The sequence below is a fragment of the Thermoleptolyngbya sp. C42_A2020_037 genome (genome assembly GCF_015272455.1).
Lineage (GTDB): Bacteria > Cyanobacteriota > Cyanobacteriia > Elainellales > Elainellaceae > Thermoleptolyngbya.
Map to the genome: position 1 here is coordinate 228,948 of NZ_JACYLP010000048.1, position 56,894 is coordinate 285,841.

At 56.0% G+C, this 56,894-nt stretch carries 55 protein-coding genes (2 of these 55 cut by a window edge); 26 read left to right on the plus strand and 29 right to left on the minus strand.

Features of this window, described 5'->3' with window-relative positions; translation table 11 throughout:
• From IGS16_RS17270 to IGS16_RS17285, 4 genes are all read left to right on the plus strand, one after another.
• A protein-coding gene (locus IGS16_RS17270) for a hypothetical protein (protein WP_297087511.1) crosses the window boundary here: on the plus strand, window positions 1-34 show its final stretch. Its footprint begins 608 nt before the window's first position; only the last 34 of its 642 coding nucleotides appear in the window; its start codon lies beyond the left edge, outside the window; its stop codon occupies window positions 32-34.
• A gap of 149 nt (window positions 35-183) precedes the next feature.
• Window positions 184-684, plus strand: a complete 501-nt coding sequence (locus IGS16_RS17275) for an ATP-binding protein (protein ID WP_297087513.1) — start codon at window positions 184-186, stop codon at window positions 682-684.
• Between the two features lie 370 nt (window positions 685-1,054).
• Window positions 1,055-3,106 carry an ELWxxDGT repeat protein gene (locus IGS16_RS17280; protein WP_297087515.1) on the plus strand — a complete coding sequence of 684 codons (2,052 nt, stop codon included), beginning with the start codon at window positions 1,055-1,057 and terminating at the stop codon, window positions 3,104-3,106.
• A 559-nt stretch (window positions 3,107-3,665) separates the two neighbouring features.
• Window positions 3,666-5,462, plus strand: a complete 1,797-nt coding sequence (locus IGS16_RS17285) for an ELWxxDGT repeat protein (RefSeq protein ID WP_297087517.1) — start codon at window positions 3,666-3,668, stop codon at window positions 5,460-5,462.
• A 70-nt stretch (window positions 5,463-5,532) separates the two neighbouring features.
• On the opposite strand, the gene IGS16_RS17290 is transcribed toward IGS16_RS17285, so the two are convergent.
• Window positions 5,533-6,120: a DNA-3-methyladenine glycosylase gene (locus IGS16_RS17290; RefSeq protein WP_367185817.1), complete on the minus strand. Its 588-nt coding sequence runs from the start codon at window positions 6,118-6,120 to the stop codon at window positions 5,533-5,535.
• A gap of 345 nt (window positions 6,121-6,465) precedes the next feature.
• Between IGS16_RS17290 and IGS16_RS17295 the strand changes: the two genes are divergently transcribed.
• Window positions 6,466-6,621 carry a hypothetical protein gene (locus IGS16_RS17295; RefSeq protein ID WP_297087710.1) on the plus strand — a complete coding sequence of 52 codons (156 nt, stop codon included), beginning with the start codon at window positions 6,466-6,468 and terminating at the stop codon, window positions 6,619-6,621.
• Between the two features lie 25 nt (window positions 6,622-6,646).
• Complete coding sequence (locus tag IGS16_RS17300; protein WP_297087521.1) at window positions 6,647-8,350, plus strand: MBL fold metallo-hydrolase; 1,704 nt, start codon at window positions 6,647-6,649, stop codon at window positions 8,348-8,350.
• 126 nt (window positions 8,351-8,476) lie between these two features.
• Here IGS16_RS17300 and IGS16_RS17305 read toward each other — a convergent pair whose 3' ends face one another.
• The 6 genes from IGS16_RS17305 to patD all read right to left on the minus strand — a co-directional run bounded on the left by IGS16_RS17305 (window position 8,477) and on the right by patD (window position 13,938).
• Window positions 8,477-9,058 (minus strand): Uma2 family endonuclease, encoded by a 582-nt coding sequence (locus tag IGS16_RS17305; RefSeq protein ID WP_297087523.1) that lies wholly within the window; start codon window positions 9,056-9,058, stop codon window positions 8,477-8,479.
• 220 nt (window positions 9,059-9,278) lie between these two features.
• Window positions 9,279-9,854 carry a Uma2 family endonuclease gene (locus IGS16_RS17310; protein ID WP_297087525.1) on the minus strand — a complete coding sequence of 192 codons (576 nt, stop codon included), beginning with the start codon at window positions 9,852-9,854 and terminating at the stop codon, window positions 9,279-9,281.
• A 211-nt stretch (window positions 9,855-10,065) separates the two neighbouring features.
• On the minus strand, window positions 10,066-11,496 hold the full coding sequence (gene murD / locus IGS16_RS17315) for a UDP-N-acetylmuramoyl-L-alanine--D-glutamate ligase (RefSeq protein ID WP_297087697.1): 1,431 nt from the start codon (window positions 11,494-11,496) through the stop codon (window positions 10,066-10,068).
• A 108-nt stretch (window positions 11,497-11,604) separates the two neighbouring features.
• The gene (locus tag IGS16_RS17320) at window positions 11,605-12,975 is read right to left on the minus strand and encodes a GH1 family beta-glucosidase (RefSeq protein ID WP_297087527.1); all 1,371 of its coding nucleotides are present in this window, start codon (window positions 12,973-12,975) and stop codon (window positions 11,605-11,607) included.
• Between the two features lie 4 nt (window positions 12,976-12,979).
• On the minus strand, window positions 12,980-13,555 hold the full coding sequence (locus tag IGS16_RS17325; protein WP_297087529.1) for a zf-TFIIB domain-containing protein: 576 nt from the start codon (window positions 13,553-13,555) through the stop codon (window positions 12,980-12,982).
• A complete protein-coding gene (patD, locus tag IGS16_RS17330) occupies window positions 13,555-13,938 on the minus strand; it encodes a heterocyst frequency control protein PatD (protein ID WP_297087531.1) in 384 nt (127 codons plus the stop codon). The genes IGS16_RS17325 and patD overlap by 1 nt, the downstream gene beginning before the upstream one ends.
• Before the next feature lie 578 nt (window positions 13,939-14,516).
• Between patD and IGS16_RS17335 the strand changes: the two genes are divergently transcribed.
• The gene (locus IGS16_RS17335) at window positions 14,517-16,793 is read left to right on the plus strand and encodes a bifunctional (p)ppGpp synthetase/guanosine-3',5'-bis(diphosphate) 3'-pyrophosphohydrolase (RefSeq protein ID WP_297087533.1); all 2,277 of its coding nucleotides are present in this window, start codon (window positions 14,517-14,519) and stop codon (window positions 16,791-16,793) included.
• Window positions 16,794-16,904: 111 nt separating this feature from the next.
• Here the strand turns inward: IGS16_RS17335 and IGS16_RS17340 are convergent, their stop codons facing one another.
• The 6 genes from IGS16_RS17340 to glp form a co-directional block, all read right to left on the minus strand.
• On the minus strand, window positions 16,905-17,732 hold the full coding sequence (locus IGS16_RS17340; RefSeq protein WP_297087536.1) for a PIN domain-containing protein: 828 nt from the start codon (window positions 17,730-17,732) through the stop codon (window positions 16,905-16,907).
• Window positions 17,733-17,735: 3 nt separating this feature from the next.
• Window positions 17,736-19,259 carry a site-2 protease family protein gene (locus tag IGS16_RS17345; RefSeq protein ID WP_297087538.1) on the minus strand — a complete coding sequence of 508 codons (1,524 nt, stop codon included), beginning with the start codon at window positions 19,257-19,259 and terminating at the stop codon, window positions 17,736-17,738.
• Window positions 19,260-19,440: 181 nt separating this feature from the next.
• Entirely contained in the window at window positions 19,441-20,403 is a 963-nt protein-coding gene (gene murQ, locus IGS16_RS17350; protein ID WP_297087540.1) for an N-acetylmuramic acid 6-phosphate etherase, read from the minus strand.
• Window positions 20,404-20,537: 134 nt separating this feature from the next.
• Window positions 20,538-20,945, minus strand: a complete 408-nt coding sequence (locus IGS16_RS17355) for a DUF3110 domain-containing protein (protein ID WP_297087542.1) — start codon at window positions 20,943-20,945, stop codon at window positions 20,538-20,540.
• Between the two features lie 220 nt (window positions 20,946-21,165).
• Complete coding sequence (gene rpoD / locus IGS16_RS17360) at window positions 21,166-22,296, minus strand: RNA polymerase sigma factor RpoD (protein ID WP_297087544.1); 1,131 nt, start codon at window positions 22,294-22,296, stop codon at window positions 21,166-21,168.
• A 653-nt stretch (window positions 22,297-22,949) separates the two neighbouring features.
• A complete protein-coding gene (gene glp / locus IGS16_RS17365; RefSeq protein ID WP_297087546.1) occupies window positions 22,950-24,215 on the minus strand; it encodes a gephyrin-like molybdotransferase Glp in 1,266 nt (421 codons plus the stop codon).
• 225 nt (window positions 24,216-24,440) lie between these two features.
• Between glp and rpmG the strand changes: the two genes are divergently transcribed.
• The 3 genes from rpmG to IGS16_RS17380 all read left to right on the plus strand — a co-directional run bounded on the left by rpmG (window position 24,441) and on the right by IGS16_RS17380 (window position 27,050).
• Window positions 24,441-24,629 carry a 50S ribosomal protein L33 gene (gene rpmG / locus IGS16_RS17370; protein WP_172353332.1) on the plus strand — a complete coding sequence of 63 codons (189 nt, stop codon included), beginning with the start codon at window positions 24,441-24,443 and terminating at the stop codon, window positions 24,627-24,629.
• A gap of 48 nt (window positions 24,630-24,677) precedes the next feature.
• Complete coding sequence (gene rpsR, locus IGS16_RS17375; protein ID WP_068508773.1) at window positions 24,678-24,893, plus strand: 30S ribosomal protein S18; 216 nt, start codon at window positions 24,678-24,680, stop codon at window positions 24,891-24,893.
• Between the two features lie 114 nt (window positions 24,894-25,007).
• Window positions 25,008-27,050, plus strand: coding sequence for a ribonuclease catalytic domain-containing protein (locus tag IGS16_RS17380; protein WP_297087548.1), 2,043 nt, complete (start codon window positions 25,008-25,010; stop codon window positions 27,048-27,050).
• Between the two features lie 21 nt (window positions 27,051-27,071).
• On the opposite strand, the gene IGS16_RS17385 is transcribed toward IGS16_RS17380, so the two are convergent.
• From IGS16_RS17385 to psaK, 6 genes are all read right to left on the minus strand, one after another.
• Window positions 27,072-28,175 carry a metallophosphoesterase gene (locus tag IGS16_RS17385; RefSeq protein ID WP_297087550.1) on the minus strand — a complete coding sequence of 368 codons (1,104 nt, stop codon included), beginning with the start codon at window positions 28,173-28,175 and terminating at the stop codon, window positions 27,072-27,074.
• 155 nt (window positions 28,176-28,330) lie between these two features.
• Complete coding sequence (gene wecB, locus IGS16_RS17390; RefSeq protein ID WP_297087553.1) at window positions 28,331-29,449, minus strand: non-hydrolyzing UDP-N-acetylglucosamine 2-epimerase; 1,119 nt, start codon at window positions 29,447-29,449, stop codon at window positions 28,331-28,333.
• Between the two features lie 49 nt (window positions 29,450-29,498).
• The gene (purU, locus tag IGS16_RS17395) at window positions 29,499-30,353 is read right to left on the minus strand and encodes a formyltetrahydrofolate deformylase (protein ID WP_297087555.1); all 855 of its coding nucleotides are present in this window, start codon (window positions 30,351-30,353) and stop codon (window positions 29,499-29,501) included.
• 10 nt (window positions 30,354-30,363) lie between these two features.
• The gene (locus IGS16_RS17400) at window positions 30,364-30,921 is read right to left on the minus strand and encodes an FHA domain-containing protein (RefSeq protein WP_297087557.1); all 558 of its coding nucleotides are present in this window, start codon (window positions 30,919-30,921) and stop codon (window positions 30,364-30,366) included.
• A 402-nt stretch (window positions 30,922-31,323) separates the two neighbouring features.
• Window positions 31,324-32,544 (minus strand): site-2 protease family protein, encoded by a 1,221-nt coding sequence (locus tag IGS16_RS17405; RefSeq protein ID WP_297087699.1) that lies wholly within the window; start codon window positions 32,542-32,544, stop codon window positions 31,324-31,326.
• 483 nt (window positions 32,545-33,027) lie between these two features.
• Window positions 33,028-33,273, minus strand: coding sequence for a photosystem I reaction center subunit PsaK (gene psaK / locus IGS16_RS17410; protein WP_216655357.1), 246 nt, complete (start codon window positions 33,271-33,273; stop codon window positions 33,028-33,030).
• Between the two features lie 249 nt (window positions 33,274-33,522).
• On the opposite strand from psaK, the gene IGS16_RS17415 reads away from it, so the two are divergent.
• The 9 genes from IGS16_RS17415 (at window position 33,523) to IGS16_RS17455 (ending at window position 42,539) form a co-directional block, all read left to right on the plus strand.
• Window positions 33,523-34,227 (plus strand): phosphoribosylanthranilate isomerase, encoded by a 705-nt coding sequence (locus IGS16_RS17415; RefSeq protein ID WP_367185818.1) that lies wholly within the window; start codon window positions 33,523-33,525, stop codon window positions 34,225-34,227.
• Between the two features lie 197 nt (window positions 34,228-34,424).
• Window positions 34,425-35,072 carry a sigma-70 family RNA polymerase sigma factor gene (locus IGS16_RS17420; protein WP_367185819.1) on the plus strand — a complete coding sequence of 216 codons (648 nt, stop codon included), beginning with the start codon at window positions 34,425-34,427 and terminating at the stop codon, window positions 35,070-35,072.
• A gap of 27 nt (window positions 35,073-35,099) precedes the next feature.
• Window positions 35,100-36,065, plus strand: a complete 966-nt coding sequence (locus tag IGS16_RS17425) for a DUF1822 family protein (RefSeq protein WP_297087563.1) — start codon at window positions 35,100-35,102, stop codon at window positions 36,063-36,065.
• 4 nt (window positions 36,066-36,069) lie between these two features.
• The gene (locus IGS16_RS17430) at window positions 36,070-38,700 is read left to right on the plus strand and encodes a CHASE2 domain-containing protein (protein ID WP_297087565.1); all 2,631 of its coding nucleotides are present in this window, start codon (window positions 36,070-36,072) and stop codon (window positions 38,698-38,700) included.
• A gap of 211 nt (window positions 38,701-38,911) precedes the next feature.
• Window positions 38,912-39,727 carry a DUF928 domain-containing protein gene (locus tag IGS16_RS17435; protein WP_297087567.1) on the plus strand — a complete coding sequence of 272 codons (816 nt, stop codon included), beginning with the start codon at window positions 38,912-38,914 and terminating at the stop codon, window positions 39,725-39,727.
• A gap of 79 nt (window positions 39,728-39,806) precedes the next feature.
• Window positions 39,807-40,763 carry an alpha/beta fold hydrolase gene (locus IGS16_RS17440; protein WP_297087568.1) on the plus strand — a complete coding sequence of 319 codons (957 nt, stop codon included), beginning with the start codon at window positions 39,807-39,809 and terminating at the stop codon, window positions 40,761-40,763.
• 82 nt (window positions 40,764-40,845) lie between these two features.
• The gene (locus IGS16_RS17445) at window positions 40,846-41,265 is read left to right on the plus strand and encodes a hypothetical protein (protein WP_297087570.1); all 420 of its coding nucleotides are present in this window, start codon (window positions 40,846-40,848) and stop codon (window positions 41,263-41,265) included.
• A gap of 331 nt (window positions 41,266-41,596) precedes the next feature.
• The gene (locus tag IGS16_RS17450) at window positions 41,597-42,025 is read left to right on the plus strand and encodes a hypothetical protein (protein WP_297087572.1); all 429 of its coding nucleotides are present in this window, start codon (window positions 41,597-41,599) and stop codon (window positions 42,023-42,025) included.
• 130 nt (window positions 42,026-42,155) lie between these two features.
• The gene (locus IGS16_RS17455) at window positions 42,156-42,539 is read left to right on the plus strand and encodes an alr0857 family protein (RefSeq protein ID WP_297087574.1); all 384 of its coding nucleotides are present in this window, start codon (window positions 42,156-42,158) and stop codon (window positions 42,537-42,539) included.
• A 125-nt stretch (window positions 42,540-42,664) separates the two neighbouring features.
• Here the strand turns inward: IGS16_RS17455 and IGS16_RS17460 are convergent, their stop codons facing one another.
• On the minus strand, window positions 42,665-42,937 hold the full coding sequence (locus IGS16_RS17460; protein WP_297087576.1) for a hypothetical protein: 273 nt from the start codon (window positions 42,935-42,937) through the stop codon (window positions 42,665-42,667).
• A 222-nt stretch (window positions 42,938-43,159) separates the two neighbouring features.
• Entirely contained in the window at window positions 43,160-43,717 is a 558-nt protein-coding gene (locus tag IGS16_RS17465) for a hypothetical protein (protein ID WP_297087578.1), read from the minus strand.
• A 454-nt stretch (window positions 43,718-44,171) separates the two neighbouring features.
• Between IGS16_RS17465 and IGS16_RS17470 the strand changes: the two genes are divergently transcribed.
• The 5 genes from IGS16_RS17470 (at window position 44,172) to aroQ (ending at window position 48,838) form a co-directional block, all read left to right on the plus strand.
• Window positions 44,172-45,140, plus strand: coding sequence for a glycosyltransferase (locus tag IGS16_RS17470; protein WP_297087579.1), 969 nt, complete (start codon window positions 44,172-44,174; stop codon window positions 45,138-45,140).
• A gap of 141 nt (window positions 45,141-45,281) precedes the next feature.
• Window positions 45,282-45,521 (plus strand): hypothetical protein, encoded by a 240-nt coding sequence (locus tag IGS16_RS17475; protein WP_297087581.1) that lies wholly within the window; start codon window positions 45,282-45,284, stop codon window positions 45,519-45,521.
• Window positions 45,522-46,220: 699 nt separating this feature from the next.
• Complete coding sequence (locus IGS16_RS17480) at window positions 46,221-47,642, plus strand: GAF domain-containing sensor histidine kinase (protein ID WP_297087583.1); 1,422 nt, start codon at window positions 46,221-46,223, stop codon at window positions 47,640-47,642.
• Between the two features lie 397 nt (window positions 47,643-48,039).
• Entirely contained in the window at window positions 48,040-48,177 is a 138-nt protein-coding gene (locus tag IGS16_RS17485; protein WP_172353315.1) for a hypothetical protein, read from the plus strand.
• 205 nt (window positions 48,178-48,382) lie between these two features.
• Window positions 48,383-48,838, plus strand: a complete 456-nt coding sequence (aroQ, locus tag IGS16_RS17490) for a type II 3-dehydroquinate dehydratase (protein WP_367185810.1) — start codon at window positions 48,383-48,385, stop codon at window positions 48,836-48,838.
• A gap of 191 nt (window positions 48,839-49,029) precedes the next feature.
• Here aroQ and IGS16_RS17495 read toward each other — a convergent pair whose 3' ends face one another.
• The 5 genes from IGS16_RS17495 to IGS16_RS17515 form a co-directional block, all read right to left on the minus strand.
• Window positions 49,030-49,815, minus strand: a complete 786-nt coding sequence (locus tag IGS16_RS17495; protein WP_156434955.1) for a tetratricopeptide repeat protein — start codon at window positions 49,813-49,815, stop codon at window positions 49,030-49,032.
• Between the two features lie 580 nt (window positions 49,816-50,395).
• Entirely contained in the window at window positions 50,396-50,920 is a 525-nt protein-coding gene (locus IGS16_RS17500) for a hypothetical protein (RefSeq protein WP_068508742.1), read from the minus strand.
• A 370-nt stretch (window positions 50,921-51,290) separates the two neighbouring features.
• A complete protein-coding gene (locus tag IGS16_RS17505; RefSeq protein WP_297087587.1) occupies window positions 51,291-52,256 on the minus strand; it encodes a protochlorophyllide reductase in 966 nt (321 codons plus the stop codon).
• A 209-nt stretch (window positions 52,257-52,465) separates the two neighbouring features.
• Window positions 52,466-53,155 (minus strand): two-component system response regulator RppA, encoded by a 690-nt coding sequence (gene rppA, locus IGS16_RS17510; protein ID WP_172353310.1) that lies wholly within the window; start codon window positions 53,153-53,155, stop codon window positions 52,466-52,468.
• A 31-nt stretch (window positions 53,156-53,186) separates the two neighbouring features.
• On the minus strand, window positions 53,187-53,471 hold the full coding sequence (locus IGS16_RS17515; protein ID WP_297087590.1) for a hypothetical protein: 285 nt from the start codon (window positions 53,469-53,471) through the stop codon (window positions 53,187-53,189).
• A gap of 78 nt (window positions 53,472-53,549) precedes the next feature.
• Between IGS16_RS17515 and IGS16_RS17520 the strand changes: the two genes are divergently transcribed.
• Window positions 53,550-54,545 carry a hypothetical protein gene (locus IGS16_RS17520; RefSeq protein ID WP_297087592.1) on the plus strand — a complete coding sequence of 332 codons (996 nt, stop codon included), beginning with the start codon at window positions 53,550-53,552 and terminating at the stop codon, window positions 54,543-54,545.
• Between the two features lie 32 nt (window positions 54,546-54,577).
• On the opposite strand, the gene IGS16_RS17525 is transcribed toward IGS16_RS17520, so the two are convergent.
• Together IGS16_RS17525 and cysH are read right to left on the minus strand one after the other, a co-directional pair.
• Window positions 54,578-55,570 (minus strand): ligase-associated DNA damage response exonuclease, encoded by a 993-nt coding sequence (locus tag IGS16_RS17525; RefSeq protein ID WP_297087594.1) that lies wholly within the window; start codon window positions 55,568-55,570, stop codon window positions 54,578-54,580.
• A 112-nt stretch (window positions 55,571-55,682) separates the two neighbouring features.
• Window positions 55,683-56,414 (minus strand): phosphoadenosine phosphosulfate reductase, encoded by a 732-nt coding sequence (gene cysH / locus IGS16_RS17530; RefSeq protein WP_297087597.1) that lies wholly within the window; start codon window positions 56,412-56,414, stop codon window positions 55,683-55,685.
• 117 nt (window positions 56,415-56,531) lie between these two features.
• On the opposite strand from cysH, the gene IGS16_RS17535 reads away from it, so the two are divergent.
• Window positions 56,532-56,810 carry a glutaredoxin family protein gene (locus tag IGS16_RS17535; protein ID WP_297087599.1) on the plus strand — a complete coding sequence of 93 codons (279 nt, stop codon included), beginning with the start codon at window positions 56,532-56,534 and terminating at the stop codon, window positions 56,808-56,810.
• A gap of 8 nt (window positions 56,811-56,818) precedes the next feature.
• Here IGS16_RS17535 and IGS16_RS17540 read toward each other — a convergent pair whose 3' ends face one another.
• Window positions 56,819-56,894: the final stretch of a LysE family translocator gene (locus IGS16_RS17540; protein ID WP_297087601.1), read on the minus strand. The gene runs 503 nt beyond the window's last position; 76 of the gene's 579 nt are visible here — the last part of the coding sequence; its start codon lies beyond the right edge, outside the window — the gene reads right to left on this strand; its stop codon occupies window positions 56,819-56,821.

Here is a 56,894-nt window from a genome sequence, read left to right on the forward strand (position 1 = left end):
AGGGTTGTGTCCGCCCGAATCTGTCGCGAACTAGGCTGTTGATGTAGGCACCTCGATTAATTGCCTTGTTGCGAATCTTTGGGACGTAAACCGTTGAAATATCCTTGTCATTCTCAATCAAGATTGAATTTTTCGAGGCGCCCAAATTCGGACGGCCCTTCACCGTTATGCGAGGAAGCAGAAATGAACCAGATGGGAACTTTGATATTCTTCTGCGGGAAAATGGGGTCTGGTAAATCCACCCTATCTTGCAAAATTGCTAAAGAACTAAACGCCATTTTGTTGTCGGAGGATGAGTGGCTATCAACCATTTATCCTGAAGAAATACAAAATTTTGATGATTATGTAAAATACTCAAGGCGATTAAGATCCGTGTTGAAAAATCATGTAAGAAGCCTAATCAAAGCTGGACTTTCTGTAGTAATGGACTTCCCAGCAAACACAGTCAATCAAAGAGCATGGTTCAAAGAGATACTGTTATCTGAAAACATACCTCATAAGTTGATATACCTTGATGTTGATGACGAGACTTGCTTGGAGGGAATTAGGAAGCGGAGAGAAACCAATCCAGAGCGGGTACAGTTTGACACAGAAGACGTTTTTCACCATGTAACTAGTTTTTTTCAGCCACCATTAGTTGACGAGGGCTTCTGGATTGAGGTTGTCCATCGAGATGTCTTGTAGCTTGCGTTTTTCTAGCATCAAGACTGCTCAGTAGATATACTCGCCCACCGCATCAGGCATAAAACGCAATAGCGACCCCATCACCGCCTCACTGCCTGCCAGAACCCGTTGAATATACGGAAAATCGTCAGCATGGCTAACACAAAAATATACAATCACCCCTCTAGAATTCCTCCGGAGGGAAAAGCCTACTGCGTGAAAATTCGGATAGGTTATGCCCCCGGTTACCAGAGCAAGGCCCTTCCTGCGCCTTGTGCGATAGGGCCGTGCGCCCTGACAGATCTGACGTTATTTACGACACACGCCAATCTCTAAAGTTACAGGAAACCGCAGGCAAACCCCCCAATCATTGCGCCTGAGAGGACAGGTTATGAGTTACTCGATTTCTCTACTAAAAGATATTTACCTTGGGATAAACAACTCCTATCCCTACGAATTCACAGTCTTCAACAATAAGCTGTTCTTTTCAGCGGAGAACAGCACCAGTGGTCGTGAGCTTTGGGTCACTGACGGCACAACTGCGGGCACCCAGCTTTTTGCAAACATCAACATTAGTAGCGATTCCTATCCCTACTATTTCAAAGTCCTCAACAACAAGCTGCTGTTTACCGCAGATAATGGCACCAATGGTCGTGAGCTTTGGATCACCGACGGCACGGCTACGGGCACGACGCTCCTGAAGGACATTAACCCTGGCGTTAATTGGTCCTCGCCTGGCAATTTCACAGTTTTCAATAACAAGCTGTTCTTTACGGCAGATGACGGCAGCAATGGCTACGAGCTTTGGGTGACAGATGGCACTACCGCAGGCACCCAGCTTTTTGCAAATATTAACCCTGGCGCTAATTCTTCCTCCCCTGCCAATTTCGCAGTTTTCAACAACAAGCTGTTCTTTACGGCAGATGACGGCATTAATGGCTACGAGCTTTGGATGACAGATGGCACAACTGCGGGCACCCAGCTTCTTGCAAACATCAATCCTGGCGTTAATTGGTCCTCGCCTGGCAATTTCACAGTTTTCAACAACAAGCTGTTCTTTACGGCAGAGGACGGCAGCAATGGCTACGAGCTTTGGGTAACAGACGGCACAGCTACCGGCACCCAGCTTTTTGCCAACATCAACCCTGGCAGCAGTTCATCCTTGCCTTACAACTTCACAGTTTTCAACAACAAGCTGTTCTTTACGGCAAATAATGGCACCAATGGCTACGAGCTATGGATGACCGACGGCACGGCTGGGGGCACCACGTTGCTCAAAGATATCAATTCTGGCAGTAATAGCTCTGAACCAGGAAGATTCATCGTCTTTAACAACAAGTTAGTCTTTGCTGCGACGGATGGCACCAATGGTCGTGAGCTATGGGTGACCGACGGCACGGCCACGGGCACGATTTTGCTAAAGGATATTAACCCGGGCAGTGGCAGTTCCTCTCCTTACAGCTTCACGATTTTTGATAACAAGCTGTTTTTCTCCGCAAACGACGGAACCCACGGGCGGGAACTGTGGGTGACCGATGGCACGGCAGCAGGCACGAAACTGGTGACCGATCTCAATCCGGGAGCAAATAGCGGTTTGGATGCTTTCAATAGCGACTTTGAGGTTTTTGGGAGCAAGCTGATTTTTAGTGGAACCAACGGCGGCTTCGGTTATGAATTGTTTGTGTTGCAGGGCAACCCGCCCAAGGCCCAGAGCGACAGCTTTGAAACCAACTTTGGAACGCCGCTGACGATTAATGTCAGCCAATTGCTGGCCAATGACACCGACCCAGACGACAGTTCCCTCAGCGTTACCCAGGTCAGCGGCGTGGTGAATGGCACGGCCGCCTTCAACGCGACTGCCGGAACCGTCGTCTTTACGCCGACAGCGGGCTTTAGCGGCTTGGCGCAATTCACCTACACCCTGACAGACGGCACAGGGCTGGCAGATACAGCGACGGTCTACGTTCTGGTTCGTCCTGCAAGTGGCAGCCCCGGCGGTCCTGGTGGTCCTGGTGGTCCTGGCGGCCCCGGCAGCCCTCCACCTGGACAAGTCCTCAACGGCAGGCGAACCGCCGATACGCTGATCGGCGGCGCAGGCGACGATACTTTGCTGGGCAATGGCGGCAACGATTTCCTGATTGGGAACGATGGAAAGGATTTGCTGGATGGCGGCAAGGGGAACGACACGCTGGTTGGCGGCTCAGGTGCAGACACCTTTGTTTTGCGGAAGGGACCCGATGTCGATCGGATTATGGACTTTGCTGACGGCATCGACAAGCTGAAACTAGCCAGTGGGCTGAACTTTAGCCAGATGAAAATGGTGCGGGGAAAGGGAGACGAAGCGGGCAATACGCTGGTTCAGGTCAGAGGAACCAACGACCTTTTGGCGGTGCTGGTTGGGGTGCCCAAGAGTGCTATCACGGTTGCAGATTTTGTATCGTAAACCCATCGCAAAGTGTGCGAACTGGGCAAAGCAAGCCTAGCACGCTGATGGTATGAGTCTTGGCAATACCGTAGGACTTACGCAGTAGAACAGTTTTTCTTTTGCAAGTGCGTAAGTCCTTTCTGTTTGGACTTTAGCTCAATCCATCTTCTGTATGAATGAATGGGTGTTTGGCAACGCTACGTAACGATTCACGCCTTCAAAAAAGACTTCATGCAGAAGGGTTATTCCATGAAGTTACGGTAAGGCTGTTTTGGTCTTTTTGGAAAATGCCCTCTTCTGGTGAATCTTCAGAGTGAAACCCTGTCTTGGGTGGCACAGATACCCTGTCTGCTGTGAGTTTTTTGGAGATGCCAAAGGATTCTATTGCAGGGACAGGGATTGAAGTTTGCAAAATCGGTTGACCGTTTTTCCTGGCTTCTCTAAGGCTAGAACGCTCGGCAAGAAGACGCTTCCCTATTGCCTGAGCCGATTGGTTGGGTCTGAGCCGATTGGTCGAGGTCGATTCTATTCCTCCTTCTTAGAGGACTCGTAGAACTTGGTAGGACTTGCATAGACTATGACTTACATCGTTTCTTTGATTAGAGACATCTACTCTGGCGCAAGCAGTTCTAGCCCTAGTGGACTTACTCGCTTCAAGGATCGGTTGTTCTTTCAGGCAACTGATAGCACCTTTGGTCGAGAACTGTGGATGACGGACGGTACGCTCGCGGGCACCCAGTTGTTGAAAGACATTTACCCAGGGGGAGAAAACGCTTTTCCGTATAACTTCACGGTTTTCAATGACAAGCTGTACTTTCAGGCAGATGATGGTGTCCACGAGGAAGAGATGTGGGTAACGGATGGAACTGCTGCGGGCACGAGCTTGCTCAAGGACATTAACATTCGGGGTCAAGGGATGACCCTCACCAATGTGGTGGTGTTGAAGAACAAGCTGTTTTTTGGGGCATTCCATCCGGGTAGTGGTTATGAACCTTGGGTTAGCGATGGCACCCCTGAGGGCACGGAGTTGCTGAAGGATATCAATCTCAGTGAAGTTTTTAGTGGCAGTTCGGCGACTGCCCTGTTTCCGCATCTTTTTGCGGTGCTTGGGGATAAGCTGGTTTTTCGGGCAGAAGACGGGATTCACGGCTTTGAGCTTTGGATCAGCGATGGCACCGCCGCAGGGACTCAGTTGTTAAAGAATATTCACCCGACGGATTCTTCCGGTCCGCTGGGCTTTACGGCCTTGGGTGGCAAGCTGTACTTTGCGGCTGACGACAACTCTAGCGGAAGAGAACTCTGGGTGACGGATGGGACTGCGGCTGGGACTACTTTGTTAAAAGATATCGACCCAGGGAGTGGCGATTCTTTTCCTGGAAACTTTACGGTCTTTAATGGCAAGCTGTATTTTGCAGCGGACGATGGCACCAATGGTAGGGAACTTTGGGTAAGTGATGGAACAGCGGCAGGCACTCAACTGCTGAAGGATATTCGGCCGGGTTCGGTTGGTTCTAGTCCAGGTAAGTTTGTAGTGTTTAACGACAAGCTGTATTTTGCAGCGGACGATGGCACCAATGGTGAAGAACTGTGGGTGACGGATGGGACTGCGGCTGGTACTCACTTGGTAAAAGATATTGCTCCGGGTAGCGGGAGTTCGCTTCCGATGGGCTTCACGGTGTTTGGGAATAGGCTTTTCTTTGAAGCTGATGATGGTGTCCACGGGCGAGAACTCTGGATGACGGATGGCACCACGGCTGGCACGAAGCTTGTCAAGGATATTCGACCTGGTAAAGAAGGGTCGTTTCCACGGGAGTTTAGTGTGCTTGGGAATAGGCTGGTGTTTCGGGCAGACAATGGTGTAACTGGCTCAGAGTTGTGGTCGCTTTCGGCCTTTAGGGGAATCAGCAAGTTTGGCAAGCGCCTCAAGGATAAGCTGGTTGGCACGGTTGCCAATGATGAGTTGTATGGACTGGGTAATGCGGATCGTTTGGTTGGTAAGAGTGGAGATGATGTCTTAGTTGGGGGGCAGGGGAATGACACGCTGATTGGCGGGGCTGGGGATGATGAGTTGGACGGCGGGCGAGGGGATGATTTGTTGCAGGGTGGACTTGGAAACGATTGGTTGACTGGCGGTAGCGGCAAGGATACTTTTGTGCTGGGACGACGGGAAGGGGTTGATCGGATTGTGGATTTTGAAGATGGGAGCGATCGCCTCCAGTTGGGCCGTGGATTGCGGTTTGAAGACCTCAAGATTATGAGAGGAACCGGTCTGGAGTCGGGTAATACGTTGATTCAGCACAAGGGGTCTAGCGAGGTGTTGGCGATTTTGGTGGGGGTTTCTAGAAACCTCATCACGGGGGCAGATTTTGTGTAACGTCCTGTGGGGTTATTTCAACTTTTCCAAAAACCTTTCAAAAACCTTTATGGTTGGCGGAAGGTTGGGGTTACCGCCTCGATACGGCTTTGCTTTCGGCAACGTACCAGCGCCAGGGGCGGTCTGCGCCTTGAGTCAGTCCGATGCGGGTGGTTTGGACAAAGGAGAGATGCCCTGCGTCGAGCTGGGTTTGGAATTTGGGCGATCGCCCCTCCAGCCATAGCCCTTGACCCAGCGCGAGCGGTGTTGCCGTCAGGCTGAGGTCAATTTGCAGGGCGCGGCAGAGCTTTCCGGGGCCCGCCGCCACGCGGTGCAGCTTGTCGCGGCCGGGGGCTAGTCCGGGCGGCATCCGGTCTAGCTCTAGTGCCCGCACCAGCACCGCACTGGGCACGCCGTCCAGATCAGTAACCACATTGAAGCAGTGGTACATGCCATAGATCAGATACACATAGGCCCAGCCTGCTGGGCCAAACATGACGGCGTTGCGGGGCGTGCGGCGGCGATAGGCGTGGCAGGCAGGGTCGCCGGGGGTATAGGCTTCGGTTTCCACGATTACGCCGCGCAGGGTTTCCCCGGTGGGCAACTGGCGCACCAGCACGCAGCCTAGCAAATCGGGCGCAACCTGGGTGGCGCAGCGGCTTAGCCAGTCGGGACTAATGCAACCTGGGGATGGTGTTGCGGTTTGGGGAGCGGGGGAAGAGGGCGATCGCACGGGCGTTTGTCTAGTGCTAAACAGATTGAGTAGGATGAAAACAGGGTTGCCAAAACCCTGCTGAGTCTAGAGAATAGCGACACTGATTTGAGTGACATGGATTCGGCAGAGGCGTAGATTTGGGGGCCAATGGCTGTGCCTCACCAATCCAGCAACCTTAAACAAACTCTAATAACCCTTGATTTCAATCATCTCAGCCTTATACTAGACCGCAAACGAGGTTAAAAAAAATGGACGTTAAACTAATTCTTCTGGGAATAACGCCGGTCTTTATTGCGGCTTGTCTCTTCTTTGGCACCCGCAACGGCTTCTACGATTCAGACAACTATCACGGCAACGGCTCTGCACACTAAGTCGCACTTTAACCGCACTCCTGTCGTGCTGACTGCGCTCTCCTGGCTGCCCCAGCCCCGCACGTCGCCCAGCCGCGTTGCGGTTTCCTCATGAGCAAGAAACGCGACCTGCTGAAGCCGTGACTGAACTTGAATGCTTGCCCTATGGTGTAGGAAACACCGATGAAGGGGTCTGTCTGCTGGTTCGGATGGGACCTCATCGGATTCTGTTGGACTGCGGACTAGAGCAGATTGAGGCGCTGACGACAGACGCTGAGCCACCTGCGGATCTGGTGCTGTGTACTCATGCCCACGGCGACCATGCGCGGGGGCTGCTGGCGCTGCACCGGGCGTTTCCCCATTTGCCCGTGTATGCCAGCGAGGTGACGGCCCAACTGCTGCCGCTGAACTGGCTGGATGAACCAGACGTGCCAGACTTTTGCCATGCGCTGCCTTGGCGATCGCCCGTCGAATTTGCCGATGGTCTCAGCGCCGAACTGATTCCTGCCGGACACCTGCCGGGGGCCGCAGCGCTCCTGCTCACCTACGCCACCTCGGAGCGCACCTACACCGTCTTCTATACGGGCGATTTTCTACTGTCCAACTCGCGGCTGGCGGAAGGGCTGCCACTGGAGGAATTGCGCGGCCTCAAGCCCGACGTGCTGATTGCCGAGGGCAGCTACGGCACGGCCCGCTTTCCCCACCGCCGCCAGCAGGAAAACCAGCTTGCAGAGCGCATCCATCAGGCGATTGCCGCTTCGCAATCCGTCCTGTTTCCCGTGCCTACGCTGGGACTGGGGCAGGAACTGCTGATCCTCCTCCGCAGTCACCACCACTTCACCGGACGGGCGATCGACATCTGGGTAGACGAGCGCATCGCCGCCGGATGCGATGCCTATTTGGAACTGCTGCATCATTTCCCCAGCAGTGTGCAAAACTTTGCGCGACACCAGTCCCTCTTCTGGGATGAACGCATTCGCCCCCATGTGCGACGGCTGCCGCTCGATCCGGGGCTGCGGCAAATCGCCCTGTCGGGCCCCACGCCTGCCATCGTGCTGACCCACTACGACACCGAACTCAGCCAATACGTCCACGCCAGCCTGCTGCCCTGGCTATTGCTGGTGCCCCAGCAGCCGGGCCGCGAAGGGGCGATCGACGCGCTCACCGAGCAGCGAATTCAAGCCTCCAAATCGCTGCGATCGCTCCTCAAATCGGGCCGCCTCACTCTCGACACCTACCTGCTGGGCGAACACTGCGACGGCATCGGCACCACCCAACTGATCCACAACCTGCGGCCCCAGCACGTCGTCCTGGTGCATGGCCCGGCCAACTATCTGGCTGACCTGGCCAGCCTGGAGGAACTGCAAAACCGCTATCACCTGCACACGCCGCTGGCCGGAATGCGCGTCGATCTACCCGTGGGTGAAACCTTCCTTCAGCCCGCCGCGCCCGAAACACAGTACGAAGGCGAACTGACCGAGTACGAAGACGGCGCACTGGTGACGCTGCCCCCGGTGCTGCTCACCGATCCGCGCTGGCAGTCCTTTGCCGACACGGGCATCGTGGAAGTGCGCTGGCAGGGCGACAGCCTGGTGCTGCGGGGCGTGTCTCAGCGAGAGTTGTTAAATCGCGGCGACGAGCCAGACATTTTGCCAGGAACCGAATGCTGCGGCAACTGCATCCACTATCGGGGGCAGCGCTGCTGGAGCCAGGCCTCGTCCCTCTTTGGCTTCAAAGTTACACCAGAAGGCTATTGTCCTGCATTCAGCCCAGTGCCGCCCGATCCTGATGAAGAATCAATGGATTTTTCCACGAACCCCATCGAGCGAGAACCCGATGAGTAGAGGAAGTTGCAGAGGGATAACGGTTCAGCGTGTCCACTGAATCCACTGAATCGGTTCCCCAGGGCGATCGCGCTTCACTTGCGCTTGACTCAATTCCCCCAAATTACTCAGCCATCGGTAGATTGCTCAGCCATCAGTTCCCGAGCCGAAAATTTGTGCGCTAGTGATTTGTAGGTCAGGAAATTGGGGCGATCGCACGACTTCCTCTCTCTGAAAGCGCTCTACTTGGGAATAAGTAGTCTCCACCAGCGTCAGAACCGTGACCACGTTGTCCTGTGGATCGACAATCCAATACTCAGGAATGCCGATGTCCTGATATTGCGATCGCTTGGCAACGTAATCGCGATCGCGCTGCAAGTCTCCGGGGCTGACGACCTCCACCACCAGCAGCGGCGGAGCCATGTTCAGCCGAATCGTGTTGCGGCTTTTGAGCAACTGAATGTGTTCTTCTCGAAGAATGGTGAGGTCGGGATAGCGGTTTTTAGGCTCCCCGCGCACTTCCAGTTCCAGCCCGTGCCCGCGGACTCGATCCGTGCCCAGGAGTATTGCAAACGCGAGAAAAAGCCGATTCGCAATTTGAACGTTTTCTCCGGACTCTGGCGGCACTTCGACTAGCTCTCCATTAAATAGTTCATACAAATTCTCTGTCTCGTCGTGATAAGACAGATACTCTTCAAAGCTGAGAAACCGGGGCCGGGTTTGAATCATGGATTGTGAACGACCAGAAGCGGGTCTGTCCTGTCTGTATCTAAATATTTAGTCTATGCGTTATTTAAAATCTACGCTTCGTCTAGATTCGGTTAGAAACCGCTTGAATGCATACCTTGGATGATTTCGCTGGGAAAGGCCCCCACTGCATGAGCAATCGCCCCTAGTTCTACACCTACCAGCCGCGCTGCCAGCCCTGCCATCAGCGGATCTTAGGGGTTTAGATCCCTGAGCCAAAGATTTGTGCGCTGGTGATTTGCAGGTCAGGAAATTGGGGCGATCGCACGACCTCCTCTCCCTGAAAGCGTTCTACCTGGGAATAAGTAGTCTCCAGTAGCGTCAGAACCGTGACCGCGTTGTCCTGTGGATCAACAATCCAATATTCAGGAATGCCGATGTCCTGATATTGCGATCGCTTGGCAATGTAATCGCGATCGCGCTGCAAGTCTCCAGGGCTGACGACTTCAATTACCAGCAACGGCGGAGCCATGTTCAGCCGAATCGTGTTGCGGCTTTTGAGAAGCTGAATGTGTTCTTCTCGAAGAATGGTGAGGTCGGGATAGCGGTTTTTAGGCTCCCCGCGCACTTCCAGTTCCAGCCCGTGCCCTCGAATTCGACGGTGCCCAACAATGGGCAAAAAGAGCGAGAACAAAAAATTTGCTATCTCCGTATTCAATCCGGACTCTGGCGGCACTTCGATTAGCTCCCCATTAAATAGCTCGTACCGATTCTCCGTTCCGTCGTCGTAGGACAGATACTCTTCAAAGCTGAGAAACCGGGGCCGGGTTTGAATCATGGATTGTAAGCGGCAGGGAGCAAATCGATCCTGGCTTCATTTTAGGCCCTGTCTAAATCTGCCAGGACTCTCTTGAATATAACGATGGGGCTGGGGGGCGATCGCCAAGCCAGATACCGTGCTTTTAGCGTTCAAAATAGTCGCGATCATCAAATAGTCGCGATCATCAAGTCATCGTTCCCCATGTCATCTAGTGATGATCTAACCAGAGCTACAGCGCCAGACACAGCGTGCGAAAGTGGTCGCCCCGCACTTCAAAGTTGGGATATTGGTCAAAGCTGGCGCAGGCGGGTGAAAAGAGGACGGTGTGGAGTCCGATTTGGGCGTTCAGCTGCTGACCAATCTCGGCGCTGCGCTTCACGGCGCGATCCAGCGTTTCCACGATTTCGTAGCGCGAGTAGCCAATGCAGTCCAGGCGTTTTGCAAAGGCTTCGGCAGCGCTGCCAATGAGCAAAACGGCGGCGGCTTTTTGCTGAATCGTGGCCAGCCAGGCGGTGTCGTCGCCTTCCTTAGCTTCGCCGCCCGCAATCAGGATGGCCGGTGCGGGCACGGCCGCCAGACCGACCTGCGCTGCGTCGTAGTTCGTCGCCTTGCTGTCGTTGATAAAGTCGATGCCCTGCCAGGTGCGGATGCGCTCCAACCGATGGGGCACACCGGGAAAGGTTTCGACCGCGTGGGCGATCGCCCCTTGCTCTACACCTGCCAGCCGCGCCGCCAGCACCGCCATCAGTAGGTTTTGGGTGTTGTGGGGGCCGACCATGTTCAGCGCGTCTATGGGAACGATGCGCTCCCCCAGGGCGATCGCCCAGCCCTCTTCTACATAGGCTCCCCGACTGGGATCGCCCAGCAATTTGTCTTTGCCTGCCGCGCTCGTCCAGCAGGCATCGGGCCAGCGGTCGGCGGTGCTGCGGAGGTAGGGATCGTCGCCGTTAAAAATTTGCAGGGGCGATCGCGCCAGCAGCGATGCCTTGATGCTGTAGTAGTTTTCCAGCGTGTAGTGGCGGCTGAGGTGGTCGGGCGTGAAGGTTGTCCACAGCGCAATGCGCGGCGCTAGGGTGGAGGAGGATTCGATCTGGTAGCTGCTGATTTCGGCGATGATCCAATCGGGGGAGTGTAGAGTTTGGATTTTGGATTTTGGATTTTGGATTTTGGAGGAAGGGGGAGCGGGGCTGCTGTGCGGTTCCCCGGCAAGATTTAGCGCGACTTCGCAGGCGGCATAGCCAATATTTCCACAGGCGGGCGCGTTTAGCCTAGCGGCTTGGAAGATGGCGGCGGTGAGGGCGGTGGTGGTGGTTTTGCCGTTGGTGCCCGTGATGGCGACCCAGGGGATGCTGGAGAGCGATCGCCACGCCAGTTCCATTTCCCCGATGGTTTCGATGCCGAGGGCGCGGGCGGTTTCCAGCGCGGGCAAGTCCCACCGCACACCGGGGCTAACGACGATCCGCTGCATCTGGGCGGGATCTGGCTCTAGCCGATGCCCCAGCAGAACGGAAATGCCCTCTGCCTGGAGGGTCTGCTGAATCGATCGCAGGGTATCGGAACTGCCAGAGTCGCTGACTGTCACCTGCCAGCCCTGCCGATGCAGCAGCCGCGCGGCAGCAACGCCTGACTTTCCTAACCCAATTACATAAGCCGACGGCATAGGCAGTGTGTCCGAATCCTGCGCTTGTGGGTAGGCGGCATTCGGCTCTTTTGCCCGAATCTTGCGCCCGGTTGTGAGGCAGAGTTGCAAAAGATGATTTTACCCCGCCTAGACCACTCGATTGTGTCGGATGCACTCGGCATACCAGTGGGCGCTGGCTTTGGGGATGCGCTGCTGGGTGTCAAAATCCACATAGGTCAGCCCGAAGCGGCGATCGTAGCCCCAGGCCCACTCAAAGTTATCCAGCAGGCTCCAGACAAAGTAGCCGCGCAGGGGGTAGCCTTCGGACACGGCGCGGTGGGCAGCTTGCAGGTGTTGCCGCAGGTACAGAATGCGATCGCAGTCTAGCACCTCTCCCTGCTCTGTCAGCACGTCTTCCACCGCGCAGCCGTTTTCCGTCACCCAGATGGGCAGTTGGCCCTGCCCCAGCACTTCGCTCACATGGCGCACACCCCAGTAGAGGCAGTCTGGCAGCAGCCATAGCCAGGGCATGTGCAGCCGGGGATAGCTGGCCGGAAAGGGCAGCGTCTCAAACCCGTCGGCGTTATCTGCCGCCCGCACGTAGCTGCCGGAGTAGACATTCAGCCCTAGGACATCCAGCGGCTGACAAATCGTTTGCAAATCGTTGTCTTGAATCTCAGGTGCGTTGGTTCCTAACTTCTCCAGCAGCAGGGGGCTATAGGCTCCAGTAAGCGCTGGAAAAAGAATGCCGCCATTGGCCCAGGCGGTGTGAAAGGCGGTTTGGGCGGCGGTGATGTGTTCTGGTGTTTCGGCAATCGGTACGGTGATGGCGTAGTTATCGACCAGCGCAACGGTGCAGGGAACGGGCGACGCGGCGCGGATAGCTTGACAGGCCAGTCCGTGTCCCAGCAGCGCGTGATGCGAGGTTTGCCACACCGCTTTTGGCGTGGCGACGACGGTTCCCGGCGCGTGGGGAGGAACCTGACCCACGCCATAGCCCAGGTGCGTGAAGCAGGCAATTTCGTTCAGGGTGATCCAGTGGGAAATGTGATCGCCCAGCCGTGCCACCACCGCCGCCACGTACTCTGCAAAGTCCTGGGCCATCTCGCGGCTGCGCCAGGAGCCGTAGCGGTCTTCTAGCGCCTGGGGACTGTCCCAGTGAAATAGGGTTGCGTAGGGCGTGATCCCGTGTTCCTCCAGGCAGTCCACCAGCCGCCGATAAAAATCCATGCCTGCCTCGTTCACTGCGCCGCGCCCGTCGGGGATCACGCGGGGCCAGGCGATGCTGAAGCGATAGTGCCTGATCCCCAGCTCCGCCATCAGCGCCACGTCTTCTCGAAATCGGTGGTAATGGTCGCAGGCGATCGCCCCAGTATCCCCATTCAGCACCCGCCCTGGCGTTTCGGCGAAGGTATCCCACACGCTGGGCTTGCGGCCCTCAGCGGCGATCGCCCCCTCGATTTGATAAGACGAGGTCGCAGCACCCCAGAAGAAGGAGTCGGGAAAGGCGTAGGTCATGCGCTCACTCCAGCCCTGCCTCGCTCCCGCCGACCCGCCGCATCAGGTAAGCTACGCCAAAATCTCCATTGGGGTGATGCTCAAGCTGCTCTGCTAGAGCAAAGACTTGCAGCGCCAGGTCTTCGCCGAGCTTGTCGATCATGGCCAGGCGCTCTCGATGCAGCATTTCGCGGGTTCGCATTCGGCTTTGCCAATCGCTAGAAAACAACTGGTCGATGATGGCGCTGATGCCCATTGCAGCGAGGGCATCCCATTCGCCGCGATCGCACCAGATGCCGCCACACTGGGGACACCGCTCGACGTAAAACGGGTTCATCGTTGCGCCCGTTTTCACCCGCGACAGAAAACCGCCGCAGTCGGGACAGAGGGCAGTCCGCACGTCCAGCGGGGCGGGTGGATGGTTGGCGGCGGCCTCCAGGCTCACGGTTTCGGGTAGGGGCTGGGGCTGACCCTGCTTCCAGTCGTGGTAATCCTCTGGCGCAATCCAGCAGCCCTCGCACACGGGGCATTGCTGAGCGGGCAGGTTTCCCCGCAGCACCACATCTACCAGTTGCACGCCCCGATCCTTCAGGCAGTCCATCATGCCTCCTCTCCCAAAACAGCATCACAATAGCGCATCAACAGGCGCAGGCGATCGCCCATCTGCTCGGCTCGCTGCCGTGCGGTTTCGGGCCGCCGCGCTGTCTGCAAAAACATCAGATCCATGTTCAACAGCCGCAGTTGCTTTGCCATTTCGGTATGCAGGGAAGTGACCTGAGCGGCGATCGCCCCCTCCAGCCTGCTCAAGTCCAGCGTCAAAACCTGCTGCTGAAACTGCGTCTGTAATCGGTCAAATAACGAGCGCAAATCTGCAACCCCTGTGGGGGCTGCCCCGTCACCCGAAACCTGTGCCAGCATAGAGGAAGAGAGCGATCGCAGGGCTTCGTAAACCGGACGATAGGTCTCCCATTCTGATAAAGCCATGACAATGTGGCAACTCTCGCCTGCATTCTTAAACGAATGTTAAGAATTCTGTATATAGTAGAGAAATAGCTGATTCAAACTCATCGCTTTGGCTCACAACCTTAAGCCAAGTGGTGTATTTGAGCGAATTTGCGCCTCAGTCTGACAGTATTTTCCTCATATCTCCAAGCCTTCAAAATCTCTCATAAATCTTTCACCTGATCTCCGCCAAAACGCTTTTATTAGTCCGGTCTATCGCGTTAATAAACGTAACTAATAAGTAAACCCCGCCTCGCGAACACCGCAGCTGGCGCGGTATTTCTGTAACTCAGAGAATTCAGAGGGCTGGTTTAGGAACTGAGGACTGTCAGAACTGCTCCAGCAACTTGATTCAATCGCCCAACAGCAACACGACCCCTCTGCGGTTTCAGCGGGTTTAATTTCCAAATCTCTTCCCAAACGTTCCCATCGAACAGTTTAATAGCTAAAATCCACCGCATCGCACAGGGAGTTTCCAGGCTCCTAGCTTTCAGTACTTTCCCTCAGCCAGGGCAATTAAATCGTATCTACACTCCCTCTCTCCTATCAGGAGTTGCCTCATGAACGCCACAACCCTCACGCTACCCACTGATGTTGAACTGCCTGACTGGCTCCGAGAATGCCTGATTTCTCATGCCTGCCCGGTCACAGGCGACTGTTCCGACAATCCGCGTTCAGATGCGTCGGTCGTCTGCGATGCCTTCAACTTTGCCTACCAGCTTCATGAGGGACAAAAGCGGGCTTCTGGCGAACCCTACATCGCTCACCCCATCGCTGTTGCAGGGCTGTTGCGCGACCTCGGAGGCAGCAGTGCCGTTATCGCCGCTGGGTTTCTGCACGATGTGGTTGAAGATACGGAGGTCACGGTTGAGGAGCTGGAGGAGCGCTTTGGCAGCGAAGTAAGCCGCCTAGTAGAGGGCGTAACCAAGCTATCGAAGTTTAACTTTGAGAGCAAAACCGAGCGCCAGGCCGAAAACTTTCGCCGCATGTTCATGGCGATGGCGCAGGATATCCGAGTAATCGTGGTGAAGCTGGCCGATCGCCTCCACAATATGCGAACCCTGGAGCATCTGCCCGATGCCAAGCGTCGCCAGATTGCTCTGGAAACTCGCGAAATCTTTGCGCCGTTGGCAAACCGCCTGGGGATTGGGCGCTTTAAGTGGGAGTTGGAAGATCTTGCTTTCAAATACTTGGAGCCGGAAGCCTATCGTGAGATTCAGTCGCTGGTGATCGAAAAGCGGGGCGATCGCGAGTCTTATTTGGAGACCACGGTGGAGGAGGTGCGCGAGGAACTAACGCGATCTGGCATTCACTGTGTTGAACTCAAGGGCCGCCCCAAGCATCTCTACGGCATCTACCAAAAGATGCAGCGGCAACAAAAGGAATTCCACGAAATTTTTGACATCACGGCGGTTCGCATTATCGTTAACACCATTGACGAGTGCTATCGCAGCTTGGCTGTGGTTCACAACCTGTTTCGTCCAATCCCCGGCCGTTTCAAAGACTATATCGGCTTGCCCAAGCCCAACCGCTACCAGTCGCTGCACACCGTTGTGATTGGTCACGGCGGCCGCCCCGTCGAGGTGCAGATCCGCACCGTAGAGATGCATCGCATCGCGGAATATGGGATTGCTGCCCACTGGAAGTACAAGGAAACGGGCAAGTCTACGGCGACGCGCTTTAGCCCCGACGACGAAAAGCTGACTTGGCTGCGGCAACTGCTGGACTGGCAAAACGACCTCAAGGACGCGCAGGAATATTTGGAAAGCGTCCGCACCAACCTGTTTGACGATGATGTGTATGTGTTTACGCCGCAGGGCGACGTGATTCCGCTGGCGCAGCGATCTACGCCGGTAGACTTTGCCTACCGGATTCATACCGAGGTGGGCAATCGCTGTGCTGGAGCCAAGATTAATGGGCGTATTGTGCCGCTGGATACGGTGCTGCGGAATGGCGACATTGTGGAGATCATTACCCAGAAAAACGCTCATCCGTCGCTGGATTGGCTGAATTTTGTGGTGACACCGGGGGCCCGCAACAAGATTCGCCAGTGGTATAAGCGGTCGAATCGAGAGGAGAACGTGCAGCGCGGGCGCGACATGCTGGAGCGGGAACTGGGCAAGAAGGGGTTTGAAGCGCTGCTGAAGTCGGAGCAGATGCAGGTAACGGCCGTGCGCTGCAACTATCAAACGCCGGAAGACCTGCTGGCGGCTGTGGGCTATGGCGAGGTGACGATTAATCATGTGCTGAATCGGCTGCGGGATGCTATCAAGGCGCTCCAGCCAGTGACTCCGGTGGCCACAACGGCGGAGGAAGAGGCGCTGCTGCTCAATCCGCCGCCGCAGCCCACGCGCCCCGCACCCAAGACGCATGATTCTCCAATTCAAGGCGTGGAAGGGCTGCTGTATCATCTGGCGGGCTGCTGTACGCCGATCCCCGGCGAACCGATTATTGGGGTGGTGACGCAGGGCAGCCGGGGCATCTCGATTCACCGCCAGGGCTGCACGAATACGGACAGCGTACCGGGCGATCGCCTCATTCCCGTCAGTTGGAACGCAGCCGAAACCACCAGCAGCCGCGCCCAAACCTATCCGGTGCAAATTCAGCTAGAGGTCATCGACCGGGTAGGTGTGCTAAAGGATATCCTCTCGCGCCTCAGCGACTACAACATCAACGTCCGCAATGCTCAGGTGAAAACCTTCCCCGGCCAGACGGCGGTGATCAATCTCGGTATCGACATTCGCGACCACAATCAGCTAGAGCGCACCTTTACCCAGATCCGCAAAATGAGCGACGTGGTGCAGCTTCGCCGCGTCAACGATGCCGAGACGGGCTGATTTTCGGTTAAGGCTCCAGGAGCAGGCTGAAAGGAGCAGACTGGGAGGTCAGACAGGGGTACGATGCTCTAAAACCGGGCAGGTTTTGCGGATTCTGCAAGCTTAAGCAACTCACTGGGGCGCGGGCTGCGTCGGGTCGAGCGGCTGCCGCAGCGGAGCCATCCATTCGGTATTGTGGATGACGCTCCACATAATCCAGGCGGCCAGAGCAAGCCCGCCAAAGGCAAGGACTAGGGAGAGTAATTGCGTAATCCAGTCGGGCAGGCTGTTATCGGCTCTGACTCTACTGCGAGAGGCACGGGACGGCGGCTGGGCGTAGCGGCGGGCGGTCATGGAGGGCGATCGCGGCGGGGTGCTTAAAGTGCCAGGGTGAACCCGGGCTGGGCTGGTTCGCACAGGGCCACTGTTGGTGGTCACTGCGGCCGCGACACCACTGGTTGCCCGAAGCTGCTGCATCTTCTGGCTGACCATCACCGGACGTTGCCCCGCCCGACACCATTGCAGCAACTCCGATGTGCGGATCGCGCATAAATTGGTCGAAGGCAACTGATAAATCCGCTGGAGCGACGACTGATCATTCGTGACCAGCACCGCCAAATGCCCCGGCGAAGACAGCGCCAAAGCATAGGCGCAGCGGGCAGAGGCCAGCGTAATGCGGGCCCGCCGAGTCAGCGCCTGTCCGGCCGCTGCCAGCGACGGGTGATGGGCGTGGGCTTCAGTAATCGTCCAGCCGCTATGGGGATAAAAATGATTGAAAGATTTGCAAAGCTCCTCCAGATCAGGATCAGGAGAGCGATCGAACAGCAGTTTCATTTCCTCATAGACGGCCTGAGGAATATACGTAGAGCCAATGCGCGAAAACTCAATCCACTCCTTGGGAGTGCTGCTGGCTAGCGCACTGATATCGAGAACCAGCAAAACTGGGGGGGTCAATGACATGCGTTAGCCTCCAATGCCCAGACGACCTGCCAATCCTGGCGTAAGGGGCAGCAATGTTGCCGCCATTAAAAACAAAACCAGCAAACCCAATGCCGCCCGCGCATCATCCGGTTCCGATAAATCTTCGAGGGCAGGGCGCTCTAGCTCACGTTGCAAAAACAAAATAAGCACGGCCCAATACAGCGCCAGGGGGTTTGTGAGAGACACTAAGCCCAGCAACACCAAGGTTGCTACCGTAGCGCGTCCAGCCGTTTTGCGCCCGTAGATCGACTGCACAATGCGACCGCCATCCAGTTGCCCAGCAGGCATCAAATTAATTGCCGTGATCACCAGCCCGATCCATCCAACGATCACTAGCGGATGTACATCTACCAGGGATTGTTGAAGGGTTGTGCCCAGAACGACTCGTGCCAGCGTGCCCACCAGGATGGAACCCTGGAAGAACTCTGATGGAATCTGAAAGACGCTACCCTGATGGGATAATGATAGACCAAGAATCAGGATTGTAAACGAAAGCAGACCGCCTGCTAGCGGGCCAGCCACAGCAATATCGAATAGGGCTTTGCGATTGGGCAGCAGCGAGGCAAATCGGGTGATGCTGCCAAAGGAGCCGAGTTGGAGCGCGGGAATGAAGAACGGCGGGCCGAGGTGGATTCCCAAATGACGGGCTACGACACGATGACCGAGTTCGTGAACCCCAAGGATGAGCAGTAGCCCCAGCGCGATGGGGAGGGCTTGCCCAAACTTTGACCAGTCTGCAAATAGGTCAAAGCTTTGCAGCAGTCCAGCAGTTTCTAAACAGGTGAGAACCGTGGCGATCGCCAACACACCCGCCAGCCCAAACTGAACCGGGGTTGCAGGGCTGGGATCGGCCGTAGCCGGGAGAACTACCACTGTGGGGCGATCATCGGGTCCGCTCAGCAAAAACAGCCGGTAGCGATCGCCCACTCGCGCCTTCAGTCGTTCCGACAGCTTTGCATGGCTCTCTGCGACCTCACCCCGCAGGTTTCCCTTGAAAATTGCGCCGTCTAGATAGGGCACGGTTTCCGTTGCAAAAAACGTGTCGATGCCAAAGATCTCGCGGATGGCGGCCAGGTCTTCGGCTGGAATTTTGGCGGGTTCGGCGCTGTCCGTTGTCGAAGGGGACGCTTGGGGTTCAGCGGTCGGAGACTGAGCATCCTCGTCGGTGTGGAAGGATTCTGCGGGGGCTGAGGAGAGGTGGGGCGATCGCGCTTCTGCGGCGGCATTTGCCTCGCCCTGTGCCCGCTTTTGATCTGCTGCCAGGGTTCGCAGCCGTCGTCCCAGGAAAATGTAGAGTCCCGTAGAAGCCACGATCAGCAGCAGCACCGCCGCCAGATTGAGATACACGCCGACAGTAAATAGCCCAAAAAACAGGAGCCAGGGCAGCATCAGCACCAGAGATTGCAGCCAGGCCAGAATGCCGACCTGTCCCATCGGACGAGCGCGATAAAAGCCCCAGCCGAGGATGGCGATCGCCGCCGCCAAAATAAGCGCAGTGAGAGGCATTTTCAGACTTTGAGAATGAGGGATAGGACGCTCAACTAAGCGATTTTGCTTATTTAATCACCCTACAGTGTTTTTGAAGCGAGTGAGTGATGCAGACGGTCAAGAAAACCCCGTCTCCTCGCGGCGACGCATTTCTCACCCTCTCAGAAAATGCTGCATCCTCTCGAACCCCAACCCGCCTTCACCCCGCAACACTCGCCACTGCCAGCCGCAAATTCCCGTCGTGTTCCGCCAGCAGGCGATCGCCCGTTTCAGCATCTACCCCTGCCCAGTGCATCAGCAGCGCTAACTTCACGCGACGACCGCTGTTTTCTAGCAGCAGCGCCGCGTCGGGACGGCTCAGCCCCGTGAGGTCAGTGAGAATCCGCAGTGCCCGGTCGTGCAGCTTTTTGTTGGTCACCGCCACATCCACCATGCGGTTGCCGTAGACCTTGCCCAGCTTCACCATTACGCCCGTCGAGAGGATATTCAGCGCCAGTTTGGTGGCTGTGCCTGCCTTCAGCCGAGTTGAGCCTGCCAGGATTTCGGGGCCGGTGATCAGGCGAATGTCGATATCCACTTCTGCGCCGACCTGTTCCGCAGGGACGCAGGCCATAAACACCGTGGCCGCGCCTCGCTGCCGTGCTGCCCGGAGTGCGCCGTGGACGTAGGGCGTGGTGCCACCTGCGGTGATGCCCACGACCACATCCTGGGCGTGAATCTGGTGATGGGCGATCACCGCTGCCCCATCTTCTGCCCTATCTTCCAGGTCTTCAGAACTGCGAACTAGCGCCCCTGCACCGCCTGCAATGATCCCCTGCACCAGTTCCGGCGGCGTGCAAAACGTAGGCGGACACTCCGCCGCATCCAGCACGCCCAATCGCCCACTCGTACCTGCGCCCACGTAGAACAACCGCCCGCCCTGTCGCAGCCGTGCCGCCGCACAGTCAATTGCCGCTGCCAGCGCATCCCGCGCTCCCGCCACGGCGGCGATCGCCCGCGCATCTTCTTGGTTAAACAGGTCTACGATCTCGCCTGTGCTGAGCTGATCGAGGGAGTGGCTGGCGGGGTTGGCTTGCTCGGTCAGCAGGTGGCCGCGATTCCCGTAGGGATCGCTTCGCGAATCGCCAGACGGAATATTTTGGAGGATCGGGGAATCGGTCATATGGGCAAACTCAAACAAACGTTCAGCAAACAACGAGCGATCGCCAAGGCGAATTGGCTAAGCCTCCTCGACGGAGGCGAATTAACTGAGGTGAAGATCGTAAACCGCTAATTTCCAGCCGCTCAATGCCCCTGCTACAGCAAGCCCTCAAGCTGCCGTCGAATGCGCTCTAGCTCCGCGTCAGAGAGACTGCTCAAAGGTGCGTCGGAATCGGGCGGGGCGGAGTGGGGCGATCGCCCATCGTCCTCCGGCTTCCAGTCCAGTTCTTCCACATTCGTCTCCGGCGGCAGCGCCAGCGTCCCTTCCGGAACTAGCACACATTCATAATGCGCCCCTTCGCAGAATTCCTCGATTTCTTCCGACTCAAAGCATTCCACCGCTGGACTGAGGAAATCCTGCGCTTCCAACATCAGCCCGTAGCGCGTCGCGTCGTCTTCCGACTCAAACATCAGCACCACGTTGCGATCGCCGTCCTGAATTTTGAGCGTGTGGATACCCTCATTCTCCGTTCCGGCGTTGAATAGCAAAACGTAAACCTGCATGGGGATCTGAAAAAACAAACGATGGGCTTAGAATCAACGCAGCGCGTAAATCCTGGATCTATCCTATGCTCGGATGGTCAGTCCAGCACCTATTCACCCAGCTTTCCCATCCCTGGACTTGGTTTACGTAACAACAAACAAAAAAGAGCCGACACAACTATGTCAGCCCTTTAATATCATTTCTCCGGCGCTTTGGCTCACCGACAGGTCGTGGCTAAGCCTAGCGAATATATTCCTTTAGCACGCTATTCCGGTTAGGATGACGCAGCTTGCGGAGGGCCTTTGCCTCGATCTGACGAATCCGCTCACGGGTTACGTTAAAGATCTGCCCGATCTCTTCCAGCGTCTTCATGCGACCGTCATCCAAGCCGTAGCGCAGACGCAGCACGTCACGCTCACGCGGGCTGAGGGTACTTAGCACACCTTCTAGATCTTCCCGCAGCAGGCTCTTGGAGACCTGATCTTCGGGCGTTTCGCCGTCCGATTCGATAAAATCACCCAGGCGAGAATCTTCCTCTTTACCAATTGGCGTTTCTAGCGAAATCGGCAGTTGAGCAGACTTGGCAATGAATCGCAGTTTCTCGATGGTCATTTCCATGCGAGTGGCGATTTCTTCCTCAGTCGGCTTGCGGCCCATTTCCTGAGACAGCAACTTAGTGGTCTTCTTGATGCGAGAAATCGTTTCGTAGAGGTGAACCGGAAGGCGGATGGTGCGAGACTGATCGGCGATCGCCCGTGTAATGGCCTGACGAATCCACCAAGTCGCGTAGGTCGAGAACTTGTAGCCCTTTTCGTGGTCAAACTTTTCAGCCGCCCGAATCAGACCCAAACTGCCTTCCTGAATCAAATCCTGGAAAGACAGGCCCCGGTTCATATACTTCTTGGCAATAGACACCACCAGTCGCAGGTTAGACTGCACCATCTTGTCCTTGGCACGTCGTCCAACATGAAGACGATGGCGGAATGCAGGCAACTCCATCTCAACGGCACTTGCCCACTCAGCGTGCTTGGGTTCGCGGGCCAGGTCTTGCACCAGCCGCTCGCGAACGCGCTCTAGCTCCAGCAAATCTGCAATCTTCCGAGCTAGCTCGATCTCCTCATCAGCCCGCAGCAGGCGAATGCGGCCGATTTCTTGCAGATAGAGACGAATGGAGTCTTCGGTGTAATGCTTTTTCTTAACCTGGGTTCGGCGGCGAGAGCGGCCTTTGACCGGCTTCCCGTCGTCTTCCTCAGCTTCATCTTCCGGCTGGATATCAAAGACATCCTCACGCCCGTCGTCACCCTCATCGACGAATTCAAAATCAGTCTCGGTTGGGTCAACAGTTTCGAGTACGTCATTCGCCTGGGTCATGCCGCGCTCCTCATGCTCCTTATGTCAAAGGTCAAAAAACTGGTCAAGCCAGAAGGTAATGAATGAAATAGTGACGGTTTCTAGACAAACTAGCAATCCATCTAGACCTAAGCAATGGAGGAAACCGAGGGAGAAGGCCAATGAATTTCAAATTCTGCTGCCCTACGGCACGCGCCTTTCCCAAACCTGCCCATTCCCAATTTGCCTTAGTTGAGGCTTAGCAACAAACTCAGGAATCTTAAGTTGCAAGACTTCAATATGCAAAATATGCAAGACTCCCTGATTGTAGCCTTTCTCACAAAACTTGCACGCCTCAACCCCGCTTTGGTCATAGAAACCTGATAAGCCCCACCCAAGGGCGTTGCTAAAGTCTGATTCAGAAGTTTGGATATTCCGAATCAGATCAATACTCTAGCCATAGATGGCGGAATGTGCCAGATATATTTTGAATTTTCCTCAGGGGTGACTCCAGCGTAACGGGCTTTACCGTTTGAACTGTCTGAACGAAAAGCGTAACCTGTTCCGCCAATATGCGGAATTGGGATCTGGCACTCCGGATGACGGAAAGCACGGCTGAAAACGGATTAGGGGGATTCTGTTTCCCTTTTAGAAATATTTTCTGCTTTGCCAAAGTCTGGAACTGTTGACGTGGCTCAGGGAAAGGCGATCGCCCCTCCACCCGTCTGCATCAGCCGAATTGGAGCGCCTGCGAGAATCCGGGTTTGTCCCACAGGCACTTGTGCCAGCGCGTTGGTCTGGGCCAGATTGATGAGATTTCCAGAACTGAAGCTGCCGGATGATTGGGAAAACTCATGACCCTCTTCTGTCACACGTAGCGTCCCCCAGAGATAGGTTTCGCGCTTACCATCTGCCTCCAAGTCGCGAGGCGATCGCCCCCAGATCCACGCCGGCCCCCAACCCGCCGACAGTCCCGCCTGTTTCCGCAGTGCGGGCAGCACAAACCGCCAAAAGGTGACCAGCGCAGACACCGGATTGCCAGGCAAGCCAAAGTAAGACGTTGGCGGCTGGGACTGAGATGACTCAAAAGTTGCGAAGGTAAGGGGCTTGCCGGGTTTGATGGCGATCGCCCGGATGTGGATCGTGGCTCCGAGAGCCTCCAGCAGGCGATCCACATAGTCATAGTCGCCCACCGACACGCCGCCGGAAGACAGCACCACATCGGCCGTAGACACCGCCTGGGCGATCACCGTTTGCAAAGCTTCCGGCTGGTCAGGCACGATCCCCAGCATTAGCGGTTCGGCTCCGGCTTCAGCGACCAGCGCTGCTAGGGCGTACTGGTTGGAATCAACGATTTGTCCTGGCTGGAGCGGCTGGTCGGGGGACACCAGTTCGTCACCCGTAGACAAAATGGCCACCCGTAGTCGTCGATAGACTGGAATCGTGACACACTGGGCCGCTGCCAGCACGGCGATTTCTGCTGCCCCCAGCCGAATTCCCGCAGGCAAGAGGCGATCGCCCGCCCGATAAAACTCCCCCCGACGGCGAACAAACTGCTGCGGCGTGGGTGCAGAGAGAATATAGACGCGATCGCCCTCTCGCCGCGTTTCCTCCTGCATCACTACTGCATCGGCTCCCGGCGGCATCATGGCCCCGGTCAAAATTCGCGCCGCCTGCCCCGGCTGGATAGTCTGCTGTGGCTGATATCCTGCTGGGATCTCCTCCACCACCGTCAGGGCGATCGGCGTGTCAGGGCAACTGGTGGCCACATCCGCCTGCCGCACGGCATAGCCGTCCATTGCCGAATTGTCCCAATGGGGAAAATCAAGCTGGCTGCTGACGGGCTGCGCCAGAATACGCCCTGCTGCGGCCGATAGCGGCACCCACTCCAGGTCATCCTGAGGATTGAGAGGGTGCGTCAGGCTGAGAATTCGCGTTTCGGCTTCGAGGACAGGCAGCATGAAGGTCGAGGGAGGGGCAGGTTTAGGGTTCCAGGTTTGGTAAACCCGGTGATGCTTAAGCTACACCATTCATAGGCAAGATGAAGATGGGGCAGATTCGGCAAATTCTGGGTTCGGCTCTAAAAATTCTTGTCTGGCTCTAGCCAAAGAGTTGTCGATCTTGCCCTTGATATGAAAAAATAAGGGTTTGTGTTTAATTACTGACTCAGCAGGACTGGACTCGCTATGGCTAAGGGCGTTCGTGTCATTATTACGCTGGAGTGTACTGAGTGCCGCACCAATCCGGACAAGCGATCGCCCGGAGTGTCACGCTACACCACCACCAAGAATCGTCGGAATACCACCAATCGGATCGAGCTGAATAAGTTTTGTCCGCATTGCAATAAGCACACGGTTCACAAAGAGATTAAGTAGTCTCCCTCTCTTCTATCTAGATATCTACAACTGCGAATCCCAATTCCTATGACCTACTACCGCCGTCGCGTTTCTCCCATCAAGCCTGGAGACCCCATCGACTATAAAGATGTAGAACTGCTGCGTAAGTTCATCACCGAGCGCGGCAAGATTTTGCCCCGCCGCATCACCGGGCTAACGGCAAAGCAACAGCGCGACCTCACCCAGTCCATCAAGCGGGCCCGACTGCTGGCGCTGCTGCCGTTTGTGAACCAGGAAGGCTAGGCGTTTCGGCTTTGGGCGATCGCCCTCAATCTGTATTATTGGGGCTTTCCAGGGTATTTTTCCATAGACGCTGGATTGCACCCTAACACCGTCATCCCCTGATTCCACGGCGCTATGGACAAGGGAACATTAGTTGAATTTCGACCGAGCGGCGAGGGCGGAGCGGGGGCTGCTCGGCCGCGTCGATTGGCCGTGGTCGATCGTCCAGAGGGAAAAAAGCTGTGGGTGGTGATTGACGAGCGGGGGCAGGCTCACACGCTGCATCCTCGCGACATCACTTACACCGTCGCAAATCAAACCTACAAGCCGTCTGAAATTAGCGCCTTTCTCAAAGAGGTTCAGCCCTATCTTGATCCCGATGGCTTGGAAGTGGCGTGGGAGTTGCTGATCGAAGACGGGGAATCCGTTAATCCGGCAGAGATGGCACTGCTGCTGTTTTCCGATGACAGCCCGCCGTTGCAGTATGCCGCCCACTGCCTGCTGTCGGACGATCGCCTCTATTTCAAGCAAAAGGGCGATCGCTACGAGCCGCGTCCCGCAGCACAGGTGAAGGAACTGAAGCATCAGCTTTCGGTCACGCTCCAGCGGCAGCAGGAGTGGGAAGATTTTTTGGCAAGATTGCGCCAGGTTTTGGCAGGAGAATCGCTGGAATGGGCAGCGGGCGATCGCCCCTGGCTAGAAGCCCTAGAGCGGTTTGCTACGCTAGGGGAAGAAGCCAGCCACCGCATGCCCGCGCTGGAAGTTTTGTCGGCGCTGGGTCGTCCCGAAACGCCGGAGGAAGCCTTTCAGCTTTTGGTCGATCTGCGGATCTGGCATCCCCATGAGAATTTGTTTCTGCGGCGCAGCCAGATTCCGACCCAGTTCCCTAGCCGAGTCCTCGAAGTGGCCCAACGCTGTCTTACTGACCCGCCTGCCGACTCTAGCCGCGATCGCCTAGACCTGACTCACCTCAAGGTCTATACCATCGATGACGAAAGCACGCGGGAAATCGACGATGGGCTGAGCGTCGAGTTTTTGCCCAACGGACAGCACCGCATCTGGGTTCACATTGCCGACCCTAGCCGCTGGCTTACGCCAGGAGATGCGCTCGATCTGGAAGCGCGGCGGCGCTGCATTACGCTGTATTTGCCGACGGGTATGACCCCCATGTTTCCGCCAGAACTGGCCACCGGGCCGATGAGCTTGGTGCAGGGGCAGTTGTGTCATGCCTTTAGTTTTGGGGTGTTGGTGGATGCAGACGGCGCAATTCAGTCCTATGAAATGCACCCGACGCTCATCAAGCCCACCTACCGCCTGACCTACGACGACGTAGACGAAATGCTGCAACTGGGCATCCAGGCAGAGCCAGAGCTAGAAATTTTGTTTCAAACGGCAAGTCAGCGGCAGCGCTGGCGGATGCAGCAGGGCGCGATCAGCATTCAAATGCCAGAATCGTCCATCAAAGTCACTGAAGACGACGAAATTCGGATTGACGTGTTTGAAGAATCTGCCTCTCGAATCTTGGTGTCAGAAATGATGATCCTGGCGGGCGAGGTGGCTGGGCGCTATGGCGAGGCGCATGGTCTGCCGCTGCCGTTTCGGGGGCAGGAACAGCCCGAACTGCCGCCCGAAGAGGAACTGATGCTGTTGCCACCGGGGCCTGTGCGGGGCTGCGCGGTTCGTCGCTGCATGAAGCGCAGTGAAATGGGTGTGACTCCAATCCGCCACGCGGGTCTGGGGCTGGATGTCTATGTGCAGGTGACGTCGCCGATTCGCCGCTATGCCGATTTGCTGGCTCATTTTCAACTCAAGGCGCATTTGCAGGGCGACCCGCTGCCCTTTTCGCCGGAGGAAATGACGGAACTGCTGCAAGGCATCGGCTCCACGACCTATGAGATGGTGCAGGTCGAGCGCCAGACGAATCGCTATTGGAGCCTAGAATATTTGCGGCGCAATGCAAACGAGGTCTGGCCGGCGCTGGTGCTGCGCTGGCTGCGGGAACATGAAAACTTTGGGCTGGTGTTGCTGGAAGATTTGGGACTGGAGATGGCGATGCGCTTTAGCCGAACCGTGCAAGTGGGCGATCGCCTCGATGTGAAAGTGTCCTACGTCGATCCGCGCCGCGATCTGATCCAGTTTGTGGAAATCGATCAAGCCGTTCCCCAGGCTGCCTCTTGATTGCCGATGCAAAAGAATGGCTCAAATTCGCAGCAGAGCTTGGTTATCAATCGGGCAATAGTTTCCGCTGGCATCTAATGCGCTAAAGCGGTGGAGAAACTGACGAACCGCAGGCGGCAGGTGGTGAAAGTCGAACCAGGCATCGCCTTGAGCAATGTCTGCCCAGAAATGGCGTAGGTGGGGGGCGATCGCCCTCGCTTCGGCATCGGCTAGCGCCAGGGGCGGCAGCGTTAGCAAGCGATGCATAAAGGAAAACGAGCGATCGCCCATCCAGTCTCGCGAATAGGTCTGCAAGTTGTCCCAGCCCGATACGGCTTCGACGCGAGTCGTGTCTACCTCAATTTGCCAAAATCCCTGGTCGTCCTGAGTTGCCACCAGCACCCGATAGGGATGGGGATAGCTGACCAGCGAACCTGTAGTGATTTCGCAAAACTCTCGGTGCTGCGCTACGTCCTGCACATGCAGATGCCCCGTGAAAATTAGCCGCACCCCCGCAGGCTCCAATACTTTCAACAAATCAGCCGCATTTTGCAGCATATAGCGCTGGCCCATCCCGTGGCGAGCCTGACCCGGCAAATGCTCCAGCACATTGTGATGCACCATCACTAGCACCAGATCATCGCCCACCGTGTCTAGCGTTTCTGCCAGCCAGCGCAACTGTGCCTCATCCAGCCAGCCCGTCGGCAACTGCACACCGTTTTCATCAAAGGCGATCGAGTTCAGCCCGATTAGCCATACCCCCGGCAAAATTTCGCGGGCGTAATAGGGGCGATCGCCCGTATACCCAAACGGCTGATAAAGCTGCGGAAAATCAGACAGCCCAATCGCCCGTTTCTCCGCATCCCGCGCAATGATGTCGTGGTTTCCCGGCACGACGTAAACCGGATAGGGCAATTGCCCCAGCCGCTGCACAAGCCACTGGTGGTTTTCCCATTCCCCATGCTGGGTTAGATCACCCGGCAGCAGCAAAAAATCCAGATCGGCTGTTGCCAGCGCTGCCAAAACTTGCTCCAGCGCCGGAACGCTGACTTCGACCAGATGAAACCGATGGGGATTATCCCAAATGGTATGGGGCAGCGCGATATGGGGATCGCTGATGATGGCAAAGCGAAAGCGAGAGGTCATGGAGGAATCGGGAAAAAGCGCAATCTCCCTTCCATCCTAATCGGGCAAGACTTCCGTCGTTCAATGATTTCCGGTTGAAAATTTCCCACTACAGAACTTCTTCACCCTATGCCTACGAAACAGGATTCAACTGTTCGTGCCTTAAATTGGCTGCTCTACGCAACAGTAGTTCTGCGAAAGTAGTCCTGCACGATCGCTTCAATCCGCTCGGCGGCCCGCCCGTCCCCAAACGGATTGACTGCATTGGCCATGGCGCTGTAGGCATCGGCACTTCCTAGCAGGCTGGCGGCCGCCGCCAGAATAGCATCCGGTTGCGTGCCAATCAGCCGCGCTGTTCCGGCAGTCACGGCTTCGGGGCGCTCGGTGGTTTCCCGCAGCACCAGCACTGGCTTGCCCAAACTGGGTGCTTCTTCCTGAATGCCGCCGGAATCTGTCAGCAGCAGGTAGCATCGCTGGATTGCCCCGACCAGTTCTGCATAATCGAGCGGTTCCGTCAGATAGACACGGGGATGGTTGCCCAGCAGGGCTGTCAGCGGTTCCCGCACGGTTGGGTTGCGGTGCAGCGGCAGCAGCAGTGCCGTATCAGGAAACTTGTCCAAGATTGCGAGAAACCCCTGAGCGATGTCCCGGAGCGGCGCGCCCCAGTTTTCTCGACGATGCACCGTTGCCAGCAAGACGCGATAGTGATCCCAGTTCAGATTGGGAACTGGACAGTCGGGATGGCGGGCTGCTACGGTCAGCAGCGCGTCGATCACGGTGTTGCCTGTGTGGTGAATCGCGCCCGTTACGCCCGACTGCTGGAGATGCTGCACGGCAAGGTCCGTCGGCGCAAAGTTAAGTTGGGCAATTTGGGAAATCAAGCGACGGTTTGCCTCTTCGGGAAAGGGGTTAAACAGATTGTCTGTGCGGAGGCCCGCTTCGACATGACCCACTGGAATCTTCTGGTAAAACGCGGCCAGGGCAGCGGCAAATGCGGTTGTGGTATCGCCCTGCACCAGCACCATTTGGGGGTCGAGTTCGGCAAACAGCGCCTCTAGCCCGCGCAGGCTGAGACAGGTGATATCCGTCAGACTTTGTTGGGGCTGCATGATGGCAAGATCACGATCGGCCGTCAGGTGAAACAACTGCATCACCTGATCTACCATTTCCCGGTGCTGCCCGGTTAGCACGACCTGAGTGTCAAAGGCGGGGTTGGCCCGAAACCGTTGAATCACCGGGGCCAGCTTGATGGCTTCGGGGCGAGTGCCAAGGATAATGCAGATGCGGTGGGGCATTGGCGGGGTTGGGGTTTGAAGACGGAGAAATGGAGATGCAGGAGGAGGACTAGGCAAAGACAACGGTGCGGTTGCCGTAGACGAGAACGCGGTTTTGCAGGTGATAGCGGACGGCGCGGGCAAGGACGATGCGTTCTAGGTCTTTGCCTTTGCGGATGAGGTCTGCAACTTGGTCGCGATGGCTAACGCGCACCACGTCTTGCTCAATGATGGGGCCTTCGTCCAGGTCTTGGGTGACGTAGTGGGCCGTTGCGCCGATGATTTTTACGCCGCGTTCGTAGGCTCGCTGGTAGGGGTTGGCTCCGGCAAAGGCCGGCAGGAAGGAGTGATGAATGTTGATCACGCGGGGAAACTGGGCGATGAAGTCGGCGCTCAAGACCTGCATGTATTTTGCCAGGACGACGAGATCGATGCGATAGTGGCGCAGTAGCTCCAGTTGTTTGGCTTCTTGCTGGGGTTTGGTGTCGGGGGTGATGGGGATGAGGTGATAGTCGATGCCGAATTGCTGGGCGATCGCCTCCAGGTTTGGATGATTGCTGAGGATCAGCGGGATCTCTGCGGCAAACTCGCCAGCCCGCTGTCGCCAGATCAGGTCAAACAGGCAGTGATCTTGTTTGCTGACCCAAATGGCAATGCGGGGCGTTTCGTCGGAAAAATGCAGCTCCCACTGGGCATTGAGCGGTTGGGCGATCGCCTGCCAAGCCACGCCGATCACCTCTCTCGGCAGGTTAAAGCCATCCAGTTGCCACTCGATCCGCATGAGAAATAGCCCCGCGGAAGCATCCGTGTGCTGATCGGCATGGATGATGTTGCCGCCATTGGCGTAGATAAAGTTGGCAACCTTGGCAACAAGACCAGGCTGGTCGGGGCAAGAAACCAGAAGGATAGCAGTGGGGTTGGTCATGAATCCCGCACTACTCTTCTACCGCCAGACTGGAGCTTGAGGAAAACCCCGCACCTGCTTCCAGATCCTCGTCTTCTTCGTCTTCTAGCTCGTCGTCTTCTAGCTCGTCGTCTTCCAAGTCTTCGGGCAACGCCGCTGCTCCTGCACTGCCTTCACCCTCTTCGTCGATCATATTGGGGCTGATCAGCGTAATGTCGAACTCATCAGGCGGCACAGTTGCTACATTCTCGCGCTTCAGCATGTAGTAGATGGCCTGAACCTGGGGCCCAAACACCACCTTGTCTTGATTCTCCAGATCGTGGGCACCGAGTTTTTTGCCGTTAATCAGCAAACCATTGGAGCTAGCTTTGCCTTTGCCGTTGCCATCCACGATGCGATAGTAATAGCCACCGTGATCGTCTACCATGCGAACCAGAGTGGCATGGTGTCGAGACACAAATTGAGAAATGAGCCGGATATCGCAGGTCGGATCTCGACCGATCGAGTAAACCTCACTCTCCAGCGTGTATTCTCGCCGTCCCTTATTGTCTTCGATGATGATCAGGTGATTGGGGTGCGATGCTGACATGCAACGATGACTCGCTCAACAATGGAAAACAAAAATGGAAAACAAAACGAACCTGCAAAGACGTAACAAATCTGTTAATTATCCACAACTTTCTTAAAGCCAGTGCGGTAGACAGGACGCTGCGAAACCCTTGCCCTCTTGAGGACATCGCGCACCTAACTGTGTAAGAGAGTGCTGTAATAACAGAGCGGTAGAAGCAACCTACAGACAAGCTGGCCAAACGCTGTAGCCACAAGTCTGGCGATCGCACGTTTCCTGTAGACAACCCGTATCAACAGACTAATATAGCAACACCTGTGGCGATCGCCATACCCATTACGCCACAGGAGAATCTGCAATTCTCTGAGGGATGCTGCTAGATCAGAAACATTGACCCAATATGTTTCTATTCGTTACGATTCTTTAGCCGTTTCGGTCTTCATTGAGCGAAGTGGCGATCGCAGGCAGCGGCAGCCCCGGCGGATACACGCCTTCCTCTTTAATGCGAGTGATCAACGCATCGGGCACAGGCACATTCAACTGCTTGGCTACTGCTCGCACAATGTCGCCCCGATCTAGCACGCCCGCCACTGCTCCGGCCGGAGAGAGGACCGTAATCCGCTTCAAAGTTTCGGCTTCCAGTTTCCCGATGGCATCTGACAGGGGCGATGCTTCCGCAACGCTAGGGATTTCTGTGAGTGGATGAGCTATCTCCTGAAGCGTCCGATTCCACTGGCTGCGCTCGATCTGCTGCACATCTTCGACCAAGACCTGGCCCCGATAGCGCCCCTCCGACGCAGCATAGAAAGCAGGTGGATAGCCCTCCTCCTGCTGCACATAATCGCTGATGAAGCGTTCTAGGCTGAGGTCGGCATCAACCACGCGAAACTCGCGGGTCATCGCGTCTGCTGCTGTCAGCTTGCCCACTGCCTCCTGCACATCCGAAACGCGGCTGTAGGCGCGGGCATTGCTCAAAATAAACCAGGCGATTAGCCCCAGCCAGATGGCGTTGATGCTGCCTGCGGGAGACTGGATATAAGCCATGACCGCCAGCGCAATGCCAAACCAGCCCAGTGCCTGTCCCGATCGGGCGGCCCAGCGCATTCCCTGGATGCGGCTGCCCGTCAGCTTCCATACTGCTGCCTTCAGCACTTGTCCACCATCCAGCGGCAGACCCGGAATCAGGTTAAACAGCGCCAGCACCAGGTTGATGGCGGAAAGCCGTGTGGCAATGAGGTGCAGGGGAGTATCCGTGGGAAGCACCTGGGCTGCTCCAGCCAGCAGCAGAAATAGCGCGAAGCTGACGGCTGGCCCGGCGATCGCCACCTGAAACATCTGCCCTGGGGTTTTGGATTCCCGGTCGATGGACGCGATGCCGCCAAAGAGAAACAGCGTGATTGAGTTGACCCCAATGCCTTGCGATCGCGCGGTCAGGCTATGGCCCAACTCATGCAGCAGCACCGACCCAAACAGCGCCAGCGCCAGCCCCAGTCCCGTAATCCAGGCAACGCCCGCTGGGTAGCCTGGGCTTTGTTGCAACATCAGGCTGTTGGAATAGGTAAACAGCCCCAGGATCAGGAACCATGAGGAATCAACCAGCAGTGGAATGCCAAAAATCGAGCCAACTCGCCAACCTGCCCTCATCTGTCCTCCTGGCTGCATTGGGGCGGCAAAACCCACCGCCTGATAAGACACTGCCTGGGAGACCGTTAACGCTGATAGCAAGGGTTAGGAGTGAAGACTCCGCAGCACTTGCGCGAGAGGAGTGGTGAGGTTAAAGCTGAAAGCAAGCTTGAGAAAAGTCATCAAAGCTTTCAGGTGTTGATCCAACTCTCTGAATCCAAATTCTCTGGTTCAACTCTCTGCAACTGCGATAAACCGCTAAGACTTGCGCCAGTCCCGTCAGGCTTGCTCTCATTCTACTAGGCTGACCTGGCAAACAGATGAGCCTGGAGGATGGCTTCTGATATCAATTCTTGAGAATATTGGCTCTGAAAATACTGACTCTGAAGACGCTGGCTCTGAAAATACTGGCCCTAAAATACAGAACGAGGACGGGCAGGACTCTAGCGGCGAATGTTCCTTGAACAGGCCCACCTTGTTTCCTGCCCGTAGAGTCTTTAGGCGCTAGAGCAGACCAGCATTCGACAGACCTAGCACAAACCCAGCCCCCAGCAGGTGGCCGAAGCTCATGGTAGCCAACAGTTCTGGCAAGCCGAAGCCCGTAAACATGGCGGGTAGCTCGACAGGTAGCGCCGGGCCAACGCCGCGCTTTTGGATCGCGTAATAGCCGATGGCGATCGCAAACAGGTTTGCCGCCGTCATGACAATTGCAGTGTTAATCGACCAGGGGGCCGTTGTCGCCGTAGCGATGAGTGCAGTGTGAAACGCAACGTGAAACAATGTGAAATCTCCCCTTTTTTGAACTCGCCGATCTCAAGCACTCCGCTCAAGGCGCAGTGCAAAATCATTCCTGATTTTAGAGAGGCAGGTTTGACGAAACACAATTTGTTGAAAGAGTTAACAGTTCTGGGCAATACCGATACAAAACTATGCAGAGTCACTATGCAGAGTCCCGCCGAGTCCGTTTCTGCTGAGTTTTCCCTGGCGCGATCCACGCCGCTGCGGGTCAAAATCTGCGGCATTACGCAGCCTGCCCAGGGACGGGCGATCGCCCAACTCGGCGTTTCGGCCCTGGGCTTTATCTGCGTGGCTGCGTCGCCGCGCTACGTCGCGCCAGCCCAAATTCGGGCAATCGTCGAGGCGCTGCCGCCAGAAGCCCCGGTGGATCGGGTCGGCGTGTTTGTGGATGCGACCCTGGAAGAGATTCAGCAGGTGGTGGCGATCGCCCAACTCACGGCTGTGCAACTGCATGGCAACGAATCGCCAGACGGCTGCCAGCAGGTGCGCGATGCCTTGCCCCACATCGAACTCATCAAAGCACTGCGGGTGCGCGATGCTGCCACGCTCGACCTGGCCCACCGCTACACGCCCCACATTGACACGCTCTTGCTCGATGCCTACCATCCCCACCTCTACGGCGGCACAGGCGCAACCCTTGATTGGGCAATGCTGCGAGACTTTGACCCTGGCTGTCCCTGGCTGCTGGCTGGCGGCCTCACGCCCGACAACGTGCAGCACGCGCTGAGAGCGGCCCATCCCTACGGCATCGACCTCTCCAGCGGCGTGGAGCGTTCCCCCGGCGACAAGGATTTGGGGCTGGTCGAGCGGCTAATAGGGGCGATCGCCCAGTTGGGTTGTCAGGAATCAGGGTCTACTGCTCAGGATGATTTCATCGGAGCGCGATCGCCAGAAAACCCGGAGTAAGTGACAACAAACTCTTGCAACAAACTCTATAGAATTTGGAACTTTATCGCGTTCAGAACTGTGATACGAGTAAAGCATTCTGTGTAGTGGGTTATGGGTTAGGTGCATGTCTGGCAACTGGGCTGCTGCCCCCATGCGCCAACCTGTGAACCCGCTGGGCTTTGCTTTTTTGGCTGCCGCCCCTGCCCTTAACCCCAATCCCTGAGATGGACGAACTGCAAGAACTGGTCATCGAAGCCTGTCGCCATCCCCCCGGCAGCCCCCAGCGTCAGCGAGCCTTGACTAAGGTAATTCGGCTGGCATCGCGCAAACTATGGCGGGAGAATGTCGCCTACTACGAAGATGCGCTTCAGCAGACCTGGGTCTATTTCTGCCAGAACGTCTGCGAAGCCACGACCGGCCGAAAATACGACCCCACTCAGAGCAGCGTGGTGACCTGGTTGAGCGCCTATCTAAAGCGGCGGCTGCAAGATTTTTACATTCAAGGTCGAGAGCAGGAAACTCGGCGGGCCTCTGTCCGGGGCATGGCCTCGCGCTCTGGCGAGACCGGGGAACTGATCGATCCGGTGGATAACCTGGCAGCAAATCCCGACGTGCCGCCCATTTTGCAGGAGGTGCGGGACTGGGTAGAAGCGGACGGCAGTGGCGATCTGGTGAAAACCCACATTAAGGGGCGACCGGAGGTGAACTGTCAGGCCCTGCTGCTGCGACGGCTGCCGCCAGAAGCAAGCTGGGAAGAAATCTCGGCCGAGTTTGGGCTGCCGATTTCCACACTGAGTAGTTTTTATCAGCGACAGTGTTTACCCCGGTTGCGTAAATTTGGCGAGTCCGAGGGATATCTGTAGAGGAGGACTTGCCCGAGGACTGACCCTATGACATACAACACCGCCGAGATTGACGATTTCGCATTAACGCTGCCCCTACCGCAGGCAGCCCGACAGCTTGCCCAGCGGTTTGCCAGCCAGCAGCCAACCCCGACCAAAGCCGAACAGGTGCGTCATAATACGCTGGCGGTGTGGGTGGTCAATGATTATTTACAAATGATGGGCATCGAGACTGATCTGGAGCGGGGAGATAGCTGGAATGCGATCGCCCGTCTTGCGGCTGACGTTGCCGATTTGGAAGTCATTGGCGCGGGAAGACTGGAATGCCGCCCTGTTCAACATGTATCTGCGCCCTGCCCAGTGCCACCCGAAGTGTGGGGCGATCGCATCGGGTATGTCGCGGTTCATATCGACGCATCGCAGCGCGAAGCCTCCATTCTGGGCTTTACCCCCACCCTAGAGCCAGGGGACGATGGTTTAGCCCTGCATCCTGATTATCTCCAGCCGCCTGAAGATCTGATGGATCATCTCGATCGGCTGCTGCATCCCCTGGTTGTAACGACGCTGGCGCAGGCAGGAGTCAGCCTCAACCAGTTGGGACGATGGCTGCAAGGGGCGATCGACGCAGGCTGGAACGCGGTGGATGCTGTCCTGAGTGCAGAGCAGCTCAGCCCCGCCTATGCCTTTCGTCAGCTCAACAGTACCGCTGTGCGCCGAGCCAAACTGGTGGAGGTGGGTGTTTCGCTGCCGCTGGTGATGGAACTTAGCCTCAGCACGACACAACCTGGACAGACCGATATTTGTGTCCAGCTTTATCCCAGTCCTGGTACGCCCAGCCTGCCGCCAGACGTGCATCTCCGCATTCTGGACGAGTCGGGCGGTGTTTTTTTAGAGGCTCAGTCCACCACGCTGGAAGACTATCTGCAACTGCAATTTAGCGGAGTCTCTGGCGAAACCTTTGGGGTGCAAGTTGCCTTGGGTGATACGACCGCAACAGAAGCATTCTTGATTTAGAGCCGTGGACAAATTAGTAACGCTGCGATTTGGTGAAGGCAGCTTTGAGCAGGGGTTTCCGGCGACGCTCCAGGTCGGCGAAGAGACAGACGCAGCCTCAGGGCTGGCGATGCAACTGACAACCGAGGTGGTAGGGAAACTGCCGCCCGCGCCGGAGGTGGTGGCGTTATATCAACAGTGGCAAACGGCCTATCGACAGTTGGGCATTGCCACGCGGCTGAATGCGCCCGACCATCAAATCAAAAATGTGTCGCGGTCGGCGAGTCGAGCGGCGTGTCAGCAGGCAGCCCGGCAATTGCGCGATCGCCTGAATGAGTGGCTGCGGGCAGAATCCTTTCGGCGGGTGCGCGAAACCTGGTTTGCAGCGCTGTCGCCCACCGACACTGTGCGGCTGATTGTGCAGACGGAAGATCGGCTGCTGCAACGGCTGCCGTGGCATCTGCTGGAGCTATTTGAGCAGCATTCCCACCTGGAAATTGCCCTCAGTGCTCCCACCTATCAGCGGGTGCTGCAACCGCCCAAGCCCAAGGGAAAGGTGCGGATTTTGGCGATTTTGGGCAATAGCGCAGGCATCGACGTGCAGGGCGATCGCACGCTGCTGATGCACCTGTCGCCCCAGGCCGACGTAACCTTTCTGGTAGAACCCGACCGCAAAGAACTGAGCGATCGCCTCTGGGATCAGCCGTGGGACATCCTGTTTTTTGCGGGGCACAGTTCCACCGAACTAGCCGCAGACGCGGCAGACGGCGACACCGGGCGCATCGCCATCAACCCCAGCGATTCCCTGACGATCGAAGAGTTGCATTATGCTCTGCGAAATGCCGCTGCCCAGGGACTCAAGCTGGCGATTTTCAACTCCTGCGACGGGCTGGGGCTGGCCCGCGCCCTGGCCGACCTGCACATTCCCCAACTAGTGGTGATGCGGGAACCCGTGCCCGACCGGGTGGCGCAGGAATTCCTCACCAGTTTCCTGCGAACTTTTGTGCGGGGCGAGTCGCTCTATCTCTCGGTGCGGCGGGCGCGAGAGCAACTCCAGGTCTTGGAAAACGAGTTTCTTTGCGCCACTTGGCTGCCCGTTATTTGCCAAAACCCGGCAGAGCGCCCCCCTACCTGGCAGTCCCTCCTAGGGCGAGCGCCCAAATCCGCAGAGTCGCCCAGTCCCCTTCCTGTTGCCGCTACTCGCCTGCACCGCCGCCGCCTGCATCGCCGCGAAGTCTGGCAGCGCCGCCTGCGCCGGGTGCTGCGCCGCGTGCCAATGGCGATCGCCCTCAGCGCGTTGGCAGCAGGAGTGGTCATCGGGGGGCGATCGCTCGGCTGGTTGCAACCCGTGGAACTCGCCACCTACGACCAGATGCTGCGCCTGCGCCCTGCCGAGCGAGAACAAGACCCGCGCCTGCTGATCGTCACGATTGACGAACAAGAGAAGCAGCAATTGGGACAGCAATACGGCCCCCACGAGTATTCGCTGTCAAATGCGAACCTGAACCGCCTGATCGAGATTTTGGACGAGAGTGGAGCCAGGGTGATTGGCATTGACCTGTATCGTGACCTGCCAATCGAACCTACAAACGCTGCACTGGCTCGGCAGTTTAGCCAAAACTCAAAGGTCATCGGCGTTTGCAAAGTGCCTGTGGATGGTAGGGACGGCATTGCGCCGCCAGCGGAAATTGCAGCGGCTCGGCTGGGGTTTTCGGACTTTGTAGAGGACAAAAAAGAAGGCAAGGTTCACCAGACCAGCACCCAAGTGCGGGCGATCGCTACCCGTCAGTCCTTAAATGCTCCAAATTCCCCTGCAAGCCAAAACAACGAAGACCGAACAAAGGAAGACCCACCGATGGTGCGCCGTCACCTGCTGGCCATGCGTGAGGAACTTTCGGACGAAACAGGCTGCCTGCCTGATTTCGCGTTTAGCACGCTGCTGGCGGGTCGGTATCTAGAAGCCGAGCAGATTCCCGTAGAAATTACGCCGGAGGTGCTGAAACTGGGCGATCGCACTTATCCCCTGCTGCGACAGCGATCGGGCGGCTACAAAGCGCCCAATTTTGACTATCGCGGGGCGCAGATCTTGCTTAACTATCGCACCGTGCGCCCGCTCTACGACAGCCCATTTAAGCGGGTCAAAATCAGCGATGTGCTGAATCAGCGAGTGCAGCCAGACCTCATTCAAGATCGGCTGATTATCCTCGGATATACGCCGATCGATCCGGGCAACTCGAAAGATATCTGGAAAACGCCTATCGCTTCCACAATGGACGGCGCAATTGTGCAGGCCCACATGACCAGTCAGTTGATCAGTGCGGCGATGAACGAGCGGCCGCTGCTGTGGACGTTGCCCGACGGGCTAGAAGTGCTGTGGATTGGCGGCTGGGCGGCGCTGGGCGGGCTGCTGGTGCTGCTGTTTAAGGGGCCTTTTCGGCTGCTGGGGGCGATCGCCCTGGGGCTGCTGCTCTTGGGGGCGCTCGCTCAGGGTATCTTTATCGCCTGGGGCGGTTGGTTGCCGCTGGTTCCTGCGTTTTTGGCCTTTGGCCTCAGCTCCGTCCTGGTCATCGTCTACCGCTATCGCCTGGTGCAACTGACGCTCCTCTTTTTCGTCAATCTCATCCTGATCATGACTCGCGGTCAGCGCTTCAAATAAAGGGCTGCAAAGTCCAGTCCTCCCAAGACTCCAAACCCATCGCTAGGAAACTCCGGCCCGCTCTTTTCGTCTTGCTGCGTAAAAGAGCAGAGATTTCCTGAAGTGAATATTGTGGGAAGAATCAGGAACCTCCAGCGCGAGGTTGCCCAAGACCCCAAACACCTTATATGTGTGCCTCCCCACCAGCCCCCCTTGAGTTGAGGTCACCGACATGAATGCATCTAAGTTTTGGTTAAAGTCTGCGGCGATCGCTGCTGTGGTTCTGGTTTTGTCTGCTGCTCCGGCTGTGGCGCAGCGCTATGAATCGTCTAGCGGCGACGCACCCGGTGCAGACCGGGCAATTGGGGGCGGTGGTCATCGCTATCGGGCCCCGCTGCCGCCCGAAGCAGGCGCACCGGCTGGGCGACCCTTCGGCGGAGCCAGTCGAGGTAGCGGCGATCTTCCCATCTGCCAATCGCTGGCAGCCCTAGTTCCGTCCACTCGTGAGGTTGGGCGCAACGGCAGAGAGTACACTAGCGTCTGGGCCCTCACTGCCGCCGCCCATCCCACCTTCTGGTTCTATGTTCCCTACGCGATTACGGGCGATGAGCCTGCCGAATTTGTGCTGTTCGACGATCAGCGCCGCATTATTTACCGAAAACAAAACATTGTCCTGAGCAATGAACCCGGTATTATTGGCATCGCTCTCCCCGAAACCGCGCCAGCGCTAGAAGTCGGGCGCATGTATCGGTGGAACTTCCAGACTCAATGCGGCGGCGAAGTTGTGTTTGTGGAAGGCTGGATTCAGCGAGCCGCGCTGGATGCCGAACTCACTGCCGAAATCGACCGCGCCCTGCCGCTCGACCAGGCGGCCCTGTATGCAGAAAACGGCATCTGGTACGACGCGCTCACCCTTTTGGGCAATTTGCGCCGAGAAGATCCCGACAATCTCGACGGGCTAGATGCCTGGATGGAACTGCTGGAGGTGTTGGAACTGGGCAAAGACGAAGAGGAAGTCGTCCTCACGCCCGTTGTTCCTGTCGAGTAAGTGCAAGGGGCAGGGGTCGAGGCAAAACGGATCTCTGACCCCTACGCCTGGCTTGAGCCATCCCAGGGGTAGAGCTAGAATGTTTACATTCCTTTACACACTGGGTTTCATGCAAACTGCGATCGCCCCTGCGGTGGGAGCCTACTGGAACTGGCGCGGCTATTCCATTTACTACGTCCGGGCAGGAGAACGACGGGGCGATTCCCACAGGGATGGCCTGGCGAATCGCCCGCCCTTGCTGCTGGTGCATGGCTTTGGCGCGTCTACGGACCACTGGCGCAAGAATGTGGCGGGGCTAAGCGCCGACTTTGAAGTGTGGGCAATCGACCTGCTGGGCTTTGGGCGATCGCAGAAACCCGATATCGTCTACAGTGGCGACCTCTGGCGCGATCAGTTGCATGACTTTATTACCGACGTGATTCGGCGACCTGTGGTGCTGGCGGGCAACTCGCTGGGCGGCTATGCATCGCTGTGTGTGGCGGCCCAGCGTCCACAATCCGCCGCCGGGCTGGTGCTGCTGAACTGCGCTGGAGCCTTTACCGAAACGGCGCAAATGGCTCAGCCCAACCTCGTGCAGCAGTGGTTGGGAGACATCGTGCGATCGCTCTTGTTGCAGCCGCTCCCCAGTTTTCTGCTGTTTCAATACGTCCGGCAAAAATCTGTCATTCGCAAAACGCTGGAAAAGGTCTATCTAGACCGCAGCGCCGTCACCGACCAGTTGGTTGAGGATATCTACCGCCCCTCTTGCGATCCGGGCGCACCCGCCGTGTTCGCGGCTGTGTTCAAGTCTCCCCGTGGCGAAAAGAATGACGTGCTGCTGAGCCAGATGCGGTGTCCCTTGCTAATGCTCTGGGGCGAGGGCGATCCGTGGATGAACGCCCGCACTCGAGGAGCGCTCTTCCGCCAGCACTATCCCAACCTGACAGAGCATTACCTAAACGCGGGGCATTGTCCCCATGACGAAGTGCCGGAGCAGGTGAACGCGCTGATCAAAGATTGGGTTTTGGGAATCGGAGAGGATGCGATGATGGAATAAAGGGTGAAGTTGTCTTGACGGGTCGCTCCATCGTCTGGGCAGTTCATCTTAGGTTGTGATTGGGTTTCCGTGGTTACTTCTGATGTCTTCTTCTCGCCCTTCCCTTGAGTCTGAATTGCAGCGGCTTCGTCAGCTTCGGTTAGCGATTTTGCGGATTCACAAAGCCCTGCTGGAATCGGAGCGCGGCATTTATGAAGAATTTCACGGCCCGATTCGCTCGAATACGGAGTTTTTTAAGCTGGTGATCGAGGATGACGGTTGGTTTAGCTGGCTGCGCCCCATTTCTCAGTTTGTGGTGCAAATTGATGATGTGGTGCTGTCCAAAAAGCCCGTCTCGATGGAGCAAGTAGATGAACTGTTCACCCGTGCCCGGGTGCTAATGCAGCCGTCAGAATTTGGCACAGAGCTAGAAAAGGGCTATTTTCGTGCGATTCAACGAGATCCGGAAATCGCGCTGATGCACGCCGAAGTCTCTCGCTTGATGGCCGCCCCCGACATTTAGCCCGTCATTCCGAATCAAAAATCTAAAGTTTTGTAAAACACTCCGGAATTTTGCGTATTTTGAGTGAGGTCGCCAGATAAAGCAAGTGTCGGCTATTGGCTTGCCAAAGCAATGCGGCTATACTACAACCGTAATACTGGTAATTTTGTAGCCGCTTTTTTCTCTTCTGATAGCACACGCTTCTGCATACCAGCCCCAGTTTCTACCCCTCTGGTTCCTGAGTCCTCTCACTTTATCGTCTTCCTGCTTCGCAGCGCTTTCCAGCTTTCTCGCAGTCCTTTTGCCCGCCTTTGCAACTCCAGTATTTGCGACCCCAGTATTTGCACCCCCTATGTTAAGCCTCGCTCTGTCCATCCTTTACAGCACGCGGATTGACCCGTTCCAAGACGGACGGGCGCAATTTGTCGGGCTGTTTCTGCTTGAAGGATGGCAGCATTTTGGCGCGGCGCTGCTGGCGGGTTGCAATTTGGGGCGGCGCAAGGGCGCTGGAACAGGCGTTGGGCTTCAAGGGATGGATCTATCTGCCCTCTCTCATTGCTCGGATTGCTTGCTCGTTCGCTTGCAGGCAGAACTAGATCCCGATTTCGATGCAGCCGTCCGCGCCATCGGAATGCGATCGCCCTTGCCCACTGCGCTTCACACCGGATTTCAGTTCGGATTTTTGAACGCTGCCCTGGCCATCTTGGGCCGCATTGCAACACAACTTAAAACGCAACTCAATACGAGCGGGAGGTGCAGGGTCATCCTGTCGCCCACCTAAAGGCAAAGCGACTCGGTTTTTCTGGTCCCCCGCTCCTGATCGTCAGAAGCGGGGGTTCTTTTTTGCCACTTGCCGCAAACCCGAACCTTCTGCTTGCTAACCGCATCTCTCTGAAGGAACAGCGTTTGTCATGCTAAAGCTTACCTATACCGATGCCGACGTTTATATAGAGTGCCTGTCTACGCCTATCGAAACGGCGATCGCCCAACGGGTGACGCTGGCCCTGCGCTGCGGCGAAACGCTGCACGTCACGCCAAACTCCGCTAGTTTTCTGCTGGCGGCCCACTTGCCCCAGTTGGCCCAACTCCAACAACTGCTGAAGTCACACTCTGAGGCGATCGCCCTAGCTCCAGCAGATACAGACTGGGTTGAAATTACGCTCTACGGAAGCTGGCTATCGTCCAGTCCCTATGCTCACGAAGGCGTTTTTCTTGCTGCCCTGCCTGTTGCAATCGAACGCCTAGTCTACCAACTCTGGCAGGCGAGTGCCTGTGTTCAGGGTGTGAGGGGCTGAGAGGACGAGAACAAGAAGGGTTAGGATAACTCCGAATAGGGTCGGGCTTAGGCAAACCCGGCCCTATCCAAAACGTCCAGCCCTATTTGCGACGTATAACGGGTTTCCCAATCCTGGCTCAACTGCTACTCTTCTGGCGGCAATTCAGGCCGGTCTTGAAGCGTGTCAATCAGAGCGGACTTTGAAGCTTTAAGCTGCTTCCAAAGCGCCTTAATCTGGTCGTAGGCCTCGTCGGGAGAAATTTTGCCGCCGGTCTCTAGACTGCAAATAATACCAATACGCTGGGCAAATTCCTGGAGATTGGCATTGAACGCCAGCCTTTGAGGGGAGAAGTCGCCTTGGTAGCGCCCAATCGGATAGAAAAATTGATCTTTTTCGTTCTCGGATGACTCTGTCAAGATGACCAATACCTCTTAATCGGGAGGACACAACTGGAGCCAATGACCAGAACCCATGAACCTAGAAGCCGTGAATAAAGCCAAATAGATCAGGACTAATAAATAAGCTCAGTGAGCCAAACTTACAAGGCCGTTCCACCCATAGCATACCGCTCGGTGGATGTTTTTTAGAACACCAGCTAGGAGAAATCTTGTGAGTCCCGATCCTCAGTGGGTCAGGAGCTAAATATCAAAGTCAACGCTATTGGCCTGAAAAATGACCTGCTGAATGCCGTAGGAAGGCTGGGTCAACAGCGTTTCTCGAATGGCTTCAAACAAGCAGTATTGATTGGCGCTGCTGAGGCTCTGAAACGCTCGCCCGCCACGAGGATTGTTGATTGCGAAGTTAATTTCAGCCTCCTTTGCCGCCTCGTTCACGTTGACCTCATAGCCCGTAATGCCCACGTCTTGCCCTTCATAGGACTCGACGATTTGGGTGACGGCACCTGCCACTGGCTCGTCAGCAGTCACCAGCACTGATTGCGGGACGAGTTCTTGGGTGTTGGGGTCGGGCAAATAGATAATCGCAGGCATATAGTCCTGCGTAATGGAGGTGTTGATCTCTTCAATGTCGGCAGCATCAGGAGCGTTTGGGACTGTCTCCGGGTTGGCGATCGCCCGACTAGCAGTGCCCAACAACACCATCAGCGCACTGACCACAATGAGAGAGAATCGTGCAGTTTGCCGCAGATTCCGAATGCTGGTTTTATCTTGTTGATCCCATTGGCAGATAGTATTCATCGCCTTCCCCCTTCTGAAATAGAATTTTAAGAATAGTGAGAATAGATAGTTTTACTAAAAAAATCCTAAAAGCACTCTGTAAAAGGGGTAGTTCTTAAACAGATTCCTAAACAATTGAGCAATGTTGATGATGAGCAATGCTGACCCATACTCAGCGTTATATTTCTAAGGTATCTAAAGTTTAACGCCGAAAGCAGTCAGAATTTTCGGGCTTTAGTTTTTTTTATTGAATTTGTATTGAACGCCACCTAAACCCTGTGATCTGGCTCACAAAAGATTTAGAATGGCAATGAACTTTAAGCGGTTTTCTAAAAAGAATTCAGCGAGAGTTTATGAAATACTCTGACAATGCCTTGCACATTACATCGTGATATTTTGAATATCTTAAACTTCTGAAGAAAAAGTGGAACTTTCAGAGGAGGAACCCTTTTCCGAATTGTATCCGCGAGTCGGAGTGGTGATTCCGATCCATAACGGAGCGGCAGATTTGCCAGAGCTATTGTCCTGCCTGTCTCAGCAGACTTATCCACGAGAGCGCGTTCAATATGTCTTGATCGATAACGGGAGTGGCGATCGCACGCCCGATTTACTCCAAACTGCCGCTATGCAGTTCCAGTCGCTCGGACTGACGCTGCGCCCGCTCACTGTTTCAGACATTCAAAGCGCCTACGCCGCCCGCAATGCGGGTATTGTGGCAGCGCTGTCGGGCAACACCCCCTGCGAGATCATTGCCTTCACCGATGTCGATTGTCGTCCGAATCCAGACTGGCTGCGGAATTTAGTGCAGCCTTTTGCGGAGCCGCAGGTCGGGCTGGTGGCGGGAGAAGTGCTGCCTCTGAAACCTGCCACTTGGCTGGAGCGGTACGCTGCCCGCCGGGAGTTTCTGTCGCAGCGACACACGCTGGCCCACGGATTTTTGCCCTACGGACAGACGGCCAACCTGGCCGTGCGGCGATCGCCCCTCGAAGCCGTTGGGCTGTTTCGCCCCTACCTCACCAGCGGCGGCGACGCAGACTTGTGCTGGCGAATTTTGCAGACAGGGCAGTGGGAACTTCGCCTGGCAGAAGGGGCGATCGCCCGCCATCGCCATCGCGCTACGTTGCCTGCGCTCTGGAAACAGTGGCAGCGCTACGGCCGTTCCGATGCTCACCTGCATGAGCTGCATGGCTCAACCCGGATGCGATCGCTCACCTGGCAAGACGCTGCAACTCGTCTGGCTCGGTGGCTCCTCAAAGAACTTCCAAGCGTCGCGCCCCATGCACTAAGAGGACAGGAGCCGTGGGATCGATTGCTCGATCCCCCACTGGATTTGTTTTGCGCGGCGGCCCGGAGTTGGGGACAGCAACGCAGTCCGTTTCCGGAAGCGGCACGGGCGATCGCCTGGTTGCCGGATGGCACGCTGGTCAATCCACCGCATAAATAGCAGATGTATTCTTCTGAAGGAAGAGACCAGGGAGCGAGCGATCGCCCTAAAATCTAAATCATCTACTCAAGATGAGATGTCTTTGAGATGAGATGTCTTTGAGATAAGATTTCGACGTTTTCTTGATCAATCGAAACTAATATGGCAAATGTTCAAGTAACCGTTTCCGTTGCAGACGATCACCTCGATCGCCTCCTGGAAGTTGCCGAAGACCTGCAAGAGCAAGGCATGAAGATCGATCAGGTGATGGATCAGGTGGGAATCGTCACGGGTTCCTGCCCCTCTGGTGACCTGCCTGCGCTCCGTCAGGTGCCTGGGGTTGAGCATGTGGAATCTGCCCAGACATTTCATCTGTCGCCGCCCCACTCTAAAATTCAGTAGCAAGTTCAGTCGCGCCTCGTTGCTCAGCCCTGCTGCCGAAGCATCGTCCTCCGCCGCCACAGAGGGGGCGATCGCACGATGTTGAACAGAAGAGATGAACGATGTTGAACAAAAAAGTTAAACGAACGTTGAGCAACTGAACAAAAAGTTAAACAAGCTTAGGATAACGCTGCTGAACCGAAAACGGGGAACCAGGAGGCTAAAAAGCCTTACTGACGGTTCTCTTAGCGCAGAACTCCAATGACGCTTCCTGAGACATCTGTGGACTTGATGTGAGCTTGATTAGGAAGTGAACCGCACCCGCCGTTTCCCAACTCTGGTCTGCCAATAACGGTTTCCAAGAACATCCGGGCAACTTGTTTTTTCGCGAGAATATTCGGATGATCCTGGTTTCTCAGTCTGCCCGCGTTTTTGATAAAGAGACTGTGAGGAATTGACTGCAAACATGGAGACCTTGAATAGGGTTTGTCCTGCGTATTTTTGCGGCGATCGCTCCATTTTTCTCGACTATTTTTGACTTTTTATCCTCATTTTCAACGTGGTAGTTGATAAAGAAATTGTTAGCACGAGCTTGGTGCAAGTCTCATTTCTGTCAATGTTTGTTGAAATTAAAGTTAGGGAACTCTAGGTGTACTGAAAGACTTTTGCATCCTTAAAAGAGACGGCTAACCAGAGGATATGTTAAGGAAGAGGGTCGCGATGCCTAGCCCAGATCAGGACTTGTTCTCCCAGAATGGAGAGCCAGCGCACAGTGTCGAAAAGAGTATAGAAGAGCAGCGCCTTAAAACCCTGAACGACCTTGGGTTAATGGATGCTGAGAGTGTGCCGATTTTTGAAGAAGCGACTCAAACAGCCGCCCATCTTTTGGATGCTCGAATTTGTGTGCTGGGGCTGATGGATCAACAGCGCCAGTGGTTCAAATCTGCGGTTGGGCTATCGCGGATTGGGCTGATGAACGAACTGGCGACAACCCGCCAACTTCCTCGCGCCGACGCGCTATGTCGCCATGTGGTCGAAAGTCGTCAGGTGCTTGTGCTAAATGACGCTTCGGCCCATCCCGATTTTGCGGACAGCCTGCTCGTGCGGCATTACGGGATTCGCGCCTACCTCAGCGCTCCCCTGATCGCGTCCAATGGTCAATGCGTCGGCACGCTAGCTGTCTTGAGCTTGCAGCCGCGTGATTTTTCGACCCGCGAAGTCGAACTGCTGGAGCTAGTTGCCCGGTGGAGTATGAGCGAATACGAGCGCAACTATCTCCTGCGGCGATCGCCCCAGCCCATGATGAAATCTCCCAAGGGGGCGATCGCCGCGTCGCCCACCACCTCGATTAAGGCAGATCTGATCGCTCAAATGGCTCAGGAACTCCGCACCCCCCTCACATCAATCCTAGGCATGGCCAGCGTCCTCAACCGTGAAATTTATGGCCCGCTGACAGAAAAGCAGAAAGAGTATCTGGCAATTGTCCACAATAGCGGCCAAACCTTGCTCTCGTTAATCAATGAAATTTTAGAACTGGGCGCACTCAACGACACAAACTGCGTCCTAAACCTTGCGCCAATTGACATAGAAATGCTGTGTCAACAGGCGTTTAGCACCCTCCAGCAGGTGGCACAACGGCGAGAACAGCGCATTCGGCTGACAGTCGAGCCGGGCAACCGCATTTGGATGCTCGACAAAGAAAAAATGCGTCAGATGCTCTATCACCTGGTGTTCAGCGTGATTCAGTCTGCCAGCACCGAAAGCATTATCCGCGTCCACATTTCTCGCAAGCAGTCGGCACTGACCATTACCGTGTGGACTTCGCATCCCTGGTTGGGCGAGGGACTTCCGGCTGCTGACCTCTATACCGGGCAAATGCTGACCCCAGCCGAATTGTCTCAAGCCCATGCGTCGTCCTACGGCTGGTCTGCGGGCGACCCCCAGAAGTCTGCGCTTTCTCAAGGTGACACTGCTGACGGCTCGGCCCCACAGAACATGCTCCGCCAAAGCCTAGGGCTAATGCTCAGTCGGCAGCTTGCAGAACTCCACGGAGGCACGATCAACATCCAGGGTTCGGCTGAAACGGGCTATCGATATGTGGTTAGCGTTCCGCAGTCTGCTGAGCTAGGCGAACTGGAGTAGCCAGCGAACCAGAAATCTTTACGAACTGGGCGATGGTTAGAATCAGGGCGATCGCCCTAACTCTCTAACCCATTTCTGGAGCAGAGATGCAGATCCATGCACCTGTAGGTCTCTGATTAGGGTTGATAATTCTGGCCATTTGGTTATGATTTTAGGTAGCAGCTTACGATTCCGCTTTTGTTGTTCTGGCTCTGTGACCGAGTGGACAGGCACAGTCTGAGTTTTGGGCTTCTGAACTTGAGGTTGTTGGATTTGCACTCTCTGGCTTCGGTGCCCTTGTCAACTTCCACTTGGATGAGTCATAGTAAATATACGTTGTAACCGACGTAACAAACAGTCTGGAATTCTTTCGAGCAAGACTACGATCTAGGTCTGCATCAAGGAGCAGTCTGAGTCAATGGATTATATCGATAAGGTTTTGGAAAAGCTTAAAGAGTGGGCACGCAAGCTAGTGGAAGCGCTGCTGGGCCCAGACGTTCAGCCGGAGCCAGAACCTATTCCCATTCCAGTCGATGACCGCAGCCGTCGCCGCTAAGTTGCTTCCGAGCAGTGTGTTCCGACCCTGAAGATCTGTTGACGTTGGCAACAGTCTTTGGGTTGAGTGTAAGCAACGCGAGTGGGTAGGTTTGTACTGGACATCTGTTTAGCCTGACGCTTCTGGCAGTCGCGCTGTTTAGGTTCGATTGCCTCGACGAGCCTTATGCGTAATTGCGTTTGATGTGTTGTTCTAGCGATTTTTTGTGTCCAATCTGAGCATCCTGGTCTTGCATGGCCCAAATCTGAACCTGCTGGGACACAGAGAGCCGGGGATTTACGGACGGGAGACTCTCGATAGCATTAATCAGTCATTGCAGGATGCAGCAGTTCAGCTTGGTGTTCAGCTAGAGTCGTTTCAGTCTAACCATGAAGGCGCTTTGGTCGATGCGATTCACGAGGCGATGGGCGTTCAGGATGGACTACTGATTAATCCCGGAGCGTATACCCACACCAGCATTGCCATTCGAGATGCGATCGCCGCTGTAGCGCTGCCCACAGTCGAGGTTCATCTCAGCAACGTCTATCGGCGGGAGTCCTTTCGGCATCATTCCTACATTGCACCCGTTGCAGTTGGACAGATCAGTGGGTTTGGCGCGTTTAGCTATGTTCTTGGACTTCGCGCCCTGGTTCACCATCTCACCCACGTTCTTCTGGAGTAGCCTATCTGAGTAGCCTAGCGAGAGTAGCTTAGCTAAAGTAGTATTCACCCTGATATTTGCGACTTCAGGATAGGTTCCGAGAGTTTTCTGTAATTTTGAGCCAGTTTCGCAGTTTTATTCGCGCTATTTTCAGCAAGTCATGATTTGCAGCAAGCTAGCTGTCGGCTGCATTTGGGTAAGCCAGATTTGGCTTATGGCTCCGATTCCAGCGGCGCAAGCAGTTCATCTCTCCAGACTTCGATCTGAAGGCGCAGGCGAGCGGCTCCACCAGGCGTGGCCGTATTGGGCAGCAATAGCCGCTCAATTGCTCGCTGATAGTCTGCCAGGGCAGCGTTCCAGTCGCCCCAGAGGTGATGTGTGCGACCCCGCTCGGCGTAGATGTGGGCTTCCAGACGACCCAGCCGCAGCGCAAAGTCAAAGCATTCTAGAGCGCGCTCGTGCATCTCTAGCTCACGCAGCGTAATCCCCTGATTGAGCCAGGCGCGGACGTTGGTTGGGTTCAGATCAAGGGCTGCGTCGTAGTCCAGGATGGCTTCTAGAAACTTGCCCTGAGCGGCGTAGTAGTTGGCGCGATTGTTATACACGCTGTCGAGAGTGGAATCTAGCGCGAGCGCTTGGTTATAGTCGGCGATCGCCCGCTCCATGTCCCCGCTTTGGAAGTAGACCAGGCCACGATTGTTATAGTCACGGGCGCTGCTGGGGTTTTGCTCCAAAATGATGGTAAATAGAGCGATCGCCTCTTGATGATCGCCGCGCTGGGCTGCCTGGAGGGCTTCCTGACGCAGCGCCGTTTCCAACTCGGTCTGGCTGATGGGAGCCGCAGCACGAGGGGCGATCGCCGTGTCTACTCGTCGCACTCTGGGCTGCCAGCGCTTCTGCACTCTAAGGGCTGGCCGGGCAGTCGTGCTAAGACCATTACGCGACCGATCTGCATTGTTCGCTTTTTCTTGCCGACCTGTAGAAGAGCGCATGTTCATGACATCCTCGTGGTGTATTTCAGTCAGTGCCAGGGTGTATATGCCTTTAGAACCCGCGTTATCCGCCTTTCCACCTGTTAATGTCTCTCAAAGCCCAAAGTAGTGTCAGGTTGAAAGTACGGAAAATTCTTTTTCACCTGAAATAGCAGCGCACCCCTGACAACTGACGATGCAGAATCTATGAAAGTTCCGCCGAGTCAGACGTTCAGCATTTGGTTGTCTACGAAGAAACTACACAGAGCCTCCGTATAATTCCTGAAACTTTCTGCAAGGATTCGTGAATTTTTGGTGACATAGGCGTTACATCCCAAGCGATTCTCAATTTGGGATTTGGGATTTTGGATTGCTAGTCAGGTGTTTGTGGGGCTGCCAGGAATGTCATTCGTGGCGTCACCTAGAAAAGTGAGGTCAGACGCTATAAGACCAGAAAACCGTCGGTCAGCAGATCTACAACCTGTCGATTTTTCCACTCCTTTTCCTACTGATAAAACAAACCCATAAAAAAGACTCCCTAGAGATTTGCGGCGCAAGAATCTCCAGGAAGTCTGATTGTTAAACTGGTCAAACTAGGTGCTAGAACCTAACGAGGCGGATTCAGGAAACGGCTGGCAAATTTCAGCGTTTCGCCGAGGTCGGTCGATTTTTCATCGCCGCCCAGGAAAGCAGCTAGCAGGGGGTTGCCGCCACGGGTGCCAGGTTTGGGTGCGCCCAGGTTCAGCATCCCCATCGCAGCGGTAATCAGCCCTGGCAGCATTCCCTGGACAATAGTGGGGCTGATGCCAGTCGCAGAGGAAATAGTCTGGACGGCCTGTTGCTGTAGTCCGGCAGGAATCAGGGATTGCAGCGCTGCACCGCTAGCGGAACCACCCGCGAGTTGACCGATCATGCTTTCCAATCCCCCCATCCCTGCGGTGGTTTGCTGCTGCTTCAGCGCAGTACGAGCCAGGTTGCCCACCACAGAGAAGGCACTCTGGGTCGTCGCAGGACTAAGACCCTGGTTCCCTGCAAGTTGAGAGACAGTATTGACAATGGAACCCAGCGAACTAACGCTGGCTTGCTGGTTGGGGTTGTTGATCGCGCTTAAAACGTCAAAGATAAGACTCATCTTTTTGCCTCGGTGTAAAACAAATTCAGCAGAGTTGCTGAATGGGGTGCTGAATAGCAGAATGCATCAAACTATTCTGCTGATGCATGTAAACTCTGTTCATATCCAGCGCTTGGCTGCGCCGATTGATTCAGGTAAATTTTGCCACGAGGGATCGGGATTTTGGGTGTTGTGCAACACTTCGATTGCTATAAAACAGGCTCTACAGCTTTTATTCAGACTGTAGAGCCTAATTCTGTTGCAAGAGCCGACCTGTGCGAGGAGGAGTTTGCCTGCTGAGAGACGTGCGGCGATATCGCGCAACAATGCACGTCCTCGGAGAACTTTTACGCAAAGGGAGTATTGTTTGGCGTGCAGGATAGCTGGGTCGCTACAGCCCAACGAGCTTAGCGCTGAGCGTCCAGAGGCGATCGCCCAGGGCATCATTTGTGGCCTTTTCCGAAAGCTCCTGCACAAAGGACTCGCGTCCCTGCTTTTGACGGTTGCCCCAGCTCCAGTGAACTCCGGACTGCCTGAACGCTGGATCAGCGACGACTTGCGCCACACGCTCACCCGCCAGTTCTTGCGAGACATAGCCGCCTGTGATGTTCTTTTGGAACCAGGGGAAGACTTTTTGGAAAATTGGGTAGCTATTGCGGAACAGCGGCGTGTCGGCGACGCAGCCAGGATAGAGCGAACTGAAGGTAATGCCCGTGGTGTCGTGATAGCGGCGATGCAACTCGCGCACGGTGATCATGTTGCAGAGCTTGCTGTCTTTGTAGGCTTTGCCGGCCTTGAACTTTTTGCCGTCAATCATGGAAACCGGCGCTTTGAAGCCGGCCTCTAGCCCTTCCAGGTTGCCCAGGTCAGCGGGCGCGGGAATGGGGATCTTGCCACCCAGTTCCTTGGAGTTGGCGGTGACGGTTCCCAAAATGACCAGCCGCTTGTCCGCTGCGGGGGAATCCTTGAGGTCGCCCAGCAGCAGGTTGCATAGCAGGAAGTGCCCAAGATGATTGGTGGCGACGCTGAGTTCGTAACCTTCGGGGCTGCGGAGCGGCTCTTTGAGCAGCGGCATGTAGACGGCAGCGTTGCAGACCAGTGCATCGAGCGATCGCCCGGTGGTATGAAACTCATCCACAAACTTGCGAACGCTGTCGAGCGAACCCAGATCAATATGCAGTAGCGTGTAGTGATCTTTGGGAACACCGACAGACTGTGCAGCAGCTTCGGCTTTGGCTAGATCTCGACAGGCCATGACGACATGCCATCCTCGCTGGGCCAGGGCTTTGGTAGCGTATAGCCCCACTCCCGAAGAGGCTCCGGTTATGATTACGGTCGGTTGCTGAGAGTTTTGCATTTTATTAACAACTTACGGTGCGCTGTGATGTGTCTCCATGATTCATGATGATTGCACACCGTTGAACCGCAAAATGTTGAGTTATTCCGCGAAATGTTGAGTTATTCAAAGCGGCAAAATGAGTGGATTTTGTCTAAGGAGTTGAAAGCACAGGAAGCCAAAGTCAGCCAAGATCGTGGGCGATCGCCCTTCTCCTGTTCCAGCACCGCTTACTCTCCAAACCGATACCCCTTCCCATACACTGTATGAATCAGCGTGCTTTCGCCCTTGCCCTCGATCTTGCGGCGGAGCAGGCGAATTTGCGCCGCTAGTACATTGCTGCTGATTTTCTCGGCATCGCCCCACACCTGCTCATGGATTTGGGCATGGGTCAGCAGTTGATTAGGATGCCGCATGAGGTAGTCCAGCAGTTGGCTTTCTTTTTCCGATAGCTCGATGGTGCGTCCCCGACGGTAGGCCACCTGATTGTCCAAATCTAGCTCCAGATCCCCAACGGCGAGGCGAGCGGCAGATCGGACTGGCACGCTGGGTTCCAGGCTAGGGGGCCGCCGCAGCAGCGCCCGCACCCGCGCCAGCAACTCTCGTAGCTCAAACGGCTTCACCAGATAGTCGTCTGCGCCTGCATCCAGCCCAGCGACCCGGTCATCGATCGTGTCTTTGGCCGTGAGAAATAGGACGGGCGTAGTGTCGCCCTTGGCGCGGAGCGACTGGCAGATTTCTAGTCCGCTCTGGTGTGGCAGCATCCAGTCCAAAATCAGCAGGTCGTAGCTGCCCTGAGTCGCCAAGGTTCCCCCCTCTGCCCCGTCGTGCGCCACATCGACCGCGTAGCCTTCACGCTTGAGGACGTGGGTCAGCGGCTCGGTGAGTTCGATTTCGTCGTCTACTAGGAGAATCTGCATGAAAGTATTTTATGCCGCTAGGGGTCAGGGACTAGCGGAAGCGATCGCGCTCCAGGTCAAAGATCGCTTTCTCCCAGCACCAGGCCGTCGGGCGATCGGGGTAGCGCTGCTGTACGGATTCCACCAGGCGGTGGGCTGCTGCGCGATCGCCATTCAGCAGGCGCACCAGTCGCCTTTCTAGAACAGGCTTGACACCCCCTGCGGGTTTCCCATGAAACGAGCGGGGCCGCTTCCCCGTTGCCAACCAGCGCACCAGTTGGGCGATCGCCCATCCCGCCAGCCCAAACAGCGTCAGGTAAATAATTGGTTCCAGCATTTCTCAAGTTGCGATATTAAAGCTATGACAGAGACAGCCCCAGATTCGCTGCCGATCGGTCTTGCACGCCCTCACACCATGCTTACAGAACGTTACATCCAGATTAACAATTCTGCTGACTTGGCTTCCCTGCTCAAGCAGGACGGTTTTCCGCTCTTAGAAGCGCGGCGATTGGAACTGCACCAGCCCGATGCCCACTGGGTGTTGCAGCGATCTGAAGCCGTTGTCGGGTATTGCTCTCTCTGGTGGCGCTCGGTGCCCGCTTATCCGGGTGAACGACTGGGCTTGATTGGGCATTACAACGTGGCAGATGGGTCGGCTGCGGCAGGATTGCTCAACCATGCCGCAGGGGAACTGCTGGCTCGTGGCTGCACGCTGGCGATCGCCCCCATCGACGGCAACACCTGGCGGCGCTATCGGCTGCTGAGCGATCGCGGAACGGAGCCGCTGTTTTTTCTGGAGCCGGATAATCCCGATAACTGGTGCGAACAGTTTGAGGCGGCAGGCTTTGGGGCGATCGCACACTATTCCTCAGCGCTGGCAACGGACTTGACCCAGGTCGATCCGCGACTGGCGGCTGTGGAACAGCGGTTGGACACAGCAGGCGTGAAGATTCGCCCGCTGGCACTCGACCAGTTCGACACCGAGCTAGAGCGAATTCACGCGCTGTCGCTGGTAGCGTTTCGGCAAAACTTCCTCTATAGCCCAATTTCCCAGGCAGAATTTCTGACGCAATATCGCCAGGTACGTCCCTATGTGCAGCCTGAACTGGTGCTGCTGGCAGAACAGGGTAAAAACCTAGTCGGTTTTTTGTTTGCCGTGCCCGATTTGCTCCAGGCGCAGCGCGGCGAAACGGTGGACACGGTGATTATCAAAACGGTGGCGGTGCTGCCGGGTCGCAATTATGCGGGCTTGGGTAATGTGCTGGTGGCAAACGTGCAGGCGATCGCCCATCATCTGGGCTATCGTCGTGCGATTCACGCCCTCATGCACGATGACAATAATTCTCGCAATCTGAGCAGCCGTTATGCCTATCCCATTCGGCGTTACACGCTCTATGCCCGCAAACTGTAAAGCAGAATCACCGATTCATTATATGGCTCTATTCAAATATCACCCTCTCCTTCAAACAGGGTCTTCAGCGGCATCGCATCAATGGTATGAGCTTCTTTCAAGAATCTTGACAACACATCCGTTTGTCCATGAGTGACATACACTGTTTTCGCCTTAGTTTGCAGAACAGTGTTCACCAACCCGTTCCAGTCGGCATGGTCTGACAGCACAAATCCCCGTTCATAGCCGCGTCTGCGTCGTGCGCCACGCACCGCCATCCAGCCAGACGCAAAGGCGGTCTGCGGATGCTGAAATCGCTTCATCCAGCTTGAGCGATGCCCCGACGGCGGCGATAGCACCAGGTCGCCCTGAAACTTGTAGCTGCGCGGCATCTCGGAGGTGGGAATCGTTTGCACCATTGGGATTCCCAGGCTGCGATAAATTTCGGTTAGTGCGTGAATTGCGCCATGTACATAAATAGGGCGATCGCAGAAATGCCTGAGTTCACTGAGAATTCGCTGCGCCTTGCCAAAGGCATAGCAAAACAGCAGCGAGGGACGTTCCAAGTCGCTTTGCCACCAGTCGTAAATTTGCCTGCACACCTCCGTTCCGCTCTGCCAGTTGTAAATCGGCAAACCAAAAGTTGCTTCGGTAATAAAGCGATCGCACTCCACTACCTCAAACGGCGCACAGGTTGGGTCTGCATCGCGCTTATAGTCGCCCGACACGACCCACACTTCGCCCTGGTGTTCCACCCGGATCTGCGCCGAACCCAGCACATGCCCCGCCGAGTGAAACGAGACCCAGGTTTCTCCCAGCTTCAGTTTTTCGCCGTAGGTCACGCCCTGAAGCCGAATGCTCTCGCCCAGCCGCTTTTTCAACACACCTGCTGAAATCTCGGTTGCAATGTAGCGAGCCGACCCCGATCGCGCATGGTCAGAATGGGCGTGGGTAATCAGTGCAGTATTTACAGGTCGCCACGGGTCGATAAAAAAGTCGCCCGCCTCGCAATAAAGTCCTTCAGGGCGAACGGTAATCAGCGTCATCGGCGGAGAGACTCGACAGGAATAAAAGAAAGAGGCGCACGACTGTACGCCTCTACACCATAGCGAATGGGAAAAGTTTGTTGAACCTGAACGTGAGCCGAAATGCAAAATCCTAAATGTGAATGCCGCACTCGGTCTTGCCAGTACCGCGCCAGCGTCCGGCCCGCTCGTCTTCGCCTTCGCCGACGGGCGTGGTGATCGGCTCGTCGCCAATGCTGGGATAGCCCTGGTCGTGCAGCGGGTTGTAGATCATGCCGTGTTCTGCGACGTAGGCCCAGCTATCTTTGCGCGTCCAGGAGGCTAGAGGATTAATCTTGAGGCGGCCCTGCTTGTCTAGCTCAAACACGGGCATATCGGCGCGGGTGGTGGCCTGGTCGCGGCGGCGGCCGGTGATCCAGGCGACAGTGTTGAGTTCGCTCAGTCCGCGCTGAAGCGGCTCGATTTTGGTCAGGTCGTGGAACTTGAGGATGTCGCTATCCCACAGCGCCTCGCCGTACTTTGCGGCAAAGGCTTCGCGGGTGTCTACGTCCTGAATTTTGTAGACCTGGAGGTTGAGGGCGTACAAATCTTTTGCTTTGGCGACCAGTTCTAGCGTTTGAGGAAAGTGGTGAAGCGTGTCCAAAAACAGCACAGGAACGGGCTGAGCAGGCTTGATTTGCTTGTAGAGAATATCCGTTAGCACCAGGTCATCGACGTTAAAAGCGCTGGTTTGCACAAGGCCGGTGGGGATATTTTCTACGCTCCAGGCGAGGATGTCTTTGGGATGGGCGGTGTCAAACTGCTGATTGAGCGCGTCTAGGTCGAACGGCTGCGTCTGCGCCGGAGTGTCTACGGATTGAGTCATAATGCGTGTTTAAGGGTTAAGGTGGCCAGTTTGGGAAAATCTCAATGAGTATATTTTACGATAAAAGGCGCATAAGCCGATGGGGAAATGGGGATTGAGAAAAGTCAGGGGTCTACGATGAAGCTCATTCTCTACAGCAAGCCCGGATGCCACTTGTGCGAGGGACTTCAAGAAAAGCTGACGCAGGTGCAAAGCGTTTCCGTCGATCTGGAAATTCGTGACATCACCACTCGCGACGACTGGTTTCAGGCCTATCAGTATGAGATTCCGGTGCTGATCTGGCAGCGCGATCGCCCCGATTCCCCGCCCGACCTGATTCCACTGCCCCGCCCGTCGCCCCGAGCCAGCGTGGCGCAACTGGAGGCGCTGCTGCAAAAGGCGCTGGCCGCAACGTGACGGTTGCCTCATGCCGCAGTGAGAATCAGCAATAGCCCAACTGCTATCATCACACCGCCTGCGATCGCATTCAGCCGAGTGCTT

Bases quoted from the DNA above. Each gene is read 5' to 3' on its own strand.
- IGS16_RS17275 (WP_297087513.1), top strand. From the start codon at position 184: ATGAACCAGATGGGAACTTTGATATTCTTCTGCGGGAAAATGGGGTCT.
- IGS16_RS17280 (WP_297087515.1), top strand. From the start codon at position 1,055: ATGAGTTACTCGATTTCTCTACTAAAAGATATTTACCTTGGGATAAAC.
- IGS16_RS17285 (WP_297087517.1), top strand. From the start codon at position 3,666: ATGACTTACATCGTTTCTTTGATTAGAGACATCTACTCTGGCGCAAGC.
- IGS16_RS17305 (WP_297087523.1), bottom strand. From the start codon at position 9,058: ATGATTCAAACCCGGCCCCGGTTTCTCAGCTTTGAAGAGTATCTGTCT.
- IGS16_RS17310 (WP_297087525.1), bottom strand. From the start codon at position 9,854: ATGATTCAAACCCGGCCCCGGTTTCTCAGCTTTGAAGAGTATCTGTCC.
- murD (WP_297087697.1), bottom strand. From the start codon at position 11,496: ATGCCGTCGGCTTATGTAATTGGGTTAGGAAAGTCAGGCGTTGCTGCC.
- IGS16_RS17320 (WP_297087527.1), bottom strand. From the start codon at position 12,975: ATGACCTACGCCTTTCCCGACTCCTTCTTCTGGGGTGCTGCGACCTCG.
- IGS16_RS17325 (WP_297087529.1), bottom strand. From the start codon at position 13,555: ATGGACTGCCTGAAGGATCGGGGCGTGCAACTGGTAGATGTGGTGCTG.
- patD (WP_297087531.1), bottom strand. From the start codon at position 13,938: ATGGCTTTATCAGAATGGGAGACCTATCGTCCGGTTTACGAAGCCCTG.
- IGS16_RS17335 (WP_297087533.1), top strand. From the start codon at position 14,517: ATGAACGCCACAACCCTCACGCTACCCACTGATGTTGAACTGCCTGAC.
- IGS16_RS17340 (WP_297087536.1), bottom strand. From the start codon at position 17,732: ATGTCATTGACCCCCCCAGTTTTGCTGGTTCTCGATATCAGTGCGCTA.
- IGS16_RS17345 (WP_297087538.1), bottom strand. From the start codon at position 19,259: ATGCCTCTCACTGCGCTTATTTTGGCGGCGGCGATCGCCATCCTCGGC.
- murQ (WP_297087540.1), bottom strand. From the start codon at position 20,403: ATGACCGATTCCCCGATCCTCCAAAATATTCCGTCTGGCGATTCGCGA.
- IGS16_RS17355 (WP_297087542.1), bottom strand. From the start codon at position 20,945: ATGCAGGTTTACGTTTTGCTATTCAACGCCGGAACGGAGAATGAGGGT.
- rpoD (WP_297087544.1), bottom strand. From the start codon at position 22,296: ATGACCCAGGCGAATGACGTACTCGAAACTGTTGACCCAACCGAGACT.
- glp (WP_297087546.1), bottom strand. From the start codon at position 24,215: ATGCTGCCTGTCCTCGAAGCCGAAACGCGAATTCTCAGCCTGACGCAC.
- rpmG (WP_172353332.1), top strand. From the start codon at position 24,441: ATGGCTAAGGGCGTTCGTGTCATTATTACGCTGGAGTGTACTGAGTGC.
- rpsR (WP_068508773.1), top strand. From the start codon at position 24,678: ATGACCTACTACCGCCGTCGCGTTTCTCCCATCAAGCCTGGAGACCCC.
- IGS16_RS17380 (WP_297087548.1), top strand. From the start codon at position 25,008: ATGGACAAGGGAACATTAGTTGAATTTCGACCGAGCGGCGAGGGCGGA.
- IGS16_RS17385 (WP_297087550.1), bottom strand. From the start codon at position 28,175: ATGACCTCTCGCTTTCGCTTTGCCATCATCAGCGATCCCCATATCGCG.
- wecB (WP_297087553.1), bottom strand. From the start codon at position 29,449: ATGCCCCACCGCATCTGCATTATCCTTGGCACTCGCCCCGAAGCCATC.
- purU (WP_297087555.1), bottom strand. From the start codon at position 30,353: ATGACCAACCCCACTGCTATCCTTCTGGTTTCTTGCCCCGACCAGCCT.
- IGS16_RS17400 (WP_297087557.1), bottom strand. From the start codon at position 30,921: ATGTCAGCATCGCACCCCAATCACCTGATCATCATCGAAGACAATAAG.
- IGS16_RS17405 (WP_297087699.1), bottom strand. From the start codon at position 32,544: ATGAGGGCAGGTTGGCGAGTTGGCTCGATTTTTGGCATTCCACTGCTG.
- IGS16_RS17425 (WP_297087563.1), top strand. From the start codon at position 35,100: ATGACATACAACACCGCCGAGATTGACGATTTCGCATTAACGCTGCCC.
- IGS16_RS17435 (WP_297087567.1), top strand. From the start codon at position 38,912: ATGAATGCATCTAAGTTTTGGTTAAAGTCTGCGGCGATCGCTGCTGTG.
- IGS16_RS17440 (WP_297087568.1), top strand. From the start codon at position 39,807: ATGTTTACATTCCTTTACACACTGGGTTTCATGCAAACTGCGATCGCC.
- IGS16_RS17445 (WP_297087570.1), top strand. From the start codon at position 40,846: ATGTCTTCTTCTCGCCCTTCCCTTGAGTCTGAATTGCAGCGGCTTCGT.
- IGS16_RS17450 (WP_297087572.1), top strand. From the start codon at position 41,597: ATGTTAAGCCTCGCTCTGTCCATCCTTTACAGCACGCGGATTGACCCG.
- IGS16_RS17455 (WP_297087574.1), top strand. From the start codon at position 42,156: ATGCTAAAGCTTACCTATACCGATGCCGACGTTTATATAGAGTGCCTG.
- IGS16_RS17465 (WP_297087578.1), bottom strand. From the start codon at position 43,717: ATGAATACTATCTGCCAATGGGATCAACAAGATAAAACCAGCATTCGG.
- IGS16_RS17475 (WP_297087581.1), top strand. From the start codon at position 45,282: ATGGCAAATGTTCAAGTAACCGTTTCCGTTGCAGACGATCACCTCGAT.
- IGS16_RS17480 (WP_297087583.1), top strand. From the start codon at position 46,221: ATGCCTAGCCCAGATCAGGACTTGTTCTCCCAGAATGGAGAGCCAGCG.
- IGS16_RS17485 (WP_172353315.1), top strand. From the start codon at position 48,040: ATGGATTATATCGATAAGGTTTTGGAAAAGCTTAAAGAGTGGGCACGC.
- IGS16_RS17495 (WP_156434955.1), bottom strand. From the start codon at position 49,815: ATGAACATGCGCTCTTCTACAGGTCGGCAAGAAAAAGCGAACAATGCA.
- IGS16_RS17500 (WP_068508742.1), bottom strand. From the start codon at position 50,920: ATGAGTCTTATCTTTGACGTTTTAAGCGCGATCAACAACCCCAACCAG.
- IGS16_RS17505 (WP_297087587.1), bottom strand. From the start codon at position 52,256: ATGCAAAACTCTCAGCAACCGACCGTAATCATAACCGGAGCCTCTTCG.
- rppA (WP_172353310.1), bottom strand. From the start codon at position 53,155: ATGCAGATTCTCCTAGTAGACGACGAAATCGAACTCACCGAGCCGCTG.
- IGS16_RS17515 (WP_297087590.1), bottom strand. From the start codon at position 53,471: ATGCTGGAACCAATTATTTACCTGACGCTGTTTGGGCTGGCGGGATGG.
- IGS16_RS17520 (WP_297087592.1), top strand. From the start codon at position 53,550: ATGCTTACAGAACGTTACATCCAGATTAACAATTCTGCTGACTTGGCT.
- IGS16_RS17525 (WP_297087594.1), bottom strand. From the start codon at position 55,570: ATGACGCTGATTACCGTTCGCCCTGAAGGACTTTATTGCGAGGCGGGC.
- cysH (WP_297087597.1), bottom strand. From the start codon at position 56,414: ATGACTCAATCCGTAGACACTCCGGCGCAGACGCAGCCGTTCGACCTA.
- IGS16_RS17535 (WP_297087599.1), top strand. From the start codon at position 56,532: ATGAAGCTCATTCTCTACAGCAAGCCCGGATGCCACTTGTGCGAGGGA.